The organism is Hyphomicrobium sp. MC8b (assembly GCF_905067615.1).
In the GTDB taxonomy this organism is placed as follows: Bacteria; Pseudomonadota; Alphaproteobacteria; order Rhizobiales; family Hyphomicrobiaceae; genus Hyphomicrobium_B.
This window is the reverse complement of record NZ_LR898465.1, coordinates 1,018,920-1,076,590: the sequence shown is the minus strand read 5'-3', so window position 1 is coordinate 1,076,590 and position 57,671 is coordinate 1,018,920. Positions and strand designations below refer to the sequence as shown.

The following is a 57,671-nucleotide window of genomic DNA, read 5'->3' as shown; positions in this document are numbered from 1 at the left end:
ACGATCTCGTTCTTTGCCTGTTGTCGGGTGGCGCTTCGGCGATCTGGGCGGCTCCGGTGCCAGGCGTCAGCTTCGAAGCCAAGCAGGCTCTGACGAAACAGCTTCTGAAATCGGGCGCGCCGATCTCGGAAATGAATTGCGTGCGCAAGCACCTCTCGGAAGTCAAAGGCGGTAAGCTCGCTGCAGCTGTCTATCCGGCGCGCTTGCTGACGCTCGCTATCTCCGACGTGCCGGGCGACAATCCCGACGAGATTGGCTCCGGCCCGACCGTCGCCGACCGCTCGACGCTGGCGGACGCGCGCGCCGTGCTCGCCAAATGGAAGATCACGCCGTCGCCGGAAATTGCGAAAGCCCTCGACGATCCGAAAAACGAGACGCTGAAAGCCGGCGATCCGAAGCTCGCCAATTCGACTTACAAAATCGTCGCCGCACCACGCGCTTCGATCGAAGCTGCAGGCGCCATCGCACGCGATCTCGGCTATCGCACCATCATGCTTGGCGACGATCTTGAGGGCGAAGCGCACGAGGTTGCCCGCAAGCACGCCGAGATGGCGCTCGAAGCGAAAGCCAAGGGCGAAAAGGTCGCGATTATGTCCGGTGGCGAATTGACCGTCACGGTACGCGGCAACGGCTCCGGCGGCCCCAACCAGGAATACGCACTCGGCCTCGCCATCGCATTGAATGGCACGCCGGGCATCTCCGGCCTCGCTGGCGATACCGACGGCATCGACGGCGGTGGCGGACACCACAGCGATCCGGCAGGCGCCATGGTTTTCCCCGATACGCTCGCACGGGCTGCGGCACAAAATCTCAATGCCGCCAAGTTCCTGGAGAACAACGACTCGACGGGTTTCTTTCGCCCCATAGGCGATCTTATTCTGTGTGGCCCGACCCAAACCAACGTCAACGATTTCCGGGTCATCCTTGTCGATCCGTAAGTAAGACAAACGTCGTTGGCGAACGGCTGGGGACACAACCAGAACTCTCCGCTATAGGAATTGGAGCTTCTGACTTGCCATCCCGCAATTCTTCGCGCGCCATTACCCGGCACGTCATCTTTTCGTTGGCCTTATGTGTTTACACGTCGGCGGCACATGCCGACCTGAAGCTTTGCAACGCGACATCGAGCCGGGTGGGCGTCGCCATTGGTTATCAGGACACCACCGGCTGGGCGACGGAAGGCTGGTGGAATATCGCATCGCAAACCTGCGAGACGCTTCTGAAGGGAGCCTTGCCGAGCCGCTACGTTTACGTCCACGCAGTCGATTACGATCGCGGCGGCGAATGGGGCGGCAAAAACGACATGTGCACGACAGAAAAGTCCTTTGCCATCCGGGGGGTTCAGGATTGCGTGAAACGCGGATATAAGCGCACCGGATTTTTCGAAGTAGATACTGGCGAGGCGAAGGAGTGGACCATCCGCCTCACCGATCCGGGCCAAGGAAATGCAGACAAATGAGACGTAATCGGCGGGTCAAGATTGTAGCGACGCTTGGACCCGCGTCTGCCTCCCCGGAGATGGTCGAGCGCCTGTTCATGGCGGGCGTCGACGTCTTCCGTATCAACATGAGCCACTCGACCCACGACGGTTCGAAGGCGCTCTATAACACCGTGCGCGCCTGCGCCGCGCGCCATCGCCACCCCATTGGCATCCTTGCCGACTTGCAGGGTCCGAAGTTCCGCATCGGCAATTTCGACACCGGCCGCATCAACGTGCCGACCGGCGCGATCTTCAAGTTCGACCGCGACGAAACGCTCGGCACGGAAGAACGCGTTTACCTGCCGCACGAGCAGATTTTCGAAGCCATCCAGCCGGGCCACAACCTCGTCCTCGACGACGGCAAGCTGCGCATGCGCGTCATCGAAGCGTCGCCCGTGCAAATCAAGGCCGAGGTCACGACCGGCGGCATGCTCGCAAGCCGCAAGGGCATTTCGATGCCCGACACGCTGCTGCCGATCAGTCCGCTCACGGAAAAAGACAAGGCTGACCTGGCACACGCGCTGAAACTCGGCGTCGATTGGGTTGCCTTGTCGTTCGTCCAGCGCGCCGAAGACGTGCACGAGGTGCGCCGTCTGATCGGCAATCGCGCCGCCATTCTCTCCAAGATCGAGAAGCCGTCCGCTGTCGCAGCACTCGAAGAGGTGATCGCGGCGTCCGACGCAATCATGGTCGCACGCGGCGATCTTGGCGTCGAAATGCCGGTCGAGAAGGTGCCCGGCATCCAGAAGAAGATCACGAGACTGTCGCGCGCGGCTGGGAAGCCCGTCATCGTCGCGACGCAGATGCTCGAAAGCATGATCTCCTCGCCGATGCCGACGCGCGCCGAAGTCTCCGACGTCGCCACCGCGGTGTTCGACGGCGCCGACGCGATCATGCTCTCGGCAGAAAGCGCCGTTGGCCAATACCCGGTCGAAGCCATCCAGATGATGGACAAGATCGCCCGCGAGGTGGAGCACGATCCGGTTTACGAGCCGATGCTCTACGCGACACAGACCGAGCCTCTGCCGACCGGTGCTGACGCTATCGCCGCCGCCGCATCCGCCATCGCCGACACGGTGAAGCTCGGCGCCATCGTCTGCTACACAGCGACCGGCTCGACCGTGCTACGCGTCACGCGCGAACGCCCCGGAATTCCGGTCATCGGTCTGACGCCTGTTGAATCGACGGCACGTCGGCTGGCTCTGGTCTGGGGCGTCCATACCATCCTGACGGGCGACCCCGAAAACCTCTCGCACATGGTGCGCAAGGCATGCCGCATCGCGTTCGAGGAAGGCTTGGTCAAAGCACGCGAGGGCATTTTAATCACCGCCGGTGTTCCGCTCGGTAGCCCCGGTGCGACGAATATGATCCGCATCGCCTTTATCGACGATTCCGGCGCACCGATCGCGGAAGAGGTGTAAGCCGCCCTTATTGCATCTCGCCGGTCTTCACCCACCTTTTGAAGATGCACGGCGATGATGCAAAACAAACCTATCCGCCGCTCAACACCCTGAAGCCGGTCGCGGAAAACGTGTGGCTCGTCGACGGTCCGCTGATCCGCTTCGGCCCCCCGCTTTTGAAAATGCAGTTCCCGACCCGGATGACGCTCATCCGGCTCAAGACCGGCGACGCGTTTATTCATTCTCCAACGCCGCTGAAGCCCGAACTCCGCGCCGAGATCGAACGCATCGCAAAGCCCCATTGGATCTTGGCGCCGAACCGCTTGCACTACTGGTGGACGCCGGACTGGAAGGCGGCCTTCCCGGCAGCCGAGGTTTACCTCGCACCACGCATCAAGGAGCAAGCCGGTAAACGGATCGACTTTCCTTCTCTGCCGTTGGATCGCGATAGCGGCTATCCGTGGGATGGAGAGATCGCGACGATCTCCGTCGCTGGCCGGTACATGACCGAATTCGACTTCTTCCATCGGCCGAGCCGCACTCTGATCCTTGCTGACCTCATCGAAAATTTCGAACCCGACAAACTTTCAATCGGAATGCGCTTGCTGGCCCGCCTCGGCGGTTGCCTCGCTCCGGACGGCGGCATGCCGCGCGATCTCCGTGCAACGTTTCCGAATGAAAAAACGGAGCTTCGCAAAGCCATCGAAACGATGATCGGCTGGAACCCGGAACGCATCATCGTGGCGCATGGCCGCTGGTACGAATCCCACGGCGCAAGCGAACTGAAACGCGCCTTCCGCTGGCTCCTGACCTAGGCGCGCAAACGAAGGCTTCAGATCCCCTGCCCTTCAACTTCCTTTTTCAACTCGTCGCGTGCCGTCTGGCCGCCCTCGATGTTGGGATGCACTTTGAGAAGCTGGTCGTAGACTTCCAGCGCAGCTTTTTTCTCGCCCATCTGCACGAGGATCTTGGCCATGCCGTCAAGCGCCCGGAAATTATTCGGCTCAAGGGCGAGCGCCCGTCTTAGATCGCCCAGCGCCGCCGCGTAGTTGTTCATCCGGTATTCGATATAGGCGCGATGGCTCCAGGCCTCCGCATACTGCGGCTCGAGTTCGACGGCCGCATCGAGGAAAGGCAGAGCCTTCTCGTTTTGATTCTGCGCCGAGAACAGCTCACCGCGGTCGATCAGCAGATTGACGGTATCGCCGCCCTGCATACGCCAGAGCCGCTCGATGACGCCGCTGATCTCGCCCGCCTGACGATGGTCGCCTTCGGTCGCGAGATAGGCGTAGAGATTGTCGAGGGTCTTGGAGACCTGTTCCGGTGTCTGCGGCCACGGCAGGCCCATCAGCCCAGGCGGCCCCTTCTGACGCGCTTGAGCACCGGGAGACGGCGCCACGGGCGGCGCTTTCTTGACGGCAGGAGGCGGTTGCGGCGCCGGCGCCGGCTCGGCAGGGAACGGCTGGGTCTTCAGCAGCTCATCATCGGCGGCAGCGTTTGCCGCCCCGCCCGCGAGGATCAGAAGACCGATAAGAAGGCGCACAGGAAAAATCATGCCCCGAAATTAATCCGGGGCATGGCATTTGGTCAAAAAGACTCTGGTGAATTCGCCGTAACGTCGCATACGACGCCGGCAGCGCCTCAGCCCTGGCGGGCCTTGAAGCGACGGTGAGTCTTGTTAATGACATAGACCCGGCCTTTACGGCGCACGACGCGATTGTCGCGGTGCCGCGAGCGCAGGGACTTCAAAGAGTTTCTAACTTTCATAACGACACCGGTTAAAGCTGGTGGACAGCTGGAGGCTGAACCTCCAACCCCATCGAGACGGGGCGAAGCTGCGGGATGAAGCCTGCGTTTTAGCGATTTTTTGGCCGAGGCCAAGTGCCTTTGTGCGCTTTTCGGAGAATTTCGCCGTGGTTTTTCGGCGCCCCCTCCCCCCAAATCCTGCTGTTTCTCAACATTTCGGCGACTTTGCCCTATGAAGCCCCGAAATTTGCCCCCGTGGGAGATAAAAACGCTAACGCAACCGCCTTAGAGCAAGGAAGGGCCGAGGACTCATCTGAGTTCGGCGGTACAGGCAATTTTCCCGGCGCTGAGCAGGCAAATCGCCGTTGTCACCCCATCTCCGCACCTATTTATGCAGTGCTTCGGCTACTCACATAGAGACGGGGTGAAAGGAAATGAGCATCAGAATTTTGGTGGCAGGATTGGCAAGCATGGGGGTTGCAGCGCTTTCGACATATGCGTTCGCCCAGGACGACCAAATCCAGCGATTGACGACAGACAAAATGAAAAATTTCGAGCTGGGCACCATCGCATGGAAAGATGAGCCCCTGCTCCCCAAAGGCGCAAAAAGTGCGCTCGTTATAGGCGACCCCAGCAAGCCCGGCGTCTTTATGGCCTATCTAAAATTCCCGGCGAACTATGAGATTCCAGCCCACACTCATCCCTTCGCTGAAGTGATCACCGTTCTAAAGGGCACGGTTTGGAACGGCATGGGAGAAAAGCTGGATCGCGAGAAGGGCAGCAAGCTCGGCGTCGGCGCTAGCTTCACATTGCCTGCTGGCCACGCACACTATCTGTGGAACCAGGAGGAAAGCGTCGTTCTCCTTACCGCGACCGGTCCGTGGAACATCAAATACATCAATCCTGCCGACGATCCGCGCAAATAACGATCACGCAATCGACACACTTTGCGACAGGCCGGCCATTCACGGCGAAGCCGAAATCCTTTCCGGGGCTCGGCCGACCTGACGTTGGATTTCGAGTGTATGTTGTATCAGTTGCTGAGGCCGCCGGTCGGACGCAGGTCTCGGCTCAATTCAACGACGGCTTGTGGATAACGATAGCAGGAAACAGGCCATATCTTCCACACTGTGATGGCAGACAACGCTGCATCGATAGCAAAGTGTTAAGAAACAACCGACCACGCCAATCATTGCTGACGTATCGGCGCATGAACTCATTATCGATCAAACGATAACAGTCGTATGAGTAGGTGAAGGGCCAGTCTTGTTCTTCAAACCATTTTCGCAGTTGCGGCTCATCGGGATCACGTTCCGGAACGTGATCGGATGCCCTATCCACTTCCGCACCTAAACCAAATTTTGACGCGAGCCTCTCAAGCCGGAATGCAAAGCCGGAGTGAAGCCATCTGTAGACGATCACCGCGACCCCGCCGGGTTTCAAAACGCGCCACAGTTCCAAAATAGCCGACCTCTGCAGATGGACGGGCAATTGATAGATGAGGTGATTGCATGTGATCGCATCGATCGAGCCGCTAACGAGAGGAAGCCTCGTTGCGTCCCCTTGGACGTAAATGCCCCTATCGCTGAGCTTTTGTTTGGCTTGCTGCAGACCGGTGATCGAGAGATCAATGCAAATACGCTTCTTGAAATTTTGCCCGTAGCTGAGAAGTTCCGGATGCGCGATCGGGCCGCTCCCGACGTCAACAATATAGTCGCCACCCTTTTCGAAATATTTGCTCAGGCGGGAAATGCAGTGACTGGTATGCTCGATTTGTACCTGTTTGGATTCGTTGAGAGCGTCTGTTTCTTTGAATTTGCCATTGGCATTCTGCGCCCACCCGAATGAATCATACCAATCAATGATATTCGATGGGGTTGTCGGCTCATTCTCCTGCGGAAGAAGCACGGCGATGTCATCGAAGACGCGATAGCTCCCGGCTTCATCGTCGGTGACATACACATCGCCTCGCCGCCGAAGGGGACGGCCAGTTACAGGACACTGAAAAATATTATCCGCGTGCGCCATAATGCCGATGCTAGTGCGGCAAAATGGTAAAAGCCTATTCGGCCAAAGGACGTATACCGACAATCTCCCTGATGCCCTGCCTAAAGCTCACGAAGTCCACTTCTTTCGGGGTAAAATGCGCGGATTCTCGTCCTCGAAGCTCGAGTCGGATCAGTCGGATCAATAGGCGGGCAATGATGGGAAAGACCGCAGGCGTTCCGGAAAACCAAAGAAACCAGAGGTTTCAATGGTGGGCACTAGAGGGATCGAACCTCTGACCCCTACCATGTCAAGGTAGTGCTCTACCGCTGAGCTAAGTGCCCGGAAGAAACGAGCTTCTAGAGGGTTAGCGATACCCAGGTCAAGCCCCGGAACGCCGCAATTTGACGATTATAGTCGAAACGCCGTTTCAAGCTGCCAGCAAGCGGTCGACTTCCTTGACCAAGTCCTTGAGATGGAAGGGCTTGGAAAGAACACGTGCATCTTTTGGCGGCTGGTTTTCACTATTGAGCACGACCGCCGCAAACCCGGTGATGAACATGATCTTGAGATCGGGATCGATTTCGCTGGCGCGCCGCGCCAGTTCGATGCCGTCCATCTTGGGCATGACGATATCCGTCAGCAGCAGCGTGAACGGCTCGGATTTCAGCCGGTCGTAGGCGTCTTCGCCGTTTTCGAAAGCGACGACATCGTAGTTCGCTTTCTCCAGCGCCTTGACGAGAAAGCCGCGCATGGAGTCGTCATCCTCGGCGAGCAAGATGCGACGGATCGGCAGGCTAGATGGCTTAGCGGTCATGGCTACTCTGAATGTGCGAAAACCCCGGACGAGCAATACCCCATATCTCGTCGTACGCAAACTTGGCCCAACTTAGGTAAACGGAGCATGAAACTGTGGAAAGGATCGCTCGACTTCGTGGCGAAATGCTTATTTACCTGGAAACGGCATTGTCGCGCGTAAGCTATGTGCAATCCGCATCACGCTAAAAGTCTTGCATGGACTTCGCGCCGCACCGTTGGCAATGTAGGCCGCTCTGAACAAACATTCTCAAGCCGGGATCTGAACGAGACAACGCCGCACCATGCCCGACGATAGATCCCACGACGTGCCCAGCGCATTTTTCCCGTCCTACGATGTCCTGTCGCCGCGGACACAGGGCGTGCCTTTCGTATTCTCGTCACCGCATTCCGGCCGCCTCTATCCGCCCGAATTTCTAGCCATTTCCAGGCTTGACCCAAAAACGCTGCGCCGTTCTGAAGATTGCTTTGTCGACAAGCTGTTCCGCCCCGTAGCGAGCCTTGGCGCGCCGCTCATCAGCGCGCGTTTTCCCCGCGCCTATCTCGATCTCAACCGCGAGCCCTATGAACTCGACCCGGAACTGGTGCTCGAACCGCTGCCCGCCCACGCCAACACGCAGTCGATTCGCGTCGCCGGAGGGCTCGGCACTGTCGCCCGCATCGTTGCCGACGGCGAGGAGATCTATCCCTCGCGGCTGCGCCTCGAAAACGTGCTGGCGCGCATCGAGCAGCTTTATTTTCCATTCCACGCGGAGCTTTCCCGTCTCGTCACGCAGACACGGGAAAACTTCGGCTATGCCGTCCTAATCGATTGTCATTCGATGCCATCGACGGCGATGGCGCCTGGCGGCGCCCAGCGCCCCGACATCGTCATCGGCGATCGCTTCGGCGCATCCGCCGATCCGCGCCTTACCCTTCTTATCCGCGACGAATTCCAGCGGCGTGGTTTCAAAGTACAGTTGAACCGTCCGTACGCCGGCGGCTACATCACCGAGCACCACGGCCGTCCCGGACGAGGCACCCATGCCATCCAGCTCGAAATCAACCGCGGGCTCTATATCAATGAACTGACGTTCCAGGAAAACTCAGGCTATCAGCGCCTGTCGGACGTTCTGATTGATATCGTATCGACGATGTTCCGCGAGGTGCCGGGCATTCTCGACTACCGCGCCGCCGCCGAATAAATGGCGCGCTCCGAGGCACCGGATTCACCATAGAAAAAGGGCCGTCCGAATTCCACGAACGGCCCAAGTCTAGGGAGGAAACGCCCAAGGAGGGCTGCGAAGCGCGAGCGGAGCTCACATATCGCACTGCAAAAATTAAAGGTGCAGCGCATCACCAGCAAATGCGTTTTCCGCAAATCTGGTTATCAAAAAGTGCAGGGCTAAAATTCAGGCATTTCAAGCGCCTAAGTTTGGCGCAACCACTGCGGGCAAAAAAATCCCCAATAAAGAAAGGCCGTCCGAAGCCGAACGGCCCAAGTCTAGGGAGGAAACGCCCAAATTGGGCAGCGAAAGCGGTGAAGCGTGTCATCGCACTCGCAGTCATCACGATGAGCCGGTTCGTGGCGCATCGCAATCTAAACGCGTATTGCACTAGCACATTAAAAGGTGGCTGTATCCAGCTCGCCACAACTTACGTTACTAATATGTATCTAGTTCAACCTTGCTCTATAACGGCATAGCGACTGGCGCTATCAGGAGCGTCTGTCAAACAATTGAAATCTCAGGGTGACCGCGTGGCGGAACGTGTGCCGGCGACCGAATTTCAGGCCATTGTCCGCGTCGCGCAGGATCTGGCCGATATTTCCGGCTCCGTTATCCTCAAGCATTTTCGTAAACCAATGCCTGTGGAAAACAAGGCGGCCGGCGGGGCTTTCGATCCCGTGACGAAGGCGGACCGAGGCGCCGAGAAAGCGATCGTCCAGGCGCTCTCAACCCGCTTCCCCGATCATGGCATCGTCGGCGAGGAATTCGGCACGCGCCCCGGCACCAGCTCCTATAAGTGGGTCATCGACCCAATCGACGGCACCCGTGCCTTTATCATGGGCTCGCCGCTTTGGGGCACGCTGATCGGGGTGATGAAGGACGACCAGCCAATCTTTGGCCTAGTCGACCAGCCATTTACCGGCGAGCGCTTCTGGTCGGGCGACAAGGCGGCCTACCACAGTCTGCGCGGCGGCCGTCCGGCCCGTATCAAGACGCGCGAATGCACCAAGATCGAAGATGCGATTCTGACCTCGACGCACCCCGACCTGTTTGAGACCCCTGAGCAGTCGGCAGCGCTCGCGGCCCTCAAATCGAAAGCCCGCCTCACCCGTTACGGCGGCGACTGCTACGGCTATTGCCTGCTCGCATCCGGCTTTGTCGACGTCATCATCGAATCGGGCCTGAAGCCTTACGACATCGTCGCCATCATCCCGATCATCGAGCGCGCCGGCGGGGTGATCACCACATGGACCGGCGGCGACCCATCGTCCGGTGGTGACATCATCGCGACCGGCGATCCGCGCCTGCACGAAGACGTGCTGGCCCTGCTCAACAAGCTTTAGTTTTATAGGCGACCTTCCGACGGCAACGTTTCGACGCCCATGTAGGCATCGAAAGCGGCCCAGAACCGCTGCCGGATGGCGTCCGTCTCTTGCAGAATCTCATGCCGCGAACCCGGCATCAGAACGTGGCCGCCGGATTTAAGATCGACGGCAAAATCTTCGATCGCCTGCGTCGAAACGACGTGATCGGCGCCCGCCGCAAAGAGCATCATCGGCACGCACACGTATTTCGGATAATCGGGTCGCGAAAGCATGGCGCAGCTTCTCAGCGCCGCCCGGAGCCAGCCGACCGTCGGCGACCCGAGCGCCAAGTCAGGCGCAGCCTCAATGATCGATTTCACCCGCGACCAGCGCACGTAATCGCTCGTCAGCCTGTTATTTTCGAACGCCATGAGATCGTTCGGCTGGTCGGTGCCGCCGCGAACGTAGGCGGTCGCCAGCCCCAGCATCGACGCCGTCGAAGCATAAGCCTTCGCCAGCGGCCGGCTCGCCCCGAGCATGCGCTCGTGGATGTCGATCATCGGCGACAGCAGAATCATGCGCGAGAACGGGCTCGCTTCGTCCTGCGCCCCGCGTAGCAGAATGTTGCCTCCGAGCGAATGACCAAGCCCGACGAACGGCTCCGGCAGGTTCGGCCGCACGATCTCGTCGATGAATATCGCTAGATCGCGGTCGTATTCGGTGAAGGCGACGACGTGCCCCTTATGCCGGTTCGACAAGACACGCTCGGACCCGCCCTGCCCGCGCAAATCGAAGATCGCCACGGCGAAGCCGCGCCGCCTGAGATCGGCAACGACCTCAAAATACTTCTCGATGAACTCGCCGCGCCCCTGCACGATGATAACGGTGCCCCGCACCGGCCCGCGCGTGGCCTCCCAAAGCGCCGCGCGCAGCTTGCGGCGGTCGTAGCCGTCGAAAGCTAATACCTCGGCGCCGCTCGGAACGGGATTGATCGAAAGCGAAACCAGTTTCATCTGCCGCTCTTCATGCTCATGCGCGCAAGGCGAAAATATTGAGGAAGAAACGCGAACCAACGCGATTAACACATGATCTTGGCAGGCAGCCTCTTGAAGCGAATATTCGGCTTCCTACCTTTTCAGTGTGGTTGCCGCAAAGCGGGACCGCACTGGAAAAACCGAGCCAACTGGCCCGTTTTTACATGTCGCTTCTCATGGAGGATATGTCATGCGACACGCTGAATTTGCCCCCTTTTACCGTTCTGCTATCGGTTTCGACCGCCTGTTCCAGGCGCTCGATCGCTCCGTAAGCTTCGATAGCGAATCCACCTACCCGCCTTATAACATCGAACGGACCGGCGAGAATGCCTACCGGATCACGCTCGCTGTTGCTGGCTTCTCCCAGGACGAGCTGAAGATCGAGGTCAAAGAGCAGACCCTCACGATCGCCGGCGAGAAGGCCGCGGACGCCGAAGGCAAAACCTACCTTCACCGCGGCATTGCTGCCCGCGCGTTCGAGCGCCGCTTCCAGCTTGCCGACCACGTCGATGTGACGGGCGCCAAATTCGAGAACGGCCTCCTGCATGTTGATCTCGTCCGCAACGTTCCGGAGAGCAAGAAGCCCCGGACGATCGCGATCGGCACGGGTGAACCCGTCCAGCAGCTCGAAGCCAAAGCGGCTGCGTAACCTCACGTCTCTCGTGTAGCCTGGAACGGCAGCCTTGCTTCGGCGGGGTTGCCGTTTTTTTTTGCCTGCCTTCGGGCCTGCGCTGACCATAGGAAATTTTGTTGCCCGGTACTCGCTCGGAGCTTGCCGAAAAAGATCATTGCCACGGCTGCGTGTTACCGCTTGTGCCGCAGTGTCAAATCTGTAGAATTTGCTAGATAGGTCAACATTGCTGTCCTTTGTGCGCCGGTGGGTGGGCGTCTGAGAACAGCTCGGACGTTTGCATCGGCCGTAGCGTCGCTTTACGGCTTCCGAGTGGCGGCGTGGGAGAAATAGAAGTGCTCGAATACAGGATATGCGGTTTGCAGAGCCGTGCGATCGGCGGCGGGCTCCATTCCATTAACCACCACGTGTTATCGCGCCCTGACCGAAAACGGCGGCGCTTGGCGTAATATTCTTCGACCGACGAGATTGCGCAAAAGTCGAACAAACAAAGCGGCCCGCACCCGGGCACGCTTCCGAATAACGAAGTTCTGAATTTGGGCCAACGGGCCATACGAGGCGAGAAATGAGCGAAGGATATCTGTCTCCGCTGGAAGACGAAATCGGCACGGGAAGCCGTCCGGCGGCAGCAGGCCTTTTTGATCCGGCTCTTGAGCGCGACGCATGCGGCGTCGGCTTCATTGCGAACCTCAAGGGTCGCAAATCACACAGCATCGTCGAAGGCGCCTTGAAGATACTCGAAAACCTCGAGCATCGCGGCGCGGTCGGTGCCGACCCGCTTTCCGGCGACGGCGCCGGCATCATGATTCAGATCCCGCATGACTTTCTGGCCGCCGAAACGAAGGCGCTCGGCTTCGATCTTCCAGCACCGGGCGAATACGCTGTCGGCCACATCTTTATGCCGCACGACGAACGCCTGCGCGCGCATTGCGAGCGCGTCTGGGCGCGCTGCCTCAAGGAAGAAGGCCTTGAGCTGATCGGCTGGCGCACAGTGCCGGTTGAAAACGGTTGCTTGTCGGACATGGTGCGCGATGTCGAGCCGGTGCATCGCCACGTCTTCATCCGCCGACCGTCAAGCATGACCGATCAGGAAGAGTTTGAGCGTCACCTTTATATGGTCCGCAAGGTCGTCTCGAATGCGATCCACGACGCCTATAAGGGCCGCGACATCGGCCACTACACCGTGTCGCTGTCGACGCGCACGCTCGTCTACAAGGGCATGTTCCTGTCCTTCCAGGTGAAGGCCTATTACTCGGACCTGTCCGACCCGCGCCTCGTGTCGGCGCTCGCCCTCGTGCACCAACGCTTCTCGACGAACACGTTCCCATCGTGGAAGCTCGCGCACCCCTATCGCATGGTTGCGCACAACGGTGAGATCAACACCCTGCGCGGCAACGTCAACTGGATGGCCGCACGCCAGGCGTCGGTCTCGTCCCCCCTGTTCGGCGACAAGATCTCGAAGCTCTGGCCGATCTCGTATGAAGGCCAGTCCGACACCGCCTGTTTCGACAACGCGCTCGAATTCCTTGTCATGGGCGGCTACAGCCTCTCGCACGCGGCGATGATGCTGATCCCCGAAGCGTGGGCCGGCAATCCGACGATGGATACCAACCGCCGCGCCTTCTACGAATATCATGCCTGCTTGATGGAGCCGTGGGACGGCCCCGCCGCCATGGCGTTCACCGATGGCCGCCAGATCGGCGCGACGCTCGACCGCAACGGTCTGCGTCCGGCCCGCTACCTCGTGACTAAGGACGACACCGTCATCATGTCGTCTGAGTCCGGCGTTCTGCCGGTCGAAGAAGAAAACATCGTCAAGAAGTGGCGCTTGCAGCCCGGCAAGATGCTGCTCATCGACCTCGAAAAGGGTTGCATCATTTCCGACGAAGAGCTGAAGGCCGAGATCGCCGCCAGCCACCCGTATGAGACGTGGCTGAAGCGCACGCAGATCAAGGTCTCCGACCTGCCGCTGCCGTCGAAGAGCGCCACTGCCGCGAAGTCGAACGTCGCCCTGCTCGATCTGCAGCAGTCGTTCGGCTACACTCAGGAAAGCATCAAGTTCCTGCTGACGCCAATGGCGGAAAAGGGCGAAGAAGCCACCGGCTCGATGGGCACCGACACGCCGATCTCGGCGCTGTCGTCAAAGTCGAAGCTGCTCCACACGTACTTCAAGCAGAATTTCGCCCAGGTTACGAACCCGCCGATCGACTCGATCCGCGAAGAGCTGGTGATGAGCCTCGTCTCGTTCATCGGCCCGCGCCCGAACATCCTCGATCTGCAAGGCACCTCGAAGCAGAAGCGCCTCGAAGTCGACCAGCCGATCCTGACCAACGAAGACTTGGAGCGCATCCGCGGCATCGGCGCGGTGAAGGACAACGACTTCGAGTCGATCACCATCGACATAACCTACCCCGCCGATAAGGGCGAAGGCGGCATGGGCCCGGCGCTCGACGGCATCTGCGCCGAAGCGGAAGAATATGTCCGCGCCAAGGAATTCAACATCATCATCCTGTCCGACCGCCGCGCCGGACCGGACCGCATTGCCATTCCCTCGCTGCTCGCGACGTCGGCGGTGCACCACCACCTGATCAAGCAGGGCCTGCGCACCTCTGTCGGCCTCGTCGTTGAGACCGGCGAAGCCCACGAGATCAACCAGTTCTGCACCCTTGCGGGCTATGGCGCCGAAGCCATCAATCCGTATCTCGCATTCGAAACGCTCTACACCATGATCCCGGAACTCCCCGAGGGGACGACGCCGGAAATGGTCAAGAAGCGCTTCATCAAGGCCATCGGCAAAGCCATCATGAAGGTGATGGCGAAGATGGGCATCTCGACCTACCAGTCCTATTGCGGCGCTCAGATCTTTGATGCCGTCGGCCTGCGGTCGAGCTTCGTCGAACGCTATTTCACTGGCACGCACACCCAGGTCGAAGGCGTCGGCCTGCGCGAGATCGCGCGCGAAACGGTTGAGCGCCACAAGTCGGCCTTCGGCGATATCCCGGTCCTCGCCAACGCGCTCGACGTCGGCGGCGAATACGCTTACCGCGTCCGCGGCGAAGCCCACATGTGGCGTCCGGGAACGGTCGCCGACCTGCAGCATGCCGTTCGCGCAACCGACAACAAGGAAGCGATGAGCGGCCGCATTCCGCAGAAGTTCCGCGACTTCTCGAAGGCGATCAACGACCAGTCCGAACAGCTCATGACGCTGCGCGGCATGTTCCGCCTGCGCTCGGCGGAAAGCTTCGGCCGCAAGCCCATTCCGCTGGAGGACGTCGAACCAGCCGCCGCCATCGTCAAGCGCTTCTCGACCGGCGCGATGAGCTACGGCTCGATCAGCCGCGAAGCCCACACCACGCTTGCCATCGCGATGAACCGCATCGGCGGACGTTCAAATACCGGCGAAGGCGGCGAAGAATCCGATCGCTTCAAGCCGATGGCCAACGGCGACTCGATGCGCTCGGCGATCAAGCAGGTTGCCTCCGGTCGCTTTGGCGTGACGACGGAATACCTCGTCAACTCCGACATGATGCAGATCAAGATGGCCCAGGGTGCAAAGCCCGGCGAAGGCGGTCAGCTGCCCGGCCACAAGATCGACGCGACGATCGCCAAGGTCCGTCACTCGACGCCGGGCGTGACGCTCGTCTCGCCGCCGCCGCACCATGACATCTATTCGATCGAGGATCTGGCGCAGCTCATCTACGACCTGAAGAACGTCAACCCGAAGGCCGACGTCTCGGTAAAGCTTGTCTCAGAAGTTGGCGTCGGCACGGTTGCTGCTGGCGTCGCCAAGGCGCGTGCTGACCACGTAACGATTTCGGGCTTCGAAGGCGGCACCGGCGCATCGCCCCTGACGTCGATCAAGCACGCGGGCAGCCCGTGGGAAATCGGTCTCGCCGAAACGCATCAGACGCTCGTCGCCAACCTGTTGCGCGGCCGTATCGCCGTGCAAGTTGATGGTGGCGTCCGCACCGGCCGCGACGTCGTCATCGGTGCGCTGCTCGGCGCCGACGAGTTCGGCTTCGCGACCGCCCCGCTCATTGCGGCCGGCTGCATCATGATGCGCAAGTGCCACCTGAACACCTGCCCGGTCGGTGTCGCCACGCAAGATCCGGTTCTGCGCGCAAAGTTCTCCGGCAAGCCTGAGCACGTCATCAACTACTTCTTCTTCGTCGCTGAAGAAGTCCGCGAGATCATGGCTCAACTCGGCTTCCGCACCTTCAACGAGATGATCGGTCAAAGCGATCAACTCGATAAGGATCGCGCCATCGAGCACTGGAAGGCGCGTGGCCTCGACTTCACCAAGCTGTTCCATAAGCCGCACGCCCCGGCTGGCGTCGCGATTTACAACAGCGAGCGCCAGGACCACGGCCTCGAAAAGGTTCTCGACGTCAAGCTGATCGAGCTGGCAAAGCCTGCTCTCGAAGGCAAGAAGCCCGTAAAGGCGGAAGTCGACATCAAGAACGTCAACCGCTCTGCGGGCGCGATGCTCTCGGGCGAGGTTGCGAAGCGCTACGGCCATACCGGACTGCCGGAAGATACTATCTGGATCTCTTTCAAGGGGACCGCGGGCCAGGCATTCGGCGCGTGGGTCGCGCACGGCGTCACGCTCGATCTCATCGGCGAAGGCAACGACTATGTCGGCAAGGGATTGTCGGGCGGCAAGCTGATCGTCCGCCCCGATCCCAAGTCGAGTATCGTTCCGGAAGAAAGCATCATCGTCGGCAACACGGTGCTCTACGGCGCCATCACCGGCGAATGCTATTTCCGCGGCGTGGCCGGTGAGCGCTTCGCCGTCCGTAACTCGGGAGCCTACGCTGTCGTTGAAGGCACGGGCGACCACGGCTGCGAATACATGACCGGCGGCGTTGTCGTCGTGCTCGGTCAAACCGGCCGCAACTTCGCTGCCGGCATGTCGGGCGGCATCGCCTATGTGCTCGATGAGGACGGCAATTTCGAAAGTCGTCTCAACAAGGACATGGTGCAGCTCGAAGCCATCACGGCCGATCCGGGTTCGCTGCAGAAACTCGCCCAGCAGGGCGGCGATGTCGCGATTGCGGTCCACAACGTCATGGTCGACATGCGCGAGCAGGACGCCGAGCGTCTGCACACGCTCATTTCGCGGCACGCGCATTACACGAATTCGCGCCGCGCTCAGGACATCCTGAAGAACTTCCAGGCCTACCTGCCGAAGTTCAAGAAGGTGATGCCGGTGGAATACCGCCGCGCGCTGACCGAGCTCGCCAAAGCCCGCGAAACCAATCGCGAAGCTGAGCTCGAAGCAGCCAAGCAATAACGATCACACCGGCACATCGCGGATAGACAAGACGAAAGAAGAAACACGAGAATGGGCAAGCCGACTGGTTTTCTGGAAATCGAGCGCGCCGACCGTAAGTATCGCCCGGTCGAAGAGCGCCTGAAGCACTATAAGGAATTCGTCGTTCCGCTGTCGGAGCCTGAAATAAAAAAGCAGGCTGCGCGGTGCATGGATTGCGGCATTCCCTATTGCCACAACGGCTGCCCGGTCAACAATCAGATCCCCGACTGGAACGACCTCGCCTATCGCGGCGACTGGAAAGAAGCCGCCGACAACCTGCACTCGACGAACAACTTCCCGGAAGTGACGGGCCGCATCTGCCCAGCGCCGTGCGAAGCGTCATGTACGTTGAACATTGACGACACTCCGGTCACGATCAAAACCATCGAATGCTCGATCGCGGATCGCGCGTGGGAAGAAGGCTGGGTGCAGCCGCTGCCGCCCGAGAAGAAGACGGGCAAGAAGGTTGCGGTCATCGGCTCCGGCCCCGCAGGCCTCGCCGCCGCGCAACAGCTCGCGCGTGCCGGCCATGAGGTCCATGTCTACGAGAAGAACGCTCGTCCCGGCGGCTTGCTCGTTTACGGCATTCCCGACTTCAAGATGGAGAAGGGTGTCATCGCCCGCCGCGTCAAGCAGATGGAAGCCGAAGGCGTGACTTTCCATTGCGGCATCCATGTCGGCCAGGATCTTTCGGCGAAGTATCTGGAATCGAAGCACGACGCCGTGCTGATCGCCATCGGCTCCGAGCAGCCGTTTGACTTCTTCGCCAAGTCGCCGGGCCGCAATCTCGACGGCCTACACTACGCGATGGATTTTCTGCCGCAGCAGAACCGTCGCAACGCCGGTGAACCGCAGAAGCCGAAAACGAAAGAGATTTCGGCGGCGGGGAAGCACGTCATCGTGATTGGCGGCGGCGATACGGGTTCCGACTGCATCGGCACCTCGTTCCGCCAAGGCGCGCTGAGCGTGACGCAGCTCGAAATCATGCCGATGCCGCCGGAGAAGGAAAACAAGGCACTCTCCTGGCCGCACTGGCCGCTGAAGCTGCGCATCTCGACGTCGCAAGCCGAAGGCGCCAAGACCGAATATTCGATCTCGACCACGGGCTTCACCGGCGAAGACGGCAAGGTGAAGAAGCTGAACTACACGCGCGTCAATGCCAACTTGCAGCCGATCAAGGGCACCGAGGGTGCGCTCGACGCTGATCTCGTGCTGTTCGCGATGGGCTTCTCGGGTCCCGTCGAATCCGACATCGTCAAGGAATTCGGACTTCCCGTTGTGCCACGCGGCCGCTTCAAGGGGCTCGACGCGACGGACCGCGACTACAAGCTCAGCACTTCGCCGAAACTGTTCTGCGCCGGTGACATCCGTCGCGGGCAGTCGCTCGTTGTCTGGGCGATCCGCGAAGGCCGCCAGGCTGCGCACGCGATCGACAAGTTCCTGATGGGCTCGACCGTCCTGCCGCGCTGACGCGAGATAAACAACGCGTCAGCCTCCTCCACCAACGAAAACAAGCGTTACCCGCGCGGCTGCTGCATCGCGGGTTTCGCCTCGCTGGTCGTATCGGGTTTTGGCGGCCACGTCAGATCGTCGGCGCGCCCCGGCTTCGGCTGCAGCCGTTCGCCCTTCACGAGGAGCCGGAAGTAGGGCGCTTGCGTCGGCGACAACCGCCCACGATCCCGATTGCCGGACGGCGAGATCGAACTCATCAGCGTCAGGCCGCCCGCGATTTGATCGACCAGCAAATCTCCACGCTGGCCAGACGCCTCACGCCGCGCCATCAAGGCCACGACCGATGCCGGGATCGCCGGACGAACAATCGGGATTGTCTGCGTCTCGGCCCGGCCATTACCGCTAACGATCTTCAAAATGATTTTGCCGTCGTCCTCTTGCTGATCGCCCGAGGCGTCTGCAGTCGCGGACGCCGGAGTGCCGGTCACGCCATGCGCGCGAACAATCGGCGTCTTCGCACTTGCGTCATTGTTGGCAGCTACGGGCGACGACGGCGCCGGTGTTTTCACGGCATTGCCTGGATTGATCTTCGCCTGCTCCGCATCCGACCCGAGCAGCGGAATGTTTCGGTTCTGCTTCGCCTGAATGAGATCCGGCCGCAGCTCCTTCTCGACGAAATGCGCCAGCTTGCGATTGCCTGCGACGGTGAAGTTCACGCCATCCCGGAGACGAAGCAATCGGATTGCGCCCTCGAGATCCGGGCCATATGCAGAATATCCGCCGTTATCGTCGGTGAACCCTTGATATGCGTCGATGTACTTAAAGCCATTGAGATAAGCCCGTTCGCGGATCACATCGTTGATGCGCTGTGCAAGATCATTGGCGTCCGAGCGCGCGAAATTGGGCAGTCCGACCCAATAGACAGCCGCGCTGCGCGTCTTGAAAACGCGCATAAGCCGGTCGATCCGCCGCGTATATTCAATGAGCCAAGCTTCGCTGCCGATCGGCAGGCGCTTGCCGTCGTCAGTCCGGATCGAAATGCGATCGTCCTGTCCGGTCATGACGATGGCGATGTTGAACGGCTGGCCCGCCACCGCTTTTTCCAGCGCCGCGACTTTGGCGTCGAAGTTGCGCGACGCGATAGCGGCGAGCGGCGTCACCTGCTTCTGGATGTTTAAACGCACATCGGAATTGAACGCCACTTGCAGGCCGCTCAATAGCCCAGGCGCAAAATCGTCACCGAAAACGCTCACCTGATAGACGTCGTTGTCCGGAAAGGGCGTGAGAAACGTTCCGACCTGATCATCGTCGGCAGCCCAAGCATTGGTCGTCCAAGCCAATGGCGCAAGCAAAACCGCAACCACGACGGCAATGGCCGCGCCCAGAAAGCGGAAATGCCGAAGCAAGGACTTCATGCCGTGTTATGTGCCTTTCGTGGGTTTCGATGCCGACGAATCCGGCGATCAGCATACAGCGTCGCGACCTCCGCTCCAACGCCCGCCGCACCCTTTCCGTCAGCGCTTGGCAGCCTGGGACTCCGCATGCGCCAGCACCCGTTCCGACGGCCAGCAATCGATGGAGAGGCCGTTAGCCTTCTCGTAGAGGCCGATCTGCTTGCGCGTGTTGGACCCGATCTTGCCGTCGATCTTGTCCATCGGATAGCCGAGTTGCTGCAGCCGCGCCTGAATGCCGGCCACGGTATGGGTCCTCGGCTGCGCGAACGACGCCCACGGCGTGACGAAATCGCCGCCGCCACGGATGCGGTCGCCGAGGTTGCCAACAAACAGCGCATAGAGGTCGGACGTGTTGTAGAGCCGAATGACGCGGAAGTTCTGCGCCGCCAGAAATGCAGGACCGTAGGCGCCCGCCGGCATCATCAGATAGGCGTCTGAAGCCAGTTCCGTCTTCGTGAACGGCCGCCCGCTGGCTTTCTTGAAGCCCATCTTCACCCAATCGGCAATCGGGCGCGTATCGGGCGGGCCTTCCAGCGAGCAATCGGCATGCTGAGGCGCGATGACCTCGTACCCCCAGCGCGCGCCAGGGACCCAGCCCTTTCCTTTGAGCTGCATTGCCGTGAACGCCAGCGCATCCGCAACGGAGCGCCAGATATCGATCTTGCCGTCGCCATCGCCGTCGATTGCAAATTTGAGATATTCGGTCGGCATCGCCTGCGTCAGCCCGACGGCGCCGGCCCACGACGACTTCATGTCTGAACGCGGAATCCCCTTCTGCAGCATGACGAGCGCCGCGATCAGCTCATCGTGAAAGCGTTCCTTGCGCTTGCCGACATAGGCGAGCGTCGCCAGCATCTGGATGGCATCCTTCGACGGATGATAACTGCCATAGGCCGTTTCACGTCCCCAGATCGCAACGAGCGTATAGCGGTCAACGCCCGTCAGCTTTTCGATCCGCTCGAGCGCCGCCCGATGCTCGGCGAGAAACTTTTTTCCCTGAACACCGAGCTTCTCAAGATAAGGCTTCGACAAATAATCGGCCGCCGTCTTGGTGAACTCGGCCTGTCCAGCGTTGTCGATCTTCGGCCGCCCCGGAATGTCCAGATCGGGAATGCTGTAATCCGGCTTCACGCCCGCAAACGCCGTATCGAACGTTTTGCGGCTAACGCCTGCCGCCTTCGCCTGCGGCCATAGGCTCGCGATGAAACTTGAAAAATCCTGAGTTGGCTTGGCACTGGCGGCGACCGATGTCAGCGCCAGCAGCGCCGATGTGAGCACAGCCGCGGCGCTCGCCCTAAAATACATGTTCTTCAAGAGCATTGCAGCGCTGCCTTCTTTGAACGTGGCGGCTCGACACGCGCCGCTCTTATGCGCGTGCCCGATGTTAAGGGCATTTTTGCGGCTCAGCTCGCCAGTGCGCCAGCCTTCAGCTCATCGACGCGGCGTTCCCAATTCAGCGCCTGCGCCACGATTTGTTCAAGGTTGTCGTGCTGAGGCTGCCAACCGAGCTGATCGCGGATTTTGGCCGAAGCCGCAACGATCGCCGCCGGATCGCCCGCGCGCCGCGGCGACAGTAGAACTTTGAAATCGACGCCCGATACGCGCTTCACCGCGGCGATAACTTCAATGACGGAATACCCCTTCGAATAACCGCAATTGAAGATGTCCGACGCCCCGCCCCGGCGCAAATGCTCAAGCGCCACCGAATGCGCATTCGCCAAATCACTCACATGGATGTAATCGCGAATGCACGTGCCGTCGGGCGTCGGATAATCGATGCCGAAAATCTCCATATGCGGACGCTTCCCAAGCGCCGTCTCGCACGCGACCTTGATCAGATGCGTGGCGCGCGGCGTCGATTGCCCCGACCGGCCCTTCGGATCGGCTCCGGCGACATTGAAATAACGCAAGGCGATAAACTGGAAATCGTAGGCGCGCGAAGAATCCGACAGCATGATTTCGGTCATCAGCTTCGATGAGCCATAAGGCGACATCGGGGCCGGTGGCGCTGTCTCCGAGACGGGATTATCCTCCGGATTGCCGTATACGGCGGCGGTGGAAGAAAAGATGAAATGCTTCACGCCGGATTCGACGGCAGCCGCAATCAGCCCCCGTGATTTCACCGTATTGTTGAGATAGTAGCCGAGCGGATCAGCAACCGAATCCGGAACAACGACAGATCCCGCGAAATGAATAATAGCATTTACGTTATGCGAACGGATCGTTTCCCTGACGAGATCGTTATCTGCAATATCTCCGACCACCAGCGCCGCCCGGCGATCGACAGCCCAACGAAATCCCGTGGACAGATTATCGATGACGACAACATCTTCGCCCGCGTCCAGAAGCTCCAGAACCATGTGGCTGCCGATGTAGCCGGCGCCCCCCGTGACGAGCACGCTCATAGTTGCAATGAACTCCTGATGTCTATACCCACGATAACTGTCGATTCCGCTCGAAGACCGGCTCAGACCTAATGGAGACCGCTGCTTTGTGCAAATAACTCATTCATAATTCTGCGCGACAACTTCGTCTTTCGGGCACGCTTTAAATCCAAAATCGTAAACAATTGAACCTGGAGCGCGAGCCGGCGCACTTGGAGCATATGATGAACGCGATCAAGAAACCAATTCGCAAAGCCGTATTTCCTGTTGCCGGTCTCGGCACCCGGTTTCTGCCTGCAACCAAGGCCGTGCCAAAGGAAATGCTGACGGTCGTCGACCGTCCTGTGCTGCAGCACGTCGTCGATGAGGCGCGCGCCGCCGGCATCGAGCATTTCATATTCGTCACTGGACGGAACAAAGGCGTCATCGAGGACCATTTCGATAAACAGTTCGAGCTTGAAGCGACGCTCGCAACGCGCGGTAAGAAAAAGGAGCTTGAGGCCCTCGAACGCGACCTGCCGCAAGCGGGTCAGACGAGCTTCACGCGTCAGCAGGCGCCGCTCGGGCTAGGCCATGCCGTTTGGTGCGCCCGCGAGCTTGTTGGCAATGAACCGTTCGCGTTGCTTCTGCCCGACATGCTTCACCATGGACGCACGTCCTGCCTCGCCGACATGATCGACGCCTATTCGCAAACCGGCGGCAATCTGATTGCGGTCGCGCCAGTCCCCGAAGATCAGACGCACCAGTACGGTATCGTCGGCGTCAAGGATGTGAAGGCCAAAGTCTCCGCAATCACGGAAATGGTCGAGAAGCCCAAGCCCGGTACGGCACCGTCCAATTTGCACATTACCGGCCGCTACGTCCTGCAGCCTGAAGTATTCGATCTCCTCGCCAAGCAAGAGCGCGGCGCCGGTGGCGAAATTCAGCTGACGGACTCCATGATCGCTATGATGAACGGCGCCGGACAACCGTTCCATGCCGTGCGTTTCGACGGCGATATCTACGACTGCGGCTCCAAGCTTGGCTTCCTCACCGCCAATGTCGCCATCGCTCTCGAACGCGATGACCTCGAAAAGGACTTCCGCCGCGAGCTCAAGCGTCTCATCGGCACAAACGTCTGAGCGATCGGTCTGCCGGGTGTCCTCCCGGGCAATTCCCGACGCGAATCAGAGAACGCCCGACCTTCGCTACCATTGCGCCGCCACAGACGAAGAGGGTGGCGCAATGGGCCGCCATCAACAGTGCAAAGCTTCGCTGAGCCCCCGCGGCGGCGCGTCCTCCCCTGAAAACACTTGGTTAATGCGTGGCTGCGGCGCCGCTGGACTTGCATGGACAGCCCTAGAACGCGAAAAGTGTTAACGCCAAGCCGCCGGTCCTTTATGTTCAGGCAGACGCGGCAGGCGAACGGGGGACATAGAGCGCATGCAACGGGTCATTCCATTCCAGTTACCTGAAATTGAGCGACAGGAAGCAGACGTTGTCTCCGGCGAGGCGACACCGATTTCGTCCGCCCTTCGTACACTCAATCTCGCGGCCGAAGGGCTCGCCCAGGTCGCGCACGATATCGCTGGCCCCCTCTCCGCCGCTTTCGACGAAGCCGTCGGCCGGCTGAAGGGCGTCGACGGCCGCGTCATCGTGACGGGCATCGGCAAGAGCGGCCACGTCGCCCAGAAGATTGCCGCGACTTTCGCATCGACCGGTACGCCTGCATTCTTCGTTCATCCGAGCGAAGCCTCCCACGGCGATCTCGGCATGATCACGAAGTCCGACATCATCGTCGCATTTTCCTGGTCGGGCGAAACGGTCGAACTGAAACCGATCATCACTTATTCGCGGCGCTTCGCGGTACCGCTCATCGCCGTCACATCGCAGGCAAACTCTGCTCTCGGCAAACAGGCGGATGTCGTTCTGCAACTGCCACGTGTGAAGGAAGCCTGCCCGCACGGCCTTGCGCCGACGACATCGACGACCATTCAGCTCGCGCTCGGCGACAGCCTTGCCATCGCGCTTCTCGATGCGCGCGGCTTCACCGCCCACGATTTCAAGATCTTCCATCCTGGCGGCTCTCTCGGCGCCAACCTCAAATACGTTTCCGACGTCATGCACCAGAATGAGCGGATGCCGCTGATCGAGAGTGGCGCTTCGATGGCGGATGCGCTTGTTGCGATAACGGCGAAAAGCTTCGGCTGCGTCGGTGTCACCGACGCCGACGGCAAGCTCATCGGCGTTATCACCGATGGCGATTTGCGTCGCCATATGGGGCCGGACTTGCTTCTGGCCAGCGTCAACGATGTCATGACCGCCAAGCCCAAAACCATTGCACCGACGTTGCTGGCATCGGCCGCACTGGAACTCATCAATTCCTCGCGGATCACGGCGCTCTTCGTCGTCGACAAGCAAAAGCCCGTCGGCATCGTCCATGTCCACGATCTGCTTCGCGTCGGCGTCGCCTAGGAACCGCGGCGCATCAGACCCGTGAAACGACGAGCACGGTACCGTCAGCGCCCGTGACTTTGACATTGGCGCCCTTAGGGCCGTCCTGGCCTTTCGCCACCCAGACGGTGTCGCCGACCCGGACCTTCCCGCGTCCGTTGACGATCGCATCCTCAATCGTCACGATACGGCCGATATACTGCGCGCCGCGAATGTTGAGATCGGCAACGTCAGGATGCGCCGACTCTTCACGGCTCTTGTGCCGAACCCAGAACACTGCCGCCATGGCGATCAGCGCGAACGCAATAAGCTGCCACTCCCAGGCGAGCGGCGTCGTCAGGCCGATAACGCCGACGATTGAGGCCGACAATCCGAACCATACGAAGTGCACGCCGGGAACGATCGATTCCATAATGAACAGAACGACGGCCAGCGCGAACCAGAGCCAAGCCCCGAATTGTCCGATCAGTGACGAAAGACTTTCCATTGACGCCATCGCTCCCTCTGCGAGTAAGCCCTGGCCTTATGTCGTCGGTACCGAGCCGGAGCGCGGCGTACGAGGCGGCGACGACTTCGGAGCATCGCCGCCGAACGCTTCTCCCGCAATCTGCGCGATACCGCCGAGCGATCCGATGACCGACGACGCTTCCAGCGGCATCATAATGATTTTCTGGTTCGGGGACTTCGCCAAGGCTTCGAGCGCCTTCATATAATTGTTTGCGACGAAGTAGTTGATCGCCTGGACGTTTCCGCCCGCAATGGCGTCGGAGACCATTTTCGTGGCCTTGGCTTCGGCTTCCGCCGACCGTTCGCGCGCTTCGGCATCGCGATAGGCAGCCTCACGGCGGCCCTCCGCTTCCAGAACGACGGCTTGCTTTTCGCCTTCGGCTTTTAGAATGGCAGCCTGGCGAAGACCTTCCGATTCAAGGATCTGCGCGCGCTTCTCGCGCTCGGCCTTCATCTGCCGGGCCATGCTGTCGACGAGATCCCGCGGCGGCGCGATGTCCTTGATCTCGATGCGCGTCACCTTCACACCCCACGTCTCGGTGGCGGCGTCCACGACTTGCAACAGCCGGTGATTGATCTGATCGCGGTTCGACAACAGTTCGTCGAGATCCATCGAACCCATCACTGTACGGATGTTCGTCATCGTCAGGTTGACGATGGAATGTTGGAGATTATCGACCTCATAGGCCGCCTTGGCCGCATTCAGGATCTGATAGAAGGCGACGCCATCAACCGTCACCATCGCGTTGTCGCGGGTGATGACATCCTGACTCGGAATATCCATCACCTGTTCTTTCATGTTCAGCCTGTGTGTCACCTTTTCGAGAATGGGGATCAGAATATGCATTCCCGGAACCAGCGTCCGCGTGTAACGGCCAAGGTTCTCGACTGTGAAGTTCGAACCCTGAGGAACGATTTTGACAGTCGACCAAAGCCCCCAGATCGCAGCCGCCAAAAGAATAAAGCCGAAAAAACCGAAACCGCCGAAATCGGACATGCCGTCCTCCCCTCACGAGCGAATCGAAATGAAAATGGGAAATTCGCGCGTCAGGTTTAAGTCTCGGAAACAAACATTCGGTAAATATTGGGTAATATATCGATATATGGCAGTAAAAAGCAGGAAATTGAACAAGAATTAGTGGCCAATAAGAAGTATTGGCCACTTTCCAGTGTCTAAAGCCATCCCGCCAGCTCGCGTCGAACGACCGCTTCAATAACGTCCACCCCTTCGGGACTATCATTGAGAGCCGGCAAATAGGCGAATTTTTCTCCGCCGTTCGACTCGAAGATATGCCGGTTCTCGCGATCAAGTTCCTCAAGCGTTTCGAGACAATCGGCAGAAAAACCCGGCGCGACGAGTGCGATCTTTTTCACACCCGATTTCGCCAATGCTTCGACGGTCTTGTCGGTATAGGGCTGCAGCCAGGGATCGGTACCGAAACGCGATTGGAATGTCGTCAACCACCGGCTTTCCGGAATTCCCAATTTCTCGCGCAAAAGCCGCGACGTTTTCTGGCATTGGCAATGATACGGATCGCCAGCCGCGAAATACTTCTCCGGCATACCGTGAAATGTCGCGATGATTTTCTCGGGCTCGAAATCGAGCTTCGAAAGCGCCGCGCGCATCGACGTCGCCAGAGCCTCGATATAAGCCGGATGATCGTGATAGCTCGGCGACGTCCGGATCGCCGGCTGCCAACGCATCTTCATCAAGGCCCTGAATGCCTGATCATTCGCCGTTGCCGTCGTCGCCGCAGAATACTGCGGATAAAGCGGGACCAGCAGAATACGATCGCAGCCCTGGTCCTTCAGCGCCTTGATCCGGCTTTCTGTCGACGGATTTGCGTAGCGCATCGCCCAATCGACGATGACACGCGGATCGTTGCCGAGCCGCTGCGCCAACCGCTCGGCCTGATTGCGAGTGATCGTCTTCAGCGGACCTTCGTTCTTTTCGTTATTCCAGATCGTCGCGTAGTCGCGACCTTTGCGCGACGGGCGCGTCGTCAAGATGATAAGATTGAGGATCGGCCACCATTTCCACTTGGGTTCCTCAATCACGCGGTCGTCGGATAGAAACTCCTTGAGGTAACGGCGCATCGGCCAATAGCTGGTGCCATCCGGCGTACCGAGGTTGAGCAGCAGAACGCCGATGCGGCCGAGCGCGACGGGTGGATGCTCTCGCGGCAACGCGACCGGCTCGCTAGCGAAATTGCCTTGTTTCGGAACTTCGTTCATCGCGCTCTCCCAACGCCGGCGTTTATTGCGATCCTACAGGATCAGGCCCGGCGCTTCGACGGGGTACGTCTTTCGTCTTTCGCGGCCACTCTCGGCTTCGCCGGAGCAGGCCGTAATTCCGGTGCCAGATCCCGGACTTCCGCCGCAACCGGCGCAGCTTCGTCCTGGACACCTACTTGGCCCGAAGGACGCTGGACTTCAAGCTGCGGATCGATAGAACGGCTGCAGCGCCAATAGGATGCCACGCGGCCAACGAAAGCGTCGGACTTCTCGGCAAAGAGGCGCTTGACGCGATATTCCGCTGTGGCGCGCAAGAGTTGCTGCTGCTGCCGACAGAGCGTTACTGCAGCATTTTTCTGCTCATCGGTCATCGCTGGAGACTTGGCCGCCGCTGCAATCAGTACCGCCAGATCATGATCGTCGCCGAGAAACTGCGAGAGTTCGCGTGCCGCGTGCGCCCTGACGGCAAATTCATCGGGCCACGCCTTCGACAAAAGCGACATCTGCCGCCAATGCCATTGCACCGCCTTGCGCAGATCATGAAAATTCTCGTCGGTCGGTTCTTCGTAGGCATACTTCGATGCCTTCCGCCCTTTGCGATAGCTTTCCGCAAGCCCCCCGGAGAGCGCTGCAAAGCCACGCTTGCTGAAGGGCATCTTCGCAAACTTTGCGGCTTCACGCTCCAACAGATGCTGCGCCCTGCGCGCAATATCGGGCTCAAGCGTTTCCGGCTCGTCTGGCGTCTCGGCCGTCAGCGCCAACTTCAGCGGCGCAAGCGACGCTGCAGCATTCGCAACATCATTCGAAAGTTTGCCGATTGTCTCCAGCATCACGGTACGGTCGCGGCGCGCTGACAGCAGTCTGGCAATCTCACCCAGCGCCTTATTCCGCTGCCGAGCCTTATCGCCGCCGATGGCGCCGGCGGATAACCGCACCAGCGAGCGCAGCCGCTTCAGCGACTTACGGCACTCGTGGACGTTTTTAGCTCCGACATCCGCCCCTGCGAGTTCAGCCAAGGCGGCGTCCAACTGCTCACGCGCAATCCGGCGAAAGCCTTTTTCAACAGGCTCATGGGTTTTGAAGCGATACGGCATACGCAGAAACGGCTCTGAACTCGGGCGAGGACGGGAAATCGTTAGCGTAAATTCGAACCACACAAAACTGTCATAAACGAGTGCGCTGACAAGGTCCTGGTTAACACGAAATTCGTCCGTCTATCGAGTTTGCAACTGTCGCAACCAGAGTTCGATCCGCTCATCGGGGCGGGCGGCCGTAAAGAAATCAGTAATCACGGCGAGGCTATCAGCGCCCGCTTCTAATACTCCGGCCGCACGCTCAGGCGTCAAACCGCCGATTGCAACGAGTGGCAATGCGCCGATCCTGCGCCGCCATTCCTTAATTTTATCAAGACCTTGCGGAGCCCAAGGCATCGCCTTCAGCTTCGTTTCGTAGATCGGCCCGAGCGCCACATAATCAGGTTCGGCCGCCAGCGCGTTATCGAGTTCGACAATATCGTGCGTCGAGATCCCGAGCTTGATCCCCGCGAGCTTGATGGCTTCGAGGTCAGCGTCGCGCAGATCGTCCTGTCCCAAATGGATAAAACCGACGCCCGCGTCCAGCGCTGCTTCCCAATAGTCGTTGAGCACCAGCGTACAGCCATGCTCCTTGCAAAACGCATTGGCGCGTTTGGCTTGCGCCGCAACATCCGCGGCGGACGCGTCCTTGATCCGAAGCTGCACGAACGTCACGCCGAGAGGCACGATGCGCTCAAGCCAGCCGACATCCGGCACGATGGGATAAAAGCGATCGAGGATCATCTGCAGAAAACTCTGATACCGCCGCTACTCAATCGAGATCGAAAAACGGCGTGCCTGCGACGGGCGTTGAGGGCACGGCCATATCACGCGCCGGAATGAGACCAGCTTCGTATCCTAGTCGTCCCGCCTGAATCGCAGCTGCGAAAGCGGCCGCCATGCGCACCGGATCGGCAGCCTTGGCGACTGCCGTATTGAGCAGCACCGCGTCGTAGCCTAGCTCCATCGCCAACGCCGCATGGGACGGCGCGCCGATGCCCGCATCGACGACGAGCGTAACGTCAGGGAAATAAGCCCGCAAACTCTTTAGCGCCGGAGCGTTGGCCAAACCGCGTCCGCTGCCAATCGGCGCGCCCCACGGCATGATGACCTCGCATCCAGCACGCTGCAGACGCTCAGCAACCGACAGATCTTCCGTCGTATAAGGAAGCACCTTGAAGCCGTCGCGCGCCAACACGCCGGCGGCCTCCACCAACCCGAAGACGTCGGGCTGCAACGTGTCATCGTTTGCGATCACTTCGAGCTTGATCCAAGTCGTATCGAACAGCTCGCGCGCCATTTGCGCGGTCGTAATCGCCTCGCCCGCCGTCCGGCACCCGGCCGTGTTCGGCAGCACGCGCACACCGAGATCACGAATGATTTCGAGAAACCTCTCGCCAAGCTTGCCACCGGCTGCCTCACGACGCAGCGACACCGTCACGACGCTTGCAGCCGAAGCCGTAACCGCCCCTTTCAGGATTGCCGGAGACGGATAACCCGCCGTTCCGAGCAAAAGCCGCGATGCAACCGTCTCGCCGTAGATCAAAAAGCTCTGCGCCGTGTGCAGCTTGTCGTCACGAATGTTCATATCGACCCAAAGGCCTCATCTAGCCGCCCAGATCTAACCACCTTGGCGCGCGGAAACGATCTCAACCCGATCGCCGCCGTCGAGCGCCGTCGTAGCACGCCGTGCCTCGGGCACGAACTGACCATTAAGCGCGGTCGCGACCTTGGCACCGGCAAGCCCCTGCTCTTCGATCAGAGCTTCAAGCGTACGGGCCACGCTTTCGGTTTTTCGGCCGTTGACGACCAGTTCGATCCTGGCCTCGTGTTGTACCATCGCCCTATCTTCTGACCTGATCGCCGGACATGGGAATTTCAACATCGTTTACCAGAGCGCATGCCGATTTTTTACCTCATATCGTCAAAATCGATCAAAAAGGCCCCGCCAATCCGCCGCATTGCTCCCTTCCATCTCTCCGCTTCGCAGAACAAGGACCGCCCGCACATGTTTGCCCGCCTGTTGTCGTCGCGCCGTTTCGCGCCGCTGTTCTGGAGCCAACTGCTGGCGGCGCTCAACGACAATCTGCTCAAGAACGCGTTGGCCATGCTCGTCGTCTACAAGCTGGCGATGGAGAACGGCCCGGCGTTGGGCACACTGGCAGGCGCCGCGCTCGTGCTGCCGTTCTTCCTCTTCTCTGCACTCGCGGGCCAGCTGGCCGACAAGTTCGATAAGGCTAAAGTCGCAGCGCGCGTCCGGTTGATCGAAATTCCAATTGCGGTCGCTGCCGCCGCGGGCTTCCTGATCCCATCCGTGCCATTGCTGTTCGTTGCGCTGATCCTGTTCGGCACCCTGAGCGCCTTTTTCGGACCGGTGAAATACGGCCTGCTGCCATCACACCTCGAAGTGAAGGAATTGCCATCTGGCAACGCCTTGATCGAAGGCGCAACGTTTATCGCCATTCTGATCGGCACCGTCGGCGGTAACTTCGCGTCCGGCAGCCACGCGGAGCTGATCGCGGTCTCCTGCGCCATCATCTGCATTTCGGTTCTGGGCTGGCTGTCCGCACGCCAGATCCCGCCAGCGCCGTCATCCGTGCCCGATCTCAAGATCGACAGAAACATCGCAACCTCGACGATCACGTTGCTGAAAGATCTGCGCAGCGACAAACGCATCTGGCAAGGCGGACTGATCACCTCATGGTTCTGGCTCGTCGGTGCAGGCGTTCTTGCGCTGCTGCAGAACCTCATTCCTCAGGTGCTGAACGGCGCACCCTCCGTTTATACGTTGGCGCTTTTCACATTCGCGGTAGGCGTCGCTTTCGGATCGGTCGTCGCCGCCCGCGCCAGCTCCAACCGCCCGAACCTCGCCCTCGTTCCGATCGGCGCTCTGCTGATGGGCATTTTCCTGCTTGATCTCGCTTGGCTCGCTTCAAGAATACAGCCCGCCGCGACGCCAATGACGCCGTGGGACGTGCTCACGACGCTCGGCGGACTCCACATGCTTATCGATCTCGCAGGCATCGCAATCGCGGGCGGCTTCTACATCGTGCCCGCGTTTGCCGCGGTGCAGGCTTGGTCGCCGGTCGATCACCGCTCGCGCGTCATCGCAGGCTGTAACGTCCTTTCGGCTGCATTTATGACCGTTGTCGGCCTGCTGATCGCCGCTCTGCAGTTCGAAAAAATTTCCGTCGCCACGCTTTATGCGGTCCTCGGCCTCGCCAACATCGTCGTCGTCGCACTCGTCCTGCGCGCGTGGGGCGCCGAGGGCGTGAAGGATGTCAGCCTGTTCCTGTTCAAGACGTTCTTTGGGCTCGAAGTGCACGGCCGCGAAAACCTTCCCAAGGCCGGCGAGCGCGCGATCATCGCGCCAAACCACGTCAGCCTGCTCGATGCGGGCCTCATGCACGCCTTGGTGCCGTCGCACACGGCCTATGCCGTCGACACGATGATTGCGCAAACATGGTGGGCAAAGCCGTTCCTGAAGCTCACGCGTTTCTACACCATTGACCCGACACGCCCGCTCGGCATGCGCGGCCTCATCACCGCGGTCAAAGAAGGAACTTCCATCGTCATCTTTCCGGAAGGTCGACTGACCGTCACCGGCGGCCTGATGAAAGTCTACGACGGCACCGCCATGATTGCCGACAAAGCCGACGCGCCGATTATCCCTGTGCGCATCGATGGTCTCGAACGCTCGCACTTCGGCTACCTCAGCAAAGCGCAAACACGCAAAGCTTGGTTCCCGAAAACGACGGTGACGATCCTGCCGCCCGTCTGGCTCAAGATCGATCCGGCCCTTCGCGGCAAAGCCCGACGTCAGGCAGCGGGAGCGGCCTTACAAGACATCATGACCGACACCGCCGTGCTGACGACGCCGATCGACCAGACGCTGTTCGAAGCACTCGTGCTTGCCCATCAGACCCGCGACACCGGCAAGCCCGCCATCGAAGATCCTCTCGGCACCAAGCTCACGTACAAAAAGCTGATCGTCGGCGCACAGGTGCTGGGCGCCAAGATCGCGCCAATGCTGCCGCCCGTCGGATCATCCGTCGGCGTCCTGTTACCGAACTCGGCTGGCGTCGTCGTCACGTTCTTCGCGCTGCAGACGATCGGCCGCGTCCCTGCGATGCTGAACTTCTCTGCAGGCCCTGCAAACGTCGTCTCGGCGTGTAAGGCTGCGAAGGTCGACATCGTTCTGACGTCGCGTGTGTTCGTCGAAAAGGGACATCTCGAACCGCTGATCAAAGCTCTCGAAGGCGTCGTGCGCGTCGTTTATCTCGAAGACATTCGCCCGACGATCACCTTCGCCGACAAGGTCAAGGGCCTGATGCAGGGCACCCGCCCGCAGGTCGCGGTCGATTACAACGCTCCGGCCGCCATTCTGTTCACGTCAGGTTCGGAAGGCACGCCGAAGGGCGTCGTGCTTTCGCATCGCAATCTGCTCGCGAACTGCGCACAGACACTGACGCGGGTCGCATGCAACGGCACCGATAAGGTCTTCAACGCTCTCCCCGTCTTCCATTCGTTCGGGCTGACGGCAGGCGTGCTGATGCCGCTCGTCGCTGGCGTGCCGATCTTTCTTTATCCAACGCCTCTGCACTATCGGATCATTCCGGAACTCGTCTATCAGTCGAACGCGACGATCATGTTCGGCACCGATACGTTCCTGACGGGCTACGCCCGGGTCGCCCACCCTTACGACTTCGCCCGCGTACGCTTGGTCGTTGCCGGTGCCGAAGCCATCAAGGACCGCACGCGCCAGCTTTACATGGACCGCTTCGGCGTACGCATTCTCGAAGGCTACGGCGTTACAGAGACTGCGCCCGTCCTCGCGCTCAACACCCCACTTGCCAACAAGGCGCACAGCGTTGGGCGCATGTCGCCGCTGATGGACTACAAGCTCGAAGCCGTGCCCGGTATCGAGCAAGGCGGCCGCCTCTACGTCCGCGGTCCGAACGTCATGCTCGGCTATTATCGCGCGGAAAATCCCGGCGTCCTCGAACCGCCGGCCGAAGGCTGGCATGACACCGGCGATATCGTCGAGATCGACGCACAGGGCTTCATCTTCATCAAGGGCCGCGCCAAGCGCTTCGCCAAGGTCGGAGGTGAGATGATTTCGCTGTCAGCCGTCGAAGCTCTCGCCGCCGAACTTTGGCCGCAGCAGACGACGGTCGTCGTCGCGCTTCCCGATCAGCGCAAAGGCGAACGCCTTGTGCTGCTGACAACCGACGCCAAATGTAAGCGCGAAGACTTCCAGAAATTCGCTCGTCACAAAGGTTCGACGGAGCTGATGGTCCCGGCGGAAATTCTCGTTGTCAGCAAGATCCCACTGTTAGGCACGGGCAAGCCCGATTATGTCGCGAGCCTTGCGCTTGCCAAGGAGATGGTTGCCGCAAAGCAGCCGACGTCAGGGAGCGCTGAACAGAAGCCCCTCACGCCGGCTGTCTGAGAGGTAAGCCAGCACCTCGCGCGCGAGCACCGGCGCCAGCAGGAACCCGTGCCGGTACGCGCCGTTGACGCGGATAACTTTGCCGCCGTCTTCGACGACGATGCGCGGAACGTTATCGGGAAACGCAGGCCGGACACCCGCGCCCATCTCCAAAACCGACGCTTCGCCGAACGCCGGGTGCAAGGCATACGCCGAACCCAGAAGATCGAGCGCCGACTTGAGCGTCATCGGCCCGTCGTCCTCCCGCTCGACGACACTCGCCCCGACGACAAACCGTCCGTCGCCCTGAGGCACGATGTAGATCGGCTGCCGCGGATGTAACAGCCGCACTGGCCGCGAAAGGCCGACGTCACGCGTTTCGATAAGCACGCGCTCGCCACGCACGCCCCTCAAAGGCTTGAGATCGCCTTGTGCGCCGATACCCCGGCAATCGACGACAATGCCGTCCGCGTTACCGTTCCACTGCACGCCGAGATGGAGCTCTCCGCCCAGCGCTTTAATTTGATCGAGAAGCCAATCCAGTGCCTTCCGCGCATCGAGATGCGACTCTGCTTCGAAATAAAGCCCCCGCTCAAACCTACCTGCGAGCGCAGGTTCGAGTTCGCCGATGCGCGCCGCACCTACGAGGTCATGTCCCTCGGTCATGTTTTGGAAGCGCGCCAGATCGCCTGCGTCGCGCGCGTGCGCCACGACGAGCGTGCCGTTGTCGATCGTCGCCGGATACACATCACGCCAGATCTTCAGCGCCTCTCGGCCGAGATCGCGAACGATCGGCGGTGCGCCCTCGGCTTCGCATTCCGGCGCAATCATCGCGCCTGCCCACCGGCTCGATGCCCGCGCAAACGGCGCGCTACTTTCTTCAATGAGGCGAATGCGATAGCCGGCTTTGGCCAGCGTATAAGCTTGCCAAAGGCCGAAAATGCCTGCACCGACGACGGTGATGGTCGAATTGTTCACGTCTAAAGCTGCCTGCTGCTGTCTCTCAATCGCCGAGCGCTACGCCTTCGCGGCGCGGATCTGCTCCGCCTTCGAGCAAAGCGCCATCTCGCGCAACCGTATTGACGCCCGACGTCATCGTCGCGCCAGCGACGGCCTGACCGTATAGCGTAAGTTCATAAGCGGGCCAAAGGATCGGCTGCGAATATTCGATCAGTACCGGTCCGCCCTGGCTGCCGAAGTTGGTTAGAGACGCCGCCTGTTGCGCGTTCATATCCCAATCGATCATCGCAACGAGCGTCTTCACGACATAGAGAATGATCTGCGACCCGCCGGGCGAGCCGGTCACGATCTCCGGATTTCCGTCCGCGCCGAGCACGATCGTCGGCGCCATCGAGCTACGCGGACGCTTTCCACCTTCGACGGCGTTAGCGACAGCTATGCCATGATCGTCGACAGGCTTGAACGAAAAATCCGTCAGCTCGTTGTTGAGCAGGAATCCCTTCGCCCACAGATGCGAACCGAACGCGCTCTCGATGGTCGCCGTCATCGAGAACGCATTGCCATCATCGTCGATGATGGACATCTGCGTCGTGCCGGGCACCTCATACGTCGCATCGACGCCGAATGTCTTCTTCGCGAGTCCCGGCGGCAGACCCGGCTCGGCTTTCTGCATCGCTCTCTTCGGATCGATCAGCTTCCGCCGCTCGGCGAGGTAGCCATCGTCAAGCAAACCCGAGGGAACAGGAATGCGCTCGGGATCGCCGATGTAGCGGTTGCGATCGGCATACGCGAGCTTTTCAGCTTCCGAGACGATGTGCAGCGCTGGCGCGGTCATCGCCGCAGCCGGACCTTGCACTTGCGGGAACAGTTCGATGAGCTTCAGCACCGCGCCGACCGTCAACCCGCCAGACGATGGCGGCCCCATCCCGCAGACTTTACGCCCGCGATAATCGACACAAACCGGCGGCCGCTCCGGCGCGGCATACGAAGCGAGATCGGCGGCGGTCATATCGCCTTTGATGCTTGTCGCGCCTTGCACAGCCGCAACGATCGCATTGGCAATATCGCCGGAATAAAAAGCCTCCGGCCCCTTATCCGCGATCACGCGAAGCGTCGCGGCATATGCCGGGTTCTTCAGCAATTCGCCTTCCGCGCGCGAGCGCGTTCCGCCTTCGTAAAAGTACGCGCGCGCTTCCGGCGCAAAGTTTTGCGGGTCGTCTTTCGCAAGCAGAACAGCAAGCCGCGGCGAAACGTGAAAGCCGTTCTCCGCAAGCTTGATCGCCGGATCGAACAAATCCTTCCACGGCAGCTTGCCGTGCTTTTCATGCGCCACATAAAGAGCGCGCAACACGCCCGGCACGCCGACGCTTAGGCCCGACAAAACGGCATCTTCGAAGGCCATCGGCTTGCCGTCTTTGGTCAGGAAGCGGTCCGGCTTCGCGGCGGCAGGCGCCGTTTCGCGTCCGTCGTACGTCGTGACCGAACGCGTCTTCGCATCCCAGTACGTGATGAAAGCCCCGCCGCCGAGCCCCGACGACTGCGGCTCGACCAGCCCAAGCACCATCTCAGCCGCGATTGCAGCATCGACCGCGGACCCGCCGCGACGCAGAATCTCGCGGCCGGTCTCCGCCGCCAGCGGCTCTGCCGCAGCGATCATATGCCGTTTGGCGGTAACGAGTGCTTTCTCGGTTGTTCCCGATGCAGCCTCAGGCGGCGGCCGAAATTCCTGCGCCGACGCTACGGTAGCGACAAGCAGACACGAAGCGGCGAGTAAAATTCGAAACGTCATTCCATCTCCGGGGAGGGTGTACCGCACCCGGCCCAAAGCGCGTGCGGAGATCAATAGCTTTGCTGGATGAAACTCTCGGGCGTTCCGTCTTCAGGGTTGACGAAGATGATATCCTTGGGATCGCGCCGGGGCGTATCGACCGAAAGAAATACCACTGGTCCTTCAAGGATATCGGGGAGCGCATGGACCGTCCCCTTCTCAAAGAACAATAGCTGACCGGGACTGAATTCCGCAATCGTCGCCGGATCTTTCATCCAGAACGTGCCGCGACCTGAAAACACATAAAGATACTCGTCGCACGTGGCGTGATAATGCGGCGGCGTCGGCTTGTAGACGCGGAAAACCCGCGCGCTCGCAGCCTCCCTGTTCGTGAGGTAGCGGTCGACGAGCAGAGTCGTCGCTGTCTCGGGAAACGACGCGGCGACCTCGGCGATATCGAAACGGCCCGTCGCCGAAGCTTCCGGTTTTTCGCTCATGAATAGAACCTCGAGTTTCCCGGTCTCGACAGTACCCCGCAGTGGCAAATCCGGCACGCGGCGCGATTCCCCTGTTTATGGCGCTTTGACAGTGGCTGTCTTTCGAATGCGCACCCGCTAGTTTCCGGCCGGGGAGACCCATTTTCGATCTGGAGGGGCAAATGCGCTCATTGAAACTCGGATTTGCAGTGGCTGCAGTAACGTGTGCACTTTCTGTAACGGCTCAGGCCGGCAGTTGCGTCAGAGTTGCAGCGGTCGGCGATGGCCTGACCCACGACCTCGCCGTTATCATGTCGACCCACGGTCTCGCGAACATCATCGAGGGTAAGGGCCGCACCGGCAAAGGCCCGGTTCACACCAAGTGTGTGCCCAGCACGTTCGGCACCCAGTGCACCTCCTGGCAGAACGCCTGCAACTAGCTCTCGATAGTAAACTGACCGACATCATCGCGCGGCCAAATTCCGTCGGCCTGGTTTCGCGCGATGATGCCTGAGGCCCTACCAGTTACGGCCGCAGCTGCTGTGTTTCCGCACACACCGGCAATCCATACTGAACAATCGTCTCGAAAACGGACGCGGCACAACGCGGCCAGTGTTCCTATTTTGTTCCCGCCGCAGCTCTATCGAAGCCCGCACTGGTTCAGACAAAGAACGAACATCGTCTGTCCCCGTCATCGAACCGCAACACGCAGTGCGAAAATTTCGAAAACTCTTGGAAAGTCAGCGATCCGAGCACAATCGGCGCCCAACTGTGACTTCCCTGCTCTGCCGATAAAAACGGTCCTGAACTATACCCGCTCTTCATAATTCGGCGCACAGGATGATCACCCGTTCTGTGCATTGTTAACTATTGTTGCCAAACCGGAGCATCCCCCCGATGAATCTGCCACGTCGCCTCAGCGGATTAGCTCTCGCCGCCCTCATCATGGCTGGCGGACTGGTTTCCGCGTCTTCGGCCAAAGCCGAGGATCTCGTCGATTTTCTCTGGGGTGGCAGCCCTGAATATGGCGGTGGCCGCAGCATCGTCTCATTCGACCCGCAATATAAGCCGGGCCAGATCATCGTCTCGTTCTCCGATCGCCGCCTCTACTGGATCATGAAGCCGGGCGTTGCGCTGACCTACCCGGTCGCCATCCCGACCGGCGAAGCCCGCTGGCAAGGCGTTACCAAAGTCTCGGCAAAGCGCGTCAACCCACCGTGGACGCCGACGCCTGAAATGGTCCGCAACAACCCCCGCCTGCCGCGTTGGGTCCCCGGCGGCCATCCGATGAACCCGCTCGGTATTCGCGCGATGTATCTGGGCTCCAGCGCCTATCGCATTCACGGCACAGACGCGCCGTGGACCATCGGCCAGGCCGTTTCGCACGGCTGCATCCGCATGACGAACCAGGACGTGCTGGACCTTTATCCGCGCGTGCCGGTCGGAACGCGCGTGACGGTCACGTGGCAGCAGTTCAAGACGCAGACCATCTCGGATGGCAGCAACCTGCCGCGCTATACCGACAAGGACTCGAACCCGCGGGCCGCAGCGGCGGTGCCCGCCCAGAGCCAGCAGCCCGAGCAGACGGCCGCCAAGCAATCGACGGGCGGCGGCATCGAAAGCCTGTTCTTCTGGGACGAGCCGAAGAAGCCGGTTGCGACCGCTTCCGCCTCTGAACCGGAGCCGCAGAACGATCAGCAGAACGCGCGCGACGCCACGAAGGACGATGACGATTTCGTGCCTGAGAAGAAGGCCGAAGCGGAAAAGCCCGCAAAGAAGGTTCACGAAGCGCGCGCCGTAATTGAAGAGCAAGCCCCGACGGACGCGCCGAAGAAGAAGGCAACGAACGCCTCGGCCGCCAAAAAGAAGCCGGCGGCCGCTGCCGTCGCGAAAGTCCCCTCGGCTTCCGATCCGTCCACGGATCCGACGGTTGCAGTTCCGGACCCTGTCAAGCCGACAGCTGCGACACGGGCATCCGACGCGACGCCTCGTGCCACTAAGGCATCGGTTTCGAGCAGCGAAATTGCTCATGTCCGGCAGGCATCGGTTCGAGTGCAATAAGCTGCCACGATCCGGCCTTGGAAATGCAAGGGCGGCTCCCACGAGCCGCCCTTTTTATTATCCTTCCCCGCGTCTGTCGCCGATCAGCCTAGCCCTAGGTCTTGTTGCAATCCGACCGCCACGGCGGCTATGCTCGGCCAACCTTCAGTTGGACAGATGGCGACCTTGACCACTCTGCTCGATACCGTCGGCATGCCGCCACGTCCGCGCCATCCCGAGAAAGCTTCGCATACTGATACCCCGGCGCTGCCCAAGCCGAACTGGCTACGCGTGCGCGCCCCCGGCTCGACGGGCTACGACGAAACCCGCTCGATTGTCCGCGCTCATCGCCTGCACACGGTCTGTGAAGAAGCCGCCTGCCCCAACATCGGCGACTGCTGGCAGAAACGCCATGCCACGATGATGATCATGGGAGGCGTCTGCACGCGCGCCTGCGCGTTCTGCAACGTCGCAACGGGATTGCCCACCGCGCTCGATCCTGACGAACCGAAGCGCGTCGCTGATGCCGTCGCCAAACTCGCCCTTGAGCACATCGTCATCACGTCGGTCGATCGCGACGACCTGAGCGACGGCGGCGCGGCCCATTTCGCCGCAACGATCCATGCCATCCGCGCAGCGTCTCCCGAGACGACCATTGAAGTTCTGACGCCGGATTTCCTGCGCAAGGACGGCGCGCTTGAAATCGTCATCGAAGCCCGCCCGGATGTCTTCAATCACAACCTCGAAACCGTACCGGGCCTCTATTTGAAAATTCGCCCCGGCGCGCGCTATTTCCATTCGCTGCGGCTGTTGCAGCGAGCAAAGGAACTCGACTCGAGCGTCTTCACGAAATCGGGCATCATGGTTGGCCTCGGCGAAACACGCGAAGACGTTCTACAAGTCATGGACGATCTGCGTTCCGCCGACGTCGATTTCCTGACGGTCGGACAATACCTGCAGCCGACGCGCAAGCACGCCGAGGTCAAGCGCTACGTCCCGCCGGATGAGTTTGCCGGTCTCGAACAAGTCGGACGCGCCAAAGGCTTTCTGCTCGTCGCCGCCTCGCCGCTCACTCGGTCGTCCTTCCACGCAGGCGATGATTTCCGCCGCCTCAAAGCGGCCCACCGCGACCGCGTCTCGCCTTAGCCCGAATAGAGAAACCAATGCCGAAGTTTGCGGCCAACCTGTCGCTGCTGTTCAACGAGCTGCCGTTTCTCGATCGCTTCGAGGCCGCCGCAGCAGCGGGCTTCGACGCCGTGGAATTCATGTTTCCCTATGACTTCGAAGCCGAGGACATCCGCGCCCGCCTCAAAGCCAACGGGTTGCAGCTCGCTCTATTCAATCTTCCCGCCGGTAATTGGTCGGCAGGAGAACGCGGCCTCGCGATCTATCCGAACCTTGTCGGCGAATTCCGCGACAGCGTTACCCGCGCGGCGAAATACGCGACGACCCTCGGCTGCAAACAGCTTCATTGCCTCGCCGGCGTCGCCCCCGTCGGCGGCGACATACGCGCCATGCGCAAGACATATGTCGAAAACCTGCGCCATGCCGCGCATGTGCTGGCCAACAACGGCATCACGCTCCTCATCGAAGCGATCAACACCCGCGACGTGCCGGGCTACTTTCTTGACACCACGGCGAAGGCCGCCGACATCGTCGAAAGCGTGGAAGCGGAAAACCTCCGCCTGCAGTACGACGTCTACCATATGCAGATCATGGAAGGCGATCTTACCCCGACCATCGACAAATATCTGAAGATGATTGCCCACGTGCAGATCGCCGATACGCCAGGCCGCCATGAACCCGGCACCGGCGAGATCAACTACCCGTTCATCTTCAAGCATCTCGACAGCGTCGGCTATACCGGCTGGATCGGCTGCGAATATCGCCCACGCACAACGACCTTCGAAAGCTTGGCGTGGTTTCGCGAGTTGAAACCGCACGTCGGCTAAGCGGGACCGAAATCGGCGCGTTTATGTCGACGCATCTGTCGGCGCCGCCGTCCCTGCCTTGACGACCTTCTCGGTCAGCGCCGGCCCGCAAAGCTCGATGAAGCGATAGGCGAATCCCCGCAGAAAACGTCCGCGCCGTAGCGCAATCCGAGACGTTGACTGCGGAAAGAGATGCGTCGTGTCGAGCAGAGTGAGACCCGTGTCCCGTTGTTCATCGTAAGCCATTGAGGCGACAATGCCGATGCCGAGCCCGACCTCGACATACGTCTTGATCACATCGGCATCAAGCGCGGCCATGACGATATCAGGAGCAAGATTGGCCGACGCAAACGCCGCATCGATTGCCGGACGTCCCGTAAATCCCTCGTGATACGTGATGATCGGCCATTCGGCGATCTTATCGAGCGTCAATGGAGCGCCGTCGTCGAGCGGATGCCCCTTTGGAACAATCACAGCGTGGTGCCACGAGTAGAATGGAAACGACACATGCTCGGGCGTGTCTTCCAGCGCCTCGGTCGCGATTCCGATGTCCGCGGTGCCATCGCTCAGCATAGCCGCGATTTCCTTCGGCGTGCCTTGCTGCAGGATCATATGGACGTTGGGAAACTCCTTTCGGAATGCGGCAATCGGCCCCGGCAACGCATACCGCGCCTGCGTGTGTGTCGTCGCAATCGTGATCTCACCGCGATCCGACTTTGCGAATTGATCCGCCAGCCGCTTGATGTTTGCCGTATCGAGTAATATGCGATCGACGATCTGCGCCAGCTCCTTGCCCGGTTCCGTCAATCCCAGAAGCCGCTTGCCACGGCGCACGAACAGCTCGACGCCGAGCTCATCCTCGAGATCCTTGATGTGCTTCGAGACGCCGGATTGCGACGTGTAGAGCGCATTCGCAACTTCTGTCAGATTGAAATTACGCCGCAGCGTTTCTCGAATAATGCGGAGTTGCTGGAAATTCACGACGCGTTGCTACCGTTCTGATCTGAGAAGACACGCAATTTGCGTGCCTTGAGTTTAACACGTTGCCCGGCCGAAAGGCCGAGTGATTGCAGTTCGCGCCCCGGAATTTCCACCTCAAAAAATTCCTTCCGGCCCTCTCGCGCCTCGCCGTTAGCAATAAGTTCCACACGCGCAAGCGCACCGTTGCCCAGAATTCGGTTAATGCGTGCCGATACGCCGTCCTCAGACTGGTCATAAGAAACAATCTCAGTGTCCTGCGGCCGGCTGAACGCAATGACCTGCTGGCCGTCGGAGAAATGCATGTCTTCGATGCGAAGCCTCTCGTCGCCGATGCGCACGTAGCCTTGTTCGACACGCCCTCGAAATTCGTTGACGGATCCGATGAAGCCATAGGCGAACGCCGTCTCTGGATACTGATAGATCTCACCCGGTGCACCGATCTGCTCGACTCGCCCCTTGTTGATCAGCACGATGCGGTCCGACACTTCGAGCGCTTCGTCTTGATCGTGCGTCACGAAGATCGACGAGATATGCAGCTCATCGTGAAGCGTGCGAAGCCAGCGACGAAGCTCTTTGCGCACTTTTGCATCGAGCGCGCCAAACGGTTCGTCGAGAAGAAGAACGCGCGGTTCGACCGCGAGCGCACGCGCCAGGGCGATACGCTGACGCTGGCCGCCTGAAAGCTGCGACGGAAAGCGGTTTGCAACCCAGCCAAGTTGTACAAGCTCAAGAAGACGCGTAACTTTAGCGCGTATCTCTTTCTCACTCGGCCGTTCGCGACGCGGCCGAACCCGCAGCCCGAACGCGATATTCTCGAACACAGTCATGTGCCGGAACAGTGCGTAGTGCTGAAACACGAACCCGACGCGCCGCTGCCGCACATCCTTGTCCGTCGCGTCGACACCGTCGAGCAATATTCGTCCGCTGTCGGCGTGTTCAAGCCCGGCAATCACCCGCAGAAGTGTCGTCTTTCCGCATCCCGACGGGCCAAGCAAGGCGACGAGCTCGCCGTCCGGGAATTTCAGCGAAATATCGTCAAGCGCCTTGAACGTACCAAAGTTCTTGTTGACGGCTAAAACTTCGATGCTCATCAGCCATGCTCCTCGGTAGCCGACTGGCCTGCCCGCCATTCGACGTAAGTCTTCAACACCAGCGTCACGAGTGCCAACAGAGCGAGCAGCGACGCCACCGCGAACGCGGCCGCGAATTGATATTCGTTGTAGAGAATTTCCACATGCAGCGGCATCGTGTTGGTCTCGCCGCGAATATGCCCAGACACGACCGACACGGCGCCGAACTCACCCATGGCGCGCGCATTGCAAAGGATCACGCCATAGATCAGCGCCCACTTGATGTTCGGCAACGTGACACGCCGGAACGTCTGAAAACCTGAGGCGCCAAGCGAAACCGCTGCTTCCTCTTCGTCCCGCCCCTGCGCCTGCATCAACGGAATAAGCTCGCGCGCAATGAATGGAAACGTCACGAAGATCGTAGCCAGAACGATGCCCGGCACCGCGAATATGATCTTGATATCATGATCCCGGAGCCAAGGCCCGAACCAGCCCTGCAGCCCGAAGATCAGCACGTAAATCAAGCCTGCGATGACCGGCGATACCGAAAATGGCAAATCGATCAGGGTGACGAGCAGATTTTTTCCGCGAAACTGAAATTTCGCGATCGCCCATGCCGCCGCCACGCCGAAGACGAGATTTAACGGCACCGATATCGCAGCAGCCAACAACGTCAATCTGATGGATGCCAGCGCATCAGGCTCGACGAGAGACGCAAAATAGGTGTCCACGCCTTTGCGGAAGGCTTCGGCGAACACGGCAATCAATGGCAACAGCAGGAACACTGCAAAGAACGTCAGGCCAAGTCCGAGCACGACGGCTTTCACCCAAAAAGCATCGCGCGTCGCAGGATTGGCTTCGAACTTTCGCGCCCCATCGAGACGCGCATCGAACGTACCAGCAAGACCGGCCATCAGATCGCCCTCCCCGTTCGGCGCGACGTCCACGCCTGCAAGCCGTTCACGATCAACAGCAGAATGAACGAGAAGACGAGCATCACCGATGCAACGGCCGTAGCGCCGCGATAATCGAACTGCTCAAGCTTCGTGATGATGATCAGCGGTGTGATTTCCGAAACCATCGGGATATTGCCGGCGATGAAAATCACCGAGCCATACTCTCCAACGGCCCGCGCAAATGCCAGCGCGAAGCCCGTCAGAAGTGCAGGCAACAACGCCGGAAAAACCACGCGTTGGAATGCCTGCCTGCGGTTAGCACCAAGGCTCGCCGCTGCCTCTTCAAATTCCGTCTCAAGGTCTTCGAGGACTGGCTGCACCGTTCTGACGACGAACGGTAAGCCGATGAACGTCAGTGCAACAAGCACACCAAGCGGCGTGAACGCGACCTTGATGCCAAGCGGCTCCAAGAGACTGCCAATCCAGCCGTTCTTCGCATAAATGGCGGTCAGCGCGATGCCTGCGACCGCCGTCGGCAAAGCGAACGGCAGGTCGATCAGCGCGTCGACGATCTTGCGACCGGGAAATGTGTAGCGCGTCAATCCCCACGCCAGCAGCAAACCGAACACCGCGTTGATGAGAGCCGCAAGAAGCGACGCGCCGAACGTCAATTTGTAAGACGCGACGACTCGCGGTGCAGCGACCGCTGACCAGAACTCACCCCACGACATCGTCGCGGTTTTGAAGAAAACGGCCGACAGCGGAATAAGGACGATCAGCGACAGGTACGCGAGCGTAAACCCGAGCGACAATCCGAATCCCGGAAGGACGCGTTTGCGTGAAGCGCTTGCCATGACCCGCTAAATCCTAGGCCAGAAGCGCGACGGCAACGATGAAGCCGGAGACGGCCAGAACCGTCGCCCAGGCAACCACGGCGCCCAACATCTGCGTATTGAGGATCATTTCCGCGCCTCTGCTAATGCGAACAGAGCGCATACTATGTGAGAGGCCGCGCCCCTCTAAGGAAGAAGAGTTGCTAAGCATTTTCGATTGCCGAATGAATGGGAGAGATGACGTCAGACTTGGCGTTTACGAGAACTCGTTGCTTCAAACGAACTCGAGACAAGCAACGCCGTTGCGTCTTTTTCGCCGGGATTGAAAAAGGTGTGCGCAGCATCGCCGTTGAAAAGGGCGGCATCACCGCGCGAAAGACGCATTGGCGTCTCTTCGCCGACCGTAATTTCTAATTGACCGGCGATCATCACCAGCATTTTTTTGCTGCCCGACGGCGACGTCCGGAACGTCTCGATGTAACGCGGTGCGATAGTCACCTCATAGATCTCCACGCTCTGAGGCTCGCCCCATGGAAAAAGCGCGCGGCTGATAAATCCGCCTTCGCTCGACGCCACGATGGTTGCGCGATCATGCGGAATGACGATCGTGTCTTTGACGCCTGGGCTCAAAATCAGCCCGGAAACCGAAACGTTCAAAGCTTCCGCAATGCGCCCCAATAGGTTGATGGTCGGCGCACTTTTGCCTGTCTCAATCTGCCCGAGCATCGCCCGGCTGACGCCAGAAACGGAGGCAAGCTGCTCCAGAGACAACCCTTGCCGACGACGAAGATGACGGAGATTTTCGCCGACGATCATCGACAGCTTAGTCGATGCACCCGCGATCGAGTGGAGCTGCGGACTGTCTTCTTTTCTTGCCATCGCAATCGCCATCGGCCTACTCGCAGTCGAGTGATCCTCTGCGAATACAGATAGCCGAGCTACGATACCGTCAGAACGAAGAAGAAATGCTGAGCTTATGCGGCGCCTTCAATAACGGCCGCCCGAAAAATGACAGTGCTTCTTATAAAATTGCGAGAAGAAGGACACTCGATGGTCCTCCTTCTCGCGAGAGTCTGACGGGAGGGTCAGAAAATCGTACGTATCTTAACCCTGGCGCCCCAAGATCAGAAGTTGATCTTCGCGCCTGCAATGACCTGCTGCATGGCCGAAAGCTCCGTGGGTGCCGTGTTAGGCACATTGCCGACAGTGACGTCGCCATCGACATGCTGATAGACAAGGTACATCGTCATCTCGGCAGCTTCGAAGTTCTGAGCCGCGCCCAGCGCCCAGAAATTGATGTTGGCATTCTGCGTCTGAAGTGTGCCCGAACCGTTTACGTTTGAACCAGCTTCATCGCGCCGATATTCACCGAAGAAATTCGTCTTACCGAACGAATTCCATTTGTTTTCGATACCGCCCTGCACGAACCATGTGAGATCGTTATCATCGACAAGGTTCTTGATCCCCGGCGCAACGAGATTGGCACGGGTATCGTTATTCTGATCGCCGTAACCACTGTAAACGTAGAGACCTGTCGGGACGTGCTGAATTAGACCGGCGACACCCCACCATCCGCAGTTCATGCCATTGTAGGGTGACGACGAAGAGCCCTGGCACGGCGTCGAAGCACCGTCAGTCGAGTTTCCGTAACCCGCGCGAGCCGTATATCTGAAATCACCCGCCTCTCCGACATAAGAGACAAGCATGTCCCAGACATCGTCCTCGCCCCACGAGGTGGCAAAGGTGAAGCCTCCAAACGTCGGCGTTTCATAGCGCACAACGTTACGACGGCCGCTATCGCCTGGTGTCGAGTTGTTGAAACCGCGCAGCGCATCCGACCAGCGCAATTGCGTTGTGCTCGTAGGCGATGCCTTAATGAAATTGCCGGCCTTATCACGCAGAAAAAAGTTCTGCATGTAGTCCGGCGCACCTTCCGCATCGTAGAAGTTTCGCGTCATCGTCGTGTCGGCATCGTCGAGCAAGTGATAGGTCGCCGTGCTTTCCTGTCCGACGGACACTTTGCCGAAGGTTTTGCTCTTCAGGTACCAGCTGCTTTTGCGAACAAGAAGACTGTTGGCACCTGTCGAACCGTCCGGACTGTTTTGATCGAACTTCGAGCTATTGCCACCCCAAACGCCGATTTCGAGCAAATAGCCGGCCGAAAGATCCGGAGTGACCCGTGCTTCGCCGACGAACCTAAAGCGCGACTGCTCAACCGGGTTGGTTCCAATGTAGGCGTTGCTTTCGTGACCGTCGTCCCACCAGATGACATTCTCGTTGACCCAGCCGGAAACCGTCAGGCTAACTTTGCGATTGCCCTTCCGCGCCGTCGTCGCTTCGAGTTCGGCGACGCGCTCTTCAAGATCCGCGCAGCAATCTCCCCCGAGATCCGCAGCAGCGGCGGGCATCGCCCAGCCGCCAATCAAAAGAACGGCAGCCCCATATTGCCACCCCCGCCTTTTTCCCCACACTCGCTTCATGCCGTCAGACCCCATAAGATTGGCAGAATTTGCCTCTGCCTACCGCTTTGTTTTCAATAACTTTCTTTGTGAACGTCGGGCCGTGTCAATTGCTCAACGCGTCCATTACACTTTTCTGTCATAGCGGAGTGGCTATCTTGCCACCTATGATATCAGAGTCGGGGCCATACTCGGCCCGCCCCGCCGCGCGCAGCACGGCAGCAGCTCCGCCAAGGTCCCGAACATTGACCGAGCTCCCTTCGCGCCTCCGAAAACCGTAAGGCCGTCTCGCTAGCAAATGCTTTGTCTGGAAGCGCGACTGCAGCAGGCTGAGAGCTGCAAGGCGCTCCGATGATCGACGAAATTCCGCGGCCTTTCGCAGCCGTTCAAGCAGTGTCAAAGCCTCTGGCCATGGGCCAAACCCGGCGTCGGCATTGATATGGCCCGCAGCACCGAGATTGAGGTAATCGGCTCCCCAAAAACGCGACCAACGCTCAGCCGCCTCTGCCGACATCCACGGATCGTTACTGCTCGCAACGACGATCGTTGGAAAGGCCAGCCGCTTTGCCGGAAGAAAATCGGCGACGCCAAAGTGTTCGGGGTCGGCCGGTGCAACGAGCAGCACACCGCTGATTCGTTCCGCGTGATCGCTGGCGGCTTGTACGGCGGCAAGGACGCCGAACGAGTGGGCAGCGACGAAGATCGATCCCTGAGCCCGGACGATCTCACGTCTGATCCGGGCCGACCATTCCGGCAGATGCGGATCGTTCCAATTGCGTTGTGTGACGCGGACGCTGCCGGCGACGCGATGCTGAAGCCAAGTCTGCCAATGCGTCGGCCCGCTAGAATGGAGGCCAGGTACGATGAGGGTCGTGGACATGAAAGTCATCCTCGAATGCAGAGCCGTAAGCGGCTCTTGAATTTATGGGTTTGTTCGTCAGGAAGGCTGGCGCCGAAGACATTCGACATTTCTGGAAGCCCTCCAGGCAACAGCTCTCGCGCTTATGCATTCGCATCGACTCGGTTCTCTCTTCTGATGATCCTTCGCGCGCCGCCCAGTCCCACGCCCATTGGCAAAAATTGCAATGAGAACATCAGAATTGGCGCGGCGCACGGCTTTAAATTGAAGGCTTCAGCTTTTATTTCCGGGCGTATAGATCTGATCGAAGATGCCGCCGTCAGCAAAGTGCTTAGCCTGCGCCTTCGCCCAACCGCCAAAAACATCGTCGACGGTGAAAGTCTTCACAGGCGCAAACTGGCTTGCGTATTTAGCAGCGACTTTTTCGTCACGCGGACGATAGAAGCTCTTCGCTGCGATCTCCTGCGCCGGTTCGCTGTAGAGATGCTCGAGATAGGCGTGCGCGACCTCACGCGTACCGTGCTTGTCGACGACCTTATCGACGACGGCAACGTTCGGTTCAGCGAGGATGGACACCGAAGGCGTTACGATCTCAAACTTGTCAGGACCAAGTTCTTTGAGCGAAAGATACGCTTCGTTTTCCCAGGCAATCAGCACATCGCCGATGCCGCGCTCGACGAATGTCGTCGTCGATCCACGTGCGCCTGAATCGAGAACCTTGGTGTTCTTGTAGATCTTGCCAACGAAATCCTTCGCCGTTTGCTCGTTGCCCCCCGGCTGCTTCAGCGCATACCCCCACGCCGCGAGATAATTCCATCGCGCGCCGCCCGACGTCTTCGGATTGGGGGTGACGACCTCGACGCCGTCCTTAGCAAGATCCGGCCAGTCCTTGATGCCCTTCGGATTGCCCTTACGGACAAGGAACACGATTGTTGACGTATAAGGCGCCGAATTGTTCGGGAACTGCTTGATCCAGTCGGCTTTGACCAGATCGCCGTTCTTATGCAGGGCGTCGATGTCTGCGGCCAGAGCCAGCGTTACAACGTCGGCATCAAGACCATCGATGACCGCCCGCGCCTGCTTGCCGGAGCCGCCATGCGATTGCTTGATCGTGACGGTGTCGCCGGTCTTGGCTTTCCACCACGATGCGAATTCCTTGTTGTAGGCCTGATAAAGCTCGCGCGTGGGATCGTACGAGACGTTGAGCAGCGTGATGTCTTTGGCTGCAGCGAGACCGGAAAATCCGGCGAGCCCCAGGCCCAGCGCCGCGCCGATGGCGGTTCGGCGGGTCAAAGTATGGATTGACATAAGGAACCTCTCAAGGTGTGCGTTAACCTGAGAGCGAACCTATTGGGCGACATGTCCTCCGCGAACGAAGAAGAACTGCTGAGCTTATGAGAGGCCGCGCGCCGCGAAACACGCGCACCTCGAATCGACCGCAGACTAAAATAACAACCTAGACAAGGGCGCCCGAGAAGATTTTCATCCTCCGGACAGCCACTTGCATCGCGCTATTGCTTTCGCGGCTCCACGCTATCTGCGGTCATTGTGTAGCCGGCATCCGCGAGCCCAGTCGAAGCGAGACTCGTGCTGATTTTTCCCGTCACGGTCACCGGATCGAATTGTCCGCCGACTTCGAATCCCTTGTCCGTTTTCACGTAGATGATCTGGTTGGCCGGCGGCGGCGGCACGTGAATGCACGCGCCGACGAACGGCACCAGCAGAAATTCCTTCACCGTCGTCGCGTCGAAATCGAGCGGCACGACATACCCCCCGATGGAAACAGTCTGGCCGTTAAGCGCCTGGTTGATCGCCGGAGGCCTGTCATCGCCCGGCTGATGCCGCTTCACCGACATGAAGCGTCCTTCCGGCAACGGCGGCGGGGGCGGCCCGGCATCCGACAACGGCACCGAACCGCCGAAGAATGTCTTGGACTTCATCACCGTATTGGCGGCTGGCATGGTCTTCGGAATGAGGTCCGCCCATTTCAGTTGCCGCGGAGCGTCGGCCGCAGCGCTCGACGCCATTCCGGCAAGAAGCGCGAGCGGCAAAAACGCCCTCGATACCGACACGAATAACGACGTCATGTTCTCCTCCAATCGAGGCTTCATCTCAAATTCTAACCATCATGCCGTCGGCGAGCGACAGCCTGTAGGCACGCAACGCGGGTAGCAGTCCGGCCAGGAAACCGGCCACGACGATCGCGCCGAGCTTCAACCACTCATCAGGGCGTGGGGGGTCGATAGGAAGGCTCAGACCATACGTGTGATCGATGTAAGGCCGCGCCAGATAAAGTCCCGCATAAAGCCCCACGGTCCCGATGACCACCCCCGCGAGCGTCAACAGCCCACCTTCGACCGCGAGAAGCCCCAGCACCGTCGCTGGCGTCGCTCCCACGGATCGCAGAATGGCCATTTCGCGCCGTCGCTCGTTAAGCGTCGTCAGGATCATCGTCACCATGCCGAGCAGCGCCGTCGCGACCACCATCGCCGAGACCACCGACAGCGCCGTCTCCGCCGTTCCGATCAGTCCCCAAAGCTCCTGCAAAGCAACGCCCGGCATGATCGCGGACAACGGCTCTTCCTCATAGTTGTTGATCCGCCGCTGCACCTTGAACGTCGCGAGTTTGGATTTCAGACCCACCAGCGCCGCCGTGATGGCCCGCGGAGTCAAATCCATCTTGCGCACTTGATCTGCCGATATGCTCTGCCCCGGCACCGGCGCGCCGTTCTGCCAGTCGATGTGGATCGCCTCGATCGCTTCGAGACTGACATGCACTGTGCGATCAATCGGCGTTCCAGTCTTCGCCAGAATGCCCGAGACGCGAAACGGCTTGTCTTCGTGCTCGATGAACGAGATCGAGCCGACACCGTGCGCCACGACGATCTTATCACCGACCTTGTAGCCAAGTTGCTCGGCCACATCCGAACCGATCACGGCGTCGAACAAATCCTTGAACGGACCGCCCGCAGCGAACTGCATCGTCTGCCCGTGGCGGAATTTGTAATGCGTGAAATAATCCTGGTTGGTGCCGAGCACGCGGAAGCCATGATGGCTGTCCCCCAGCGACAGCGGCACGATCCAGGAAACTTCTGGCATCTTAGCGATGTCCTGATAGCTCTTCCACGTCACGTTGTTGGTGGCGTTACCGATGCGAAAGACCGAGTAAAGCAGCAGGTTCAAGCTGCCGCTTCGCGCGCCGACGATGAGATCCGTGCCGGAAATGGTATCGGCGAAGCTCTCGCGCGCACCCGTCCGTACCTTCTCGACACCGAGCAGAAGCATGACGCTCATCGCAATGGCGAGTACCGTCAATAAAGCCGTCACCCAGCGATTGAGCAGCGATTGAAAAGCAAGTCGCGCAATCATCATGACCGGCCACCGCGCTGCGATTGAGCGATATCCTGTAGGCGGACGACCCGGTCGAAATGCGCAGCTAGTCCTTCATCGTGACTGACCATGATTACGCTGGCGTCCACCTCCCTGCTTTGCGCAAAGAGTAGTTTCAGAAATGCGCCTTCCGTGTTTCGGTCAAGAGCCGACGTCGGCTCGTCGGCCACGATGATTTGCGGTGCGCCTATCAATGCGCGTGCCGCGGCCACACGCTGCTGCTGACCGACGCTCAAGCTAGCGGCCTTGCTCGACGCGATCACGGTTTCATCAAGGCCCAGCGCCAGCAAAAGGCGTTTCGCAACATCTTGCAAAGGCCCCTCACGCAACGCATTCTCACGGCGCAACTTCGAAAAGCGGAGCGGCAAAAGCACGTTGTCGATCAGCGATCCATAGGGAAGCAGATTGAACATCTGAAAAATAATGCCGAAGTGGTCGACGCGGAACCGGTCGCGCGCAGCGCCGCCGAGTACCGCCATGTCCTCGCCGCTGACTTCGATCCTGCCACTATCCGGTACGACGATACCGGCAAGCAGACTGAGAAACGTGCTCTTCCCGCTGCCCGACGGCCCGAGCAGCAGAAGCTTCTCGCCGCGGCGAAGTTTGAAGCGATTGATCGTCAGCGTGAACGGAGACGGTCCCGGCCACGAATACCTGACATCAGCGAATGAAACCGCATCGAGAGGGCTCTTGCCCTCTCTCGCGGCCGCCGGTGAAGCCACCATCAGCTCGTGCATCACTTACATCACGCCGGTGAGATCGAGCGTCGGCTTTTCGCGCGTCATCTGCGCCTGCGTCTGCCCTTTCGGCGTCGTGACGTTGACATTCAGCAGCTGACCGCCGGCAAAGTCGGTGAAGTATGCTGTTTCCATGCCCGTGACGCTTTCCGGCGCCTCGCACGTGATGGTGTAAGTCGCATGGAATTCCGAATGCTGCGGCTCGCCCGGCTTGTCGTCGTCATCATCCTTTTCGCCCGGGTGATGTGTTTCCTTGCGGCTTTCGACATTCGCCGTGTCGGTCTTGCACTTCGCAGCGGACGGCAGCTTGAAGACATTCAGCACGTCTGCGAGCTGCGCCTTGGCTTTCTCGACCTTCGCCTTCTGCTCATCCGTAGTAGCGACGTGCTCGAACCCGACAATGTCCATGCCGGGGGCAACAAGCTCCATCTCGATCTTGTTGCCTTCGATGGCGATATCGAGCGTACCCTGACCGTGCACATGCGGTCCGAGCTGGCGATGCTCGGCCTGGTCCGCGAGAACGGGCAGCGACACGAGAATGGCCAAGGACGCGATTGTCGATCTGGCTGTTGAAGCGGTGATCATGAAAATCCTCCAACGGGTGATAAGTTGCGGCATGCCGCGCATGCGCCGCGCTAGCCGGCATGAACCGAGGCTCTGGTGCCATCGTGCCTGACCGGCAATTGAATCAAAAAAAGAAAACAGTTCGCGACGCGCTCGCGCGCCGCGCAGCGTCGGCTATCAGCCGCGTGCGATGGGCGGCGGTCCCCGTGCTCGCACTTCAGTCAGCCGTGGGAGGCTGACCGTCTGCGGTTCGTCGGCTTGGAGCCGAACACCATGCGCAACCGCCGGCAGCGGCATGTCGAATGAAACCGGCGTGAGCGACGTCGCCGCTATTGCCGTCGCCCAACACAGAATGCAACCGTCGTGATCATTCTGGTGAGGCGCGCAAGGGCGGTCATTTGACGGGCGGCACATGCCCGCCGTCATCGCTCGGGATTCGATGCCCGCGCCGCGCGAAATGTGATGATGAAAGTCGGCAACAGCCATCTGCACGCCGAACGCGAAAAGCGTCAGCCAAAGCAGTCTCAGGCGGAGTCGCGCGCTGATCATCGATCCCCAAACATCTTGGCCGGCGCAGAGTTCGACCGATCTTGTGTCACAATCGTGGCGTTCGCCGACGGCGACATCCCGACAACCCCGTGCCAAGATGGATAACGCTCAGAATAAGTCCAAAGCGCAAGTGGGAACCATTGAGACAATTGGGCATTTTCATTTGACGGCAGGGTCTGGCGAACCATGACGACGATAAGAAGCGGATTGTGAACAATAATTTATTGCAGAGGTTCTTCAGACCTCATCTCGCTCGAATGCTGCCGCACTTCCTCTTTCCAAGAGCGCCTTCCCGCCTGCTCGCTTACGCGCTTTGCCTCGGTATCCTTCTGCCGTCGCTGACGTTCACCGCCTACCTGCTGACCCAGCTCCATGCACGCGAATTGAGCATTCTGCATCAGTCCGCTCAAAGCCGGGCGTTGCTGGCGGCATCCTATTTCGATGAACGCATGGCAAGCCTCGTTTCGAGCCTTAAGGAACTCGCCAGCCCTCCGGCAGAAGCTTCAGAAAGCGTTTACGACCACTTGAAATCGGAACTTGGCCGTAACGGCATTCTCGTCTTCAATCGCGCAGCCAATCTCGATCTGCTATCTCCAACCAGCGGCGCCGATGCCGCCATCGCCGCGCTCGACGCGCCCGCGCGCAGCGCAGCTGCCGCCGCCTTAGCGACCCTTGCGCCCCAGATCACACCGTACGGCATGGCAGCGAAGGGCGGAGTGAACATCTGGATCGCATCCACCGATAAAGCCGCGCCTCCTGTCGTGCTCCAAGCGCGCATTCCCTCGGCCTATCTCACCGCAACATTGAAGAATTTCGTCTCGGACGGTCCGTGGTCGATTTCCATCGTCGGCGGCGATGGCCAAGTTTACGCCGAGGCCAACGGCAAGCCCCTCAAGGCGTCCTATTCCGAGGCGGCAGACGCCCCCTCCCTCGTCGAAGCGTTCGCCGATACGTCGCAATTCGGCTGGAAAATTGCGGCCGGCGTTCCATCCCGATCCATAGAACTTCACACCCGGCGCAACTGGATGACCTTCGTGGCGATTTCTTCTTTGCTCGCCATTGCTTCGTTTACCGGAGCGACACTGTTAACACGGAGCGTAATAGAAGAATCGAACTCGGATTTGGCCCAAGCTCCCCGCATGCCATCGTCAATTGATCGCCCGTCAAAAACGAGATCTGGCCTTATGTCCATCCCAGCGGCCGATGATCGCGCGCGCGCGGCATTGAAAGCCGGCAACGTCGGCGTTTGGGAATGGGACCTCCGGTCAGGCGCGATCCACTGGGACGCCGAAATCGCTCGGATATTCGGTCACGCGGTAAATGGCGATCAGCTCGCCCATCGCCTGCTGCGACTTGTCGAACCGAGTGACCGCCGCCCCCTGCTCAGCGCAATCTCGGCCGCTCTTGCGAACATGACGCCGCTCGCCGTCGAGGTCCGCGTACGACGTCTGGACGGTCAGGGCCGCTGGATCGCCCTCCGCGGCGCCGCAACGAAAATTGCGCGCGGAAAGATCTCTGTGTTGTCTGGAGTTGCATATGACGTTACGGACCTGAAGGTCAGCCTTACGCGTACAGACGCGCTGCTTCGCGAAGTTTCCCACCGCTCGAAAAACCTTCTGGCGCTGATCCTGGCCATGGCCCGTCTGACGGCGCGCGATGCCGTCGACGTCAAATCGCATTTGAAAGACTTCACATTGCGGGTCGCCGGTCTTTCTGCATCGCAAGATCTGATTGTCGCCTCCGACTGGCAATGTGTCGATCTCGCAACTCTGGCCTCAGCCGAAATCGGCGCCGTCGCACGAACCGACGCTGATCGCATCAGTGTCTCCGGGCCGCCGGTGTCATTGACTCCGGAAGCTGCACAGTCATTCGGCATGGTCCTGACGGAACTTGCACTCAATGCGGTCGAGCACGGCGCGCTTTCATCCGCAAAGGGGGAAGTCCATCTGTCGTGGACCTTTCCAGACGCCGAAACCATCGAGATCATCTGGCACGAAACCGGAGGTCCGCCATTTCCCGTAGACGGACCAACAGGTTACGGCCGATCCGTCGTGGAAAGATTCTCGACCCAAGGCCTGAAACTATCGGTCCATGCCGCCGCCGGCATCGACGGCTTCAAGTGGACTTTGACAGGCCCGCTGGCAAACGTCGGAGCGCGCGGCGGTCGCGAAGCTGGACCCTCCGTCTGAAACGGCGTCCGCCACGGACCGAAGTTAAGCAAAAAGACACAGTCGTACGTTGCGGGCGTCACACATGTGGAACCTTCTTCGGTTCGCCACGTTTCCGGAATCACAGACGCTGCCCCGCCCCATTTCGGTGGAATCGTAATCCGGCATCGTCTGTACTGCGGGGAAAACGATGAACGTCCTGATCACCGAAGATGAACCGATACTGGCCGATGAACTCGAAACCATCGTCAAGGATCTCGGCCACGAGGTCGTTGGCATTGCGGGATCATCGCGCGGCGCACTGAAGCTTGCTGAAACGTCGTTGTGCGATCTCGCTCTGGTCGACCTCCACCTCAGCGATGGAGCGACGGGGACGACCGTGGCACGTCACCTAAGTGAAGCACGGCACGCTACCGTCATCTTCACGACGTCCAATCCCGGCCGCGTTCCTGAAGACTTCTCTGCGGCCTGCGGGGTGCTCGTAAAGCCGCTTTCCGAGCAGGCCGTGAAGTCGGCGATTTCTTTCGTCGCGGATTGCATCAAAACGGGCCACTCGGCACGCCCGAAGCCCCGTTCGCTACATCTTTCTCCGGCCTACGCGGCCCGCTGGAAAGTCGCCTGCTGACTTGGCGCACGCTGCCCACGTGTGTGAAAACCCCGGCCGTCGCCTACGCTGACGGCCGACGCTCCTCGTGCTCGGGCGGTGTCAGTTGTCCGGGGTCGGAGAGAACGAGATCGGTCAGTGTAACGATGACACGCGTTCCGGGCTTGTCTGTTCCTGGACGCATGGTTTCATATGAAATCGTTCCGGAAAACTGTCGCGTCAGCAACGCAGCGATTTTGGTTCCGAGCCCTTCGGAGTGTTGCACCGCTCCGTCGTGATCTGTGGTGGATGAAACTACGGCGCTGCCGCCAACACCAATGCCATCATCCTCAACAACGAGTTCCGCGCCGCTCTCGCCCTTCCGTTTTAAGAGAACGTTGACGCACCCGGACCCGCTCTCACCGAAAGCATGCTTGAAGGAATTCACTACGAACTCCTGCGTCAGCACGCACAGTGACGTCGCAACCTGAGCCGACGCAAGCAATGGCGGCACGTCGACCAGCAGCACAATACGGTCCTCTCCCGCAGCTTCAACAACATCATCGAGCACGGCCTGGATCAGCGTATCGATTCGCACAAGCTCCAGATCGTTGACGACGTTGATACGCCGCTGCGCGCTGGCGATGGCATGGATGCGGTCACGCGCGCCCATCAGCGTCTTCAGAGATTTTGGGTCCGTCGTATGCCGAATATGCAAATTGATGAAGCCGACGACCAGCGCCAGTGTGTTGCCGATCCGATGCGTAACGTCACGCAGCAGTGCTTCAGCACGCTCCCGCTCCGCTTCGGCCCGGTCGCGCTCGATGGCCAGCTCTTCCGTACGCGACCTTACGCGCTGTTCGAGAGACCTATTCGCCGACGTCAAGGTCAGCGCCGTAAGCTCAAGAGCCGCCACCCGCTGACGCTCGCGGATCATAGCGACAAGAGCTAGCGCCGCGCACGCCAGAAGCGTGGCCAGCATCGCGCCGAGAAGCCATGAACTTTGTCGACGGAATTGCTTGAGTTCCCTGCGATAGAGCATCTGCTCTTGCTGCTTTGCGGCTGCTATCTGGCTTCGCAACCGCTCCATGATTTTGCCGCCGAACTCATCGGCGCCAAACGGGCGAGGCGACACATCACCGCCCTTACCCGCAGCGGCCATGTTCTTATCGAGAACCTCAAGCCGCTCTTTGATCGTCTGGTGTATCGACTCGATCACCGCGATCTGCCCAACGTTACCGGCGACCAGACGGACCAGGTTATTATGGATGAGCGAGACAGCGCCCTTCGCCGATTGATAGGGCTTCAGATAGCTTTCGTCCTTCGTCAGCAGATAGCCAAGCTGCCCGTTTTCGAGATCTTGCGTAGCGCTGAGCCACTTGGTCAGTTCCTGCTGGACGAGCTGTGTATGTGTAACCTCGTCGGCGGACTTGACCATCCACTGCCATGCGACGATCGCCGTCATCCCTGACAACACGGCGATCACTATCCAGATGAGCAGCGTTCGAGTCGCGTTCCA

The 57,671-nt window shown here is 59.9% G+C and carries 50 protein-coding genes and 1 tRNA gene (1 of these 51 only partly in view); 19 read left to right on the top strand and 32 right to left on the bottom strand.

The genetic code is table 11. The features are described from left to right. From ACLB1Z_RS05200 to ACLB1Z_RS05185, 4 genes are all read left to right on the top strand, one after another. Positions 1-938, top strand: the 3' portion of a protein-coding gene (locus ACLB1Z_RS05200) for a glycerate kinase (protein WP_409562354.1). 358 nt of this gene lie to the left of the window's left edge; only the last 938 of its 1,296 coding nucleotides appear in the window; its start codon lies beyond the left edge, outside the window; the stop codon is at positions 936-938. Positions 939-1,012: 74 nt separating this feature from the next. Then, positions 1,013-1,459 (top strand): DUF1036 domain-containing protein, encoded by a 447-nt coding sequence (locus ACLB1Z_RS05195; protein ID WP_409562353.1) that lies wholly within the window; start codon positions 1,013-1,015, stop codon positions 1,457-1,459. Then, positions 1,456-2,901, top strand: a complete 1,446-nt coding sequence (pyk, locus tag ACLB1Z_RS05190; protein WP_409562352.1) for a pyruvate kinase — start codon at positions 1,456-1,458, stop codon at positions 2,899-2,901. The genes ACLB1Z_RS05195 and pyk overlap by 4 nt, the downstream gene beginning before the upstream one ends. A gap of 44 nt (positions 2,902-2,945) precedes the next feature. Then, positions 2,946-3,695 (top strand): DUF4336 domain-containing protein, encoded by a 750-nt coding sequence (locus tag ACLB1Z_RS05185; RefSeq protein WP_409562351.1) that lies wholly within the window; start codon positions 2,946-2,948, stop codon positions 3,693-3,695. Positions 3,696-3,712: 17 nt separating this feature from the next. Here ACLB1Z_RS05185 and ACLB1Z_RS05180 read toward each other — a convergent pair whose 3' ends face one another. Together ACLB1Z_RS05180 and ykgO are read right to left on the bottom strand one after the other, a co-directional pair. Then, positions 3,713-4,435: a tetratricopeptide repeat protein gene (locus tag ACLB1Z_RS05180; RefSeq protein WP_409562350.1), complete on the bottom strand. Its 723-nt coding sequence runs from the start codon at positions 4,433-4,435 to the stop codon at positions 3,713-3,715. An 86-nt stretch (positions 4,436-4,521) separates the two neighbouring features. Further along, on the bottom strand, positions 4,522-4,647 hold the full coding sequence (gene ykgO / locus ACLB1Z_RS05175; RefSeq protein ID WP_013216601.1) for a type B 50S ribosomal protein L36: 126 nt from the start codon (positions 4,645-4,647) through the stop codon (positions 4,522-4,524). Between the two features lie 413 nt (positions 4,648-5,060). Here ykgO and ACLB1Z_RS05170 point away from each other — a divergent pair, with 413 nt between their 5' ends. Further along, positions 5,061-5,552, top strand: a complete 492-nt coding sequence (locus ACLB1Z_RS05170) for a cupin domain-containing protein (RefSeq protein WP_409562349.1) — start codon at positions 5,061-5,063, stop codon at positions 5,550-5,552. 145 nt (positions 5,553-5,697) lie between these two features. Here ACLB1Z_RS05170 and ACLB1Z_RS05165 read toward each other — a convergent pair whose 3' ends face one another. The 3 genes from ACLB1Z_RS05165 to cpdR all read right to left on the bottom strand — a co-directional run bounded on the left by ACLB1Z_RS05165 (position 5,698) and on the right by cpdR (position 7,429). Beyond that, positions 5,698-6,588: a class I SAM-dependent methyltransferase gene (locus tag ACLB1Z_RS05165; RefSeq protein ID WP_409562348.1), complete on the bottom strand. Its 891-nt coding sequence runs from the start codon at positions 6,586-6,588 to the stop codon at positions 5,698-5,700. 293 nt (positions 6,589-6,881) lie between these two features. Beyond that, positions 6,882-6,956, bottom strand: a tRNA-Val gene (locus tag ACLB1Z_RS05160). An 86-nt stretch (positions 6,957-7,042) separates the two neighbouring features. Continuing rightward, positions 7,043-7,429 carry a cell cycle two-component system response regulator CpdR gene (cpdR, locus tag ACLB1Z_RS05155; protein ID WP_013946396.1) on the bottom strand — a complete coding sequence of 129 codons (387 nt, stop codon included), beginning with the start codon at positions 7,427-7,429 and terminating at the stop codon, positions 7,043-7,045. Between the two features lie 283 nt (positions 7,430-7,712). Here cpdR and ACLB1Z_RS05150 point away from each other — a divergent pair, with 283 nt between their 5' ends. After that, entirely contained in the window at positions 7,713-8,612 is a 900-nt protein-coding gene (locus ACLB1Z_RS05150; protein WP_409562347.1) for an N-formylglutamate amidohydrolase, read from the top strand. 566 nt (positions 8,613-9,178) lie between these two features. Continuing rightward, positions 9,179-9,979, top strand: a complete 801-nt coding sequence (hisN, locus tag ACLB1Z_RS05145) for a histidinol-phosphatase (protein WP_409562346.1) — start codon at positions 9,179-9,181, stop codon at positions 9,977-9,979. A 2-nt stretch (positions 9,980-9,981) separates the two neighbouring features. Here the strand turns inward: hisN and ACLB1Z_RS05140 are convergent, their stop codons facing one another. Further along, positions 9,982-10,953 carry an alpha/beta fold hydrolase gene (locus tag ACLB1Z_RS05140; RefSeq protein ID WP_409562345.1) on the bottom strand — a complete coding sequence of 324 codons (972 nt, stop codon included), beginning with the start codon at positions 10,951-10,953 and terminating at the stop codon, positions 9,982-9,984. A 211-nt stretch (positions 10,954-11,164) separates the two neighbouring features. On the opposite strand from ACLB1Z_RS05140, the gene ACLB1Z_RS05135 reads away from it, so the two are divergent. The 3 genes from ACLB1Z_RS05135 to ACLB1Z_RS05125 all read left to right on the top strand — a co-directional run bounded on the left by ACLB1Z_RS05135 (position 11,165) and on the right by ACLB1Z_RS05125 (position 18,389). Beyond that, on the top strand, positions 11,165-11,623 hold the full coding sequence (locus ACLB1Z_RS05135; RefSeq protein WP_409562344.1) for an Hsp20 family protein: 459 nt from the start codon (positions 11,165-11,167) through the stop codon (positions 11,621-11,623). 547 nt (positions 11,624-12,170) lie between these two features. Next, entirely contained in the window at positions 12,171-16,898 is a 4,728-nt protein-coding gene (gene gltB, locus ACLB1Z_RS05130) for a glutamate synthase large subunit (RefSeq protein WP_409562343.1), read from the top strand. A 51-nt stretch (positions 16,899-16,949) separates the two neighbouring features. Continuing rightward, the gene (locus ACLB1Z_RS05125) at positions 16,950-18,389 is read left to right on the top strand and encodes a glutamate synthase subunit beta (protein ID WP_024275402.1); all 1,440 of its coding nucleotides are present in this window, start codon (positions 16,950-16,952) and stop codon (positions 18,387-18,389) included. A 47-nt stretch (positions 18,390-18,436) separates the two neighbouring features. On the opposite strand, the gene ACLB1Z_RS05120 is transcribed toward ACLB1Z_RS05125, so the two are convergent. From ACLB1Z_RS05120 to galE, 3 genes are all read right to left on the bottom strand, one after another. Continuing rightward, positions 18,437-19,786, bottom strand: a complete 1,350-nt coding sequence (locus ACLB1Z_RS05120) for a DUF459 domain-containing protein (RefSeq protein ID WP_409562342.1) — start codon at positions 19,784-19,786, stop codon at positions 18,437-18,439. A gap of 99 nt (positions 19,787-19,885) precedes the next feature. Continuing rightward, entirely contained in the window at positions 19,886-21,145 is a 1,260-nt protein-coding gene (locus ACLB1Z_RS05115; protein ID WP_409562341.1) for a lytic murein transglycosylase, read from the bottom strand. Between the two features lie 83 nt (positions 21,146-21,228). Next, positions 21,229-22,230: a UDP-glucose 4-epimerase GalE gene (gene galE / locus ACLB1Z_RS05110; protein WP_409562340.1), complete on the bottom strand. Its 1,002-nt coding sequence runs from the start codon at positions 22,228-22,230 to the stop codon at positions 21,229-21,231. Between the two features lie 203 nt (positions 22,231-22,433). Between galE and galU the strand changes: the two genes are divergently transcribed. Both galU and ACLB1Z_RS05100 read left to right on the top strand, forming a co-directional pair. Then, on the top strand, positions 22,434-23,330 hold the full coding sequence (gene galU, locus ACLB1Z_RS05105) for a UTP--glucose-1-phosphate uridylyltransferase GalU (RefSeq protein ID WP_013946383.1): 897 nt from the start codon (positions 22,434-22,436) through the stop codon (positions 23,328-23,330). Between the two features lie 301 nt (positions 23,331-23,631). After that, positions 23,632-24,663, top strand: a complete 1,032-nt coding sequence (locus tag ACLB1Z_RS05100) for an SIS domain-containing protein (RefSeq protein ID WP_409562339.1) — start codon at positions 23,632-23,634, stop codon at positions 24,661-24,663. A gap of 13 nt (positions 24,664-24,676) precedes the next feature. On the opposite strand, the gene ACLB1Z_RS05095 is transcribed toward ACLB1Z_RS05100, so the two are convergent. From ACLB1Z_RS05095 to thiS, 7 genes are all read right to left on the bottom strand, one after another. Further along, the gene (locus ACLB1Z_RS05095; RefSeq protein WP_409562338.1) at positions 24,677-25,129 is read right to left on the bottom strand and encodes an NfeD family protein; all 453 of its coding nucleotides are present in this window, start codon (positions 25,127-25,129) and stop codon (positions 24,677-24,679) included. Positions 25,130-25,165: 36 nt separating this feature from the next. After that, positions 25,166-26,146 (bottom strand): SPFH domain-containing protein, encoded by a 981-nt coding sequence (locus tag ACLB1Z_RS05090; RefSeq protein WP_409562337.1) that lies wholly within the window; start codon positions 26,144-26,146, stop codon positions 25,166-25,168. 176 nt (positions 26,147-26,322) lie between these two features. Further along, complete coding sequence (hemH, locus tag ACLB1Z_RS05085; protein WP_409562336.1) at positions 26,323-27,384, bottom strand: ferrochelatase; 1,062 nt, start codon at positions 27,382-27,384, stop codon at positions 26,323-26,325. A 41-nt stretch (positions 27,385-27,425) separates the two neighbouring features. Next, a complete protein-coding gene (locus tag ACLB1Z_RS05080; protein WP_409562335.1) occupies positions 27,426-28,478 on the bottom strand; it encodes a CHAD domain-containing protein in 1,053 nt (350 codons plus the stop codon). A gap of 120 nt (positions 28,479-28,598) precedes the next feature. Next, the gene (locus ACLB1Z_RS05075; RefSeq protein ID WP_409562334.1) at positions 28,599-29,201 is read right to left on the bottom strand and encodes a thiamine phosphate synthase; all 603 of its coding nucleotides are present in this window, start codon (positions 29,199-29,201) and stop codon (positions 28,599-28,601) included. Positions 29,202-29,229: 28 nt separating this feature from the next. Then, a complete protein-coding gene (locus ACLB1Z_RS05070) occupies positions 29,230-30,045 on the bottom strand; it encodes a thiazole synthase (RefSeq protein ID WP_409562333.1) in 816 nt (271 codons plus the stop codon). A 33-nt stretch (positions 30,046-30,078) separates the two neighbouring features. Beyond that, positions 30,079-30,297 (bottom strand): sulfur carrier protein ThiS, encoded by a 219-nt coding sequence (gene thiS / locus ACLB1Z_RS05065; RefSeq protein WP_409562332.1) that lies wholly within the window; start codon positions 30,295-30,297, stop codon positions 30,079-30,081. Positions 30,298-30,465: 168 nt separating this feature from the next. Between thiS and ACLB1Z_RS05060 the strand changes: the two genes are divergently transcribed. Then, positions 30,466-33,909 carry an acyl-[ACP]--phospholipid O-acyltransferase gene (locus ACLB1Z_RS05060; protein WP_409562331.1) on the top strand — a complete coding sequence of 1,148 codons (3,444 nt, stop codon included), beginning with the start codon at positions 30,466-30,468 and terminating at the stop codon, positions 33,907-33,909. Here the strand turns inward: ACLB1Z_RS05060 and ACLB1Z_RS05055 are convergent. From ACLB1Z_RS05055 to ACLB1Z_RS05045, 3 genes are read right to left on the bottom strand one after another with little or no spacing between them, the layout of a single operon-like run. Next, positions 33,868-34,866: an FAD-dependent oxidoreductase gene (locus ACLB1Z_RS05055; RefSeq protein WP_409562330.1), complete on the bottom strand. Its 999-nt coding sequence runs from the start codon at positions 34,864-34,866 to the stop codon at positions 33,868-33,870. The two genes, ACLB1Z_RS05060 and ACLB1Z_RS05055, sit on opposite strands and share 42 nt — an antisense overlap. A gap of 25 nt (positions 34,867-34,891) precedes the next feature. After that, positions 34,892-36,637 (bottom strand): gamma-glutamyltransferase, encoded by a 1,746-nt coding sequence (gene ggt / locus ACLB1Z_RS05050; RefSeq protein WP_409562329.1) that lies wholly within the window; start codon positions 36,635-36,637, stop codon positions 34,892-34,894. A gap of 50 nt (positions 36,638-36,687) precedes the next feature. Then, positions 36,688-37,113, bottom strand: a complete 426-nt coding sequence (locus tag ACLB1Z_RS05045) for a cupin domain-containing protein (RefSeq protein ID WP_409562328.1) — start codon at positions 37,111-37,113, stop codon at positions 36,688-36,690. 161 nt (positions 37,114-37,274) lie between these two features. Here ACLB1Z_RS05045 and ACLB1Z_RS05040 point away from each other — a divergent pair, with 161 nt between their 5' ends. The 4 genes from ACLB1Z_RS05040 (at position 37,275) to otnI (ending at position 41,084) form a co-directional block, all read left to right on the top strand. After that, positions 37,275-37,532, top strand: coding sequence for a hypothetical protein (locus ACLB1Z_RS05040; protein WP_409562327.1), 258 nt, complete (start codon positions 37,275-37,277; stop codon positions 37,530-37,532). 457 nt (positions 37,533-37,989) lie between these two features. Then, entirely contained in the window at positions 37,990-39,153 is a 1,164-nt protein-coding gene (locus tag ACLB1Z_RS05035; RefSeq protein ID WP_409562326.1) for a L,D-transpeptidase family protein, read from the top strand. A gap of 156 nt (positions 39,154-39,309) precedes the next feature. Beyond that, a complete protein-coding gene (gene lipA, locus ACLB1Z_RS05030; protein ID WP_409562325.1) occupies positions 39,310-40,278 on the top strand; it encodes a lipoyl synthase in 969 nt (322 codons plus the stop codon). A gap of 17 nt (positions 40,279-40,295) precedes the next feature. Beyond that, positions 40,296-41,084, top strand: coding sequence for a 2-oxo-tetronate isomerase (otnI, locus tag ACLB1Z_RS05025; protein ID WP_409562324.1), 789 nt, complete (start codon positions 40,296-40,298; stop codon positions 41,082-41,084). A 21-nt stretch (positions 41,085-41,105) separates the two neighbouring features. On the opposite strand, the gene ACLB1Z_RS05020 is transcribed toward otnI, so the two are convergent. The 12 genes from ACLB1Z_RS05020 to ACLB1Z_RS04965 form a co-directional block, all read right to left on the bottom strand. Next, on the bottom strand, positions 41,106-42,044 hold the full coding sequence (locus tag ACLB1Z_RS05020) for a CysB family HTH-type transcriptional regulator (protein WP_409562323.1): 939 nt from the start codon (positions 42,042-42,044) through the stop codon (positions 41,106-41,108). Next, complete coding sequence (locus ACLB1Z_RS05015) at positions 42,041-43,135, bottom strand: sulfate/molybdate ABC transporter ATP-binding protein (protein ID WP_409562322.1); 1,095 nt, start codon at positions 43,133-43,135, stop codon at positions 42,041-42,043. Before ACLB1Z_RS05015 ends, ACLB1Z_RS05020 begins: the two co-directional genes overlap by 4 nt. Then, positions 43,135-44,028: a sulfate ABC transporter permease subunit CysW gene (gene cysW / locus ACLB1Z_RS05010; protein WP_013946363.1), complete on the bottom strand. Its 894-nt coding sequence runs from the start codon at positions 44,026-44,028 to the stop codon at positions 43,135-43,137. Before cysW ends, ACLB1Z_RS05015 begins: the two co-directional genes overlap by 1 nt. Beyond that, positions 44,028-44,864 (bottom strand): sulfate ABC transporter permease subunit CysT, encoded by an 837-nt coding sequence (gene cysT, locus ACLB1Z_RS05005; RefSeq protein WP_409562321.1) that lies wholly within the window; start codon positions 44,862-44,864, stop codon positions 44,028-44,030. The genes cysW and cysT overlap by 1 nt, the downstream gene beginning before the upstream one ends. Before the next feature lie 222 nt (positions 44,865-45,086). Further along, positions 45,087-45,722, bottom strand: coding sequence for a helix-turn-helix domain-containing protein (locus ACLB1Z_RS05000; protein WP_409562320.1), 636 nt, complete (start codon positions 45,720-45,722; stop codon positions 45,087-45,089). Positions 45,723-45,967: 245 nt separating this feature from the next. Next, entirely contained in the window at positions 45,968-47,251 is a 1,284-nt protein-coding gene (locus ACLB1Z_RS04995) for a porin (RefSeq protein WP_409562319.1), read from the bottom strand. 190 nt (positions 47,252-47,441) lie between these two features. After that, complete coding sequence (locus tag ACLB1Z_RS04990; RefSeq protein ID WP_409562318.1) at positions 47,442-48,182, bottom strand: RBBP9/YdeN family alpha/beta hydrolase; 741 nt, start codon at positions 48,180-48,182, stop codon at positions 47,442-47,444. A gap of 252 nt (positions 48,183-48,434) precedes the next feature. Further along, positions 48,435-49,469: a sulfate ABC transporter substrate-binding protein gene (locus ACLB1Z_RS04985; RefSeq protein ID WP_409562317.1), complete on the bottom strand. Its 1,035-nt coding sequence runs from the start codon at positions 49,467-49,469 to the stop codon at positions 48,435-48,437. A gap of 203 nt (positions 49,470-49,672) precedes the next feature. Further along, the gene (locus ACLB1Z_RS04980; RefSeq protein ID WP_409562316.1) at positions 49,673-50,248 is read right to left on the bottom strand and encodes a DUF3299 domain-containing protein; all 576 of its coding nucleotides are present in this window, start codon (positions 50,246-50,248) and stop codon (positions 49,673-49,675) included. Positions 50,249-50,273: 25 nt separating this feature from the next. Continuing rightward, positions 50,274-51,533: an ABC transporter permease gene (locus ACLB1Z_RS04975; RefSeq protein WP_409562315.1), complete on the bottom strand. Its 1,260-nt coding sequence runs from the start codon at positions 51,531-51,533 to the stop codon at positions 50,274-50,276. Next, positions 51,530-52,288 carry an ABC transporter ATP-binding protein gene (locus ACLB1Z_RS04970; protein ID WP_409563228.1) on the bottom strand — a complete coding sequence of 253 codons (759 nt, stop codon included), beginning with the start codon at positions 52,286-52,288 and terminating at the stop codon, positions 51,530-51,532. The genes ACLB1Z_RS04975 and ACLB1Z_RS04970 overlap by 4 nt, the downstream gene beginning before the upstream one ends. Positions 52,289-52,291: 3 nt before the next feature. Next, the gene (locus ACLB1Z_RS04965) at positions 52,292-52,873 is read right to left on the bottom strand and encodes a DUF2796 domain-containing protein (protein WP_409562314.1); all 582 of its coding nucleotides are present in this window, start codon (positions 52,871-52,873) and stop codon (positions 52,292-52,294) included. A 737-nt stretch (positions 52,874-53,610) separates the two neighbouring features. Between ACLB1Z_RS04965 and ACLB1Z_RS04960 the strand changes: the two genes are divergently transcribed. Together ACLB1Z_RS04960 and ACLB1Z_RS04955 are read left to right on the top strand one after the other, a co-directional pair. Continuing rightward, positions 53,611-55,590, top strand: coding sequence for a sensor histidine kinase (locus ACLB1Z_RS04960; RefSeq protein ID WP_409562313.1), 1,980 nt, complete (start codon positions 53,611-53,613; stop codon positions 55,588-55,590). Between the two features lie 169 nt (positions 55,591-55,759). Continuing rightward, a complete protein-coding gene (locus ACLB1Z_RS04955) occupies positions 55,760-56,194 on the top strand; it encodes a response regulator (RefSeq protein ID WP_409562312.1) in 435 nt (144 codons plus the stop codon). Between the two features lie 43 nt (positions 56,195-56,237). Here ACLB1Z_RS04955 and ACLB1Z_RS04950 read toward each other — a convergent pair whose 3' ends face one another. Then, the gene (locus ACLB1Z_RS04950; RefSeq protein ID WP_409562311.1) at positions 56,238-57,629 is read right to left on the bottom strand and encodes a CHASE3 domain-containing protein; all 1,392 of its coding nucleotides are present in this window, start codon (positions 57,627-57,629) and stop codon (positions 56,238-56,240) included. Positions 57,630-57,671 lie beyond the last annotated feature (42 nt).

Coding starts and splice junctions, on each gene's coding strand:
- pyk (WP_409562352.1), top strand. CDS start 1,456: ATGAGACGTAATCGGCGGGTCAAGATTGTAGCGACGCTTGGACCCGCG.
- ACLB1Z_RS05185 (WP_409562351.1), top strand. CDS start 2,946: ATGCACGGCGATGATGCAAAACAAACCTATCCGCCGCTCAACACCCTG.
- ACLB1Z_RS05180 (WP_409562350.1), bottom strand. CDS start 4,435: ATGATTTTTCCTGTGCGCCTTCTTATCGGTCTTCTGATCCTCGCGGGC.
- ykgO (WP_013216601.1), bottom strand. CDS start 4,647: ATGAAAGTTAGAAACTCTTTGAAGTCCCTGCGCTCGCGGCACCGCGAC.
- ACLB1Z_RS05170 (WP_409562349.1), top strand. CDS start 5,061: ATGAGCATCAGAATTTTGGTGGCAGGATTGGCAAGCATGGGGGTTGCA.
- cpdR (WP_013946396.1), bottom strand. CDS start 7,429: ATGACCGCTAAGCCATCTAGCCTGCCGATCCGTCGCATCTTGCTCGCC.
- ACLB1Z_RS05150 (WP_409562347.1), top strand. CDS start 7,713: ATGCCCGACGATAGATCCCACGACGTGCCCAGCGCATTTTTCCCGTCC.
- ACLB1Z_RS05140 (WP_409562345.1), bottom strand. CDS start 10,953: ATGAAACTGGTTTCGCTTTCGATCAATCCCGTTCCGAGCGGCGCCGAG.
- ACLB1Z_RS05135 (WP_409562344.1), top strand. CDS start 11,165: ATGCGACACGCTGAATTTGCCCCCTTTTACCGTTCTGCTATCGGTTTC.
- gltB (WP_409562343.1), top strand. CDS start 12,171: ATGAGCGAAGGATATCTGTCTCCGCTGGAAGACGAAATCGGCACGGGA.
- ACLB1Z_RS05125 (WP_024275402.1), top strand. CDS start 16,950: ATGGGCAAGCCGACTGGTTTTCTGGAAATCGAGCGCGCCGACCGTAAG.
- ACLB1Z_RS05120 (WP_409562342.1), bottom strand. CDS start 19,786: ATGAAGTCCTTGCTTCGGCATTTCCGCTTTCTGGGCGCGGCCATTGCC.
- ACLB1Z_RS05115 (WP_409562341.1), bottom strand. CDS start 21,145: ATGCTCTTGAAGAACATGTATTTTAGGGCGAGCGCCGCGGCTGTGCTC.
- galE (WP_409562340.1), bottom strand. CDS start 22,230: ATGAGCGTGCTCGTCACGGGGGGCGCCGGCTACATCGGCAGCCACATG.
- galU (WP_013946383.1), top strand. CDS start 22,434: ATGAACGCGATCAAGAAACCAATTCGCAAAGCCGTATTTCCTGTTGCC.
- ACLB1Z_RS05100 (WP_409562339.1), top strand. CDS start 23,632: ATGCAACGGGTCATTCCATTCCAGTTACCTGAAATTGAGCGACAGGAA.
- ACLB1Z_RS05095 (WP_409562338.1), bottom strand. CDS start 25,129: ATGGAAAGTCTTTCGTCACTGATCGGACAATTCGGGGCTTGGCTCTGG.
- ACLB1Z_RS05090 (WP_409562337.1), bottom strand. CDS start 26,146: ATGTCCGATTTCGGCGGTTTCGGTTTTTTCGGCTTTATTCTTTTGGCG.
- hemH (WP_409562336.1), bottom strand. CDS start 27,384: ATGAACGAAGTTCCGAAACAAGGCAATTTCGCTAGCGAGCCGGTCGCG.
- ACLB1Z_RS05080 (WP_409562335.1), bottom strand. CDS start 28,478: ATGCCGTATCGCTTCAAAACCCATGAGCCTGTTGAAAAAGGCTTTCGC.
- ACLB1Z_RS05075 (WP_409562334.1), bottom strand. CDS start 29,201: ATGATCCTCGATCGCTTTTATCCCATCGTGCCGGATGTCGGCTGGCTT.
- ACLB1Z_RS05070 (WP_409562333.1), bottom strand. CDS start 30,045: ATGAACATTCGTGACGACAAGCTGCACACGGCGCAGAGCTTTTTGATC.
- thiS (WP_409562332.1), bottom strand. CDS start 30,297: ATGGTACAACACGAGGCCAGGATCGAACTGGTCGTCAACGGCCGAAAA.
- ACLB1Z_RS05060 (WP_409562331.1), top strand. CDS start 30,466: ATGTTTGCCCGCCTGTTGTCGTCGCGCCGTTTCGCGCCGCTGTTCTGG.
- ggt (WP_409562329.1), bottom strand. CDS start 36,637: ATGACGTTTCGAATTTTACTCGCCGCTTCGTGTCTGCTTGTCGCTACC.
- ACLB1Z_RS05045 (WP_409562328.1), bottom strand. CDS start 37,113: ATGAGCGAAAAACCGGAAGCTTCGGCGACGGGCCGTTTCGATATCGCC.
- ACLB1Z_RS05040 (WP_409562327.1), top strand. CDS start 37,275: ATGCGCTCATTGAAACTCGGATTTGCAGTGGCTGCAGTAACGTGTGCA.
- ACLB1Z_RS05035 (WP_409562326.1), top strand. CDS start 37,990: ATGAATCTGCCACGTCGCCTCAGCGGATTAGCTCTCGCCGCCCTCATC.
- lipA (WP_409562325.1), top strand. CDS start 39,310: ATGGCGACCTTGACCACTCTGCTCGATACCGTCGGCATGCCGCCACGT.
- otnI (WP_409562324.1), top strand. CDS start 40,296: ATGCCGAAGTTTGCGGCCAACCTGTCGCTGCTGTTCAACGAGCTGCCG.
- ACLB1Z_RS05015 (WP_409562322.1), bottom strand. CDS start 43,135: ATGAGCATCGAAGTTTTAGCCGTCAACAAGAACTTTGGTACGTTCAAG.
- cysW (WP_013946363.1), bottom strand. CDS start 44,028: ATGGCCGGTCTTGCTGGTACGTTCGATGCGCGTCTCGATGGGGCGCGA.
- cysT (WP_409562321.1), bottom strand. CDS start 44,864: ATGGCAAGCGCTTCACGCAAACGCGTCCTTCCGGGATTCGGATTGTCG.
- ACLB1Z_RS05000 (WP_409562320.1), bottom strand. CDS start 45,722: ATGGCAAGAAAAGAAGACAGTCCGCAGCTCCACTCGATCGCGGGTGCA.
- ACLB1Z_RS04995 (WP_409562319.1), bottom strand. CDS start 47,251: ATGCCCGCCGCTGCTGCGGATCTCGGGGGAGATTGCTGCGCGGATCTT.
- ACLB1Z_RS04990 (WP_409562318.1), bottom strand. CDS start 48,182: ATGTCCACGACCCTCATCGTACCTGGCCTCCATTCTAGCGGGCCGACG.
- ACLB1Z_RS04985 (WP_409562317.1), bottom strand. CDS start 49,469: ATGTCAATCCATACTTTGACCCGCCGAACCGCCATCGGCGCGGCGCTG.
- ACLB1Z_RS04980 (WP_409562316.1), bottom strand. CDS start 50,248: ATGACGTCGTTATTCGTGTCGGTATCGAGGGCGTTTTTGCCGCTCGCG.
- ACLB1Z_RS04975 (WP_409562315.1), bottom strand. CDS start 51,533: ATGATGATTGCGCGACTTGCTTTTCAATCGCTGCTCAATCGCTGGGTG.
- ACLB1Z_RS04970 (WP_409563228.1), bottom strand. CDS start 52,288: ATGCACGAGCTGATGGTGGCTTCACCGGCGGCCGCGAGAGAGGGCAAG.
- ACLB1Z_RS04965 (WP_409562314.1), bottom strand. CDS start 52,873: ATGATCACCGCTTCAACAGCCAGATCGACAATCGCGTCCTTGGCCATT.
- ACLB1Z_RS04955 (WP_409562312.1), top strand. CDS start 55,760: ATGAACGTCCTGATCACCGAAGATGAACCGATACTGGCCGATGAACTC.